We start from the raw sequence: 57,671 nt of genomic DNA, 5'->3' as shown, positions 1-57,671 counted from the left end.
CATGCCAGAGTTTATTGAACTGTCATCATATGCTGCCACATAATCTTTCTTATCTGTAATATCCGCAGATAAAAGTTCATAACCAGAATATTCACTCACTGACGGAGTCACAAGTTCAAAAGCATCATATGTACTGGAAGGGTAATAATCCGAAATAATATCAAATCCAGCCATGCTGCTGCCATTCCAGGCATGATAAGAGGTATTATCATCCAGATAAAAATCACCCTCAATTTCTTCGTTATTGTTATTTTTGTATGTAAAGCGCTCAGGGTTACCGTCGGCGGAAAGCATTAAATCACCGCCATAATTACGCTTGAATAAAAAAACTGGCCGTGACGTATTTTCCATCACCAGATTGGCTTTTAGCGTACCCGTTTTGGTCTCATCACCATAATTCTCCGGATCGGTCATATCCAGCGAAAGGATCTGATCTTCGCCATGGGCACCTGTGCCTGCCTCCTGGTTGTAACACAGTTCAACTTTACTTGCCTGGGTGTTCCAGCATGCCGTGCCTGAGCCGCCGCCATTGCTCCCCTGATCGTTATCATTCATGTCAAAGGTGATGCGAATACCCAGTTGCTGACCCTTTCCCAGCGTTTCCAGTCGCTCCAGGTTAGAGGCCATATCGGAAAACTCGACTGGCGTACTGCCGTCAGATTCCGTTATCAGTTGCCAGGCATCCGCCGTCCTGGCCCGGCGAACAAGCATGATATGCGAAGCAATCATGCCTGAGTTATTTAACGCATTGTTAAACGCGGAGGCATAATTGGCAAAACTATACTTGTCGTTACTCTCCGTGTAGTTGAACGCAACAATAGCATCCATACGCGCAATCGTGCTGGAGGGGGTTTTAAGATCGTCAGAAGCAAACCCAATCCGTTCAATTTTCGCCGCGGGATTTTTAGCCGCCGTCACAAGTGAGCAGGGTAAATATTCTTGTGTCAGTTCAAATGTTGATTTAAGTGAGACGTTACAGCTTTTGCTGATGAACAAATAACGTTGTTGCTTTTGCTGATTCGCCCCCTCTCCCCACAAAAAATAGTTCGTCCCGGTCCCGGTATCAATGTCCGTAACGTTATTAGTTATCCGGTAACGATATTGGGAATCGGTACTGCTGCCTTGCGTGGCTTCATACAGTGGGTTATCTTTTTCACCGTCTTTTGTTTGCAGAGTTTCATCACGCAAATAATTCATCACGCCCTTCATCTCCTGGACAAGCGCGTTCGCGATGGTCTGGCGCATTTCTTTCGCTGCTTGTTTACGGGCATAATTGGTATACATAGCTAGCGCGCCACCAATGATTGCCAGTACAACAATAACTTCCAGTAGTGAAAATCCAGCCTGATGGTTTCGGGACCGCATACTAATTCCTGAAGAACATGAATCATTTTTATATAAATAATAAGTGGCTATTCACAGTAAATAGCCACTTGTTTTTATTCTAAAAAAGAACAGATTCTAATTTAGAGCACAAAGTATTATTTACTACCGAAGATAACACCGTTAATAGAACCCTGACCGTCACAGACGCCAGTTGCAACAATATCAGAAGGCGAAATATCACTCGAGGTCAGCGTCTTAAGAATTGCACCACTTTTACCCACACTGAAGTCTCGGTCAGCGATACTTGGTTCAGACCCGGCAGCGGCACCGGTATTGAGCGCTTCAACATAGTCCCACTGGTTACCCATCTGGGAAATCAGGTTACGACACTCTTCAGACGCCAGACCATTCACCACCACAACAAAGCCTTTTCTCTGAGAACTTGAGCTATCCGTTAACGCGTTATCCATCTGGAACGCATCGTTAGAGAAGCCGTTAAACGCTTCATCAGCAGAGATTTTACCCATACGTACCAGAGTGGCGATTGGCGAGTCATTGGATACAGAAGTATCATTGATATCGGATTTAGACAAACCTTTAATAGAATCGCTTTGCGCCGGATATTGAGCCTGATCTTTATAAGCTTCATTCATTGCAGTACGTACACTGGTCAAGTCATCCTGTACAGCAGACAAGTCCTGAGCCGTAAAAGCCCGCTGGGCTAAAATAACCACACCAGCGGCAATAACACCGATAATCCCTAAGACAATAATTATTTCCAACAGCGTAACACCTCGCTGTTTCTTCATCTCTTTTAACTTAGAGACCTTTTTGGTCATATTCCCTTTTATGTTTAAAACCATTGTACTCATGTTATACACCCTTATTAATTCCGTTAAATTCAGGCTTAGCCACCTGTTCGAATATTATTAATATGGAAAAATAAGAATGCAACAGAACGAAAAAAAACCAAGAATACATTTATATTCAGCAAACACATTTCATACATTATTTTTATAAAATTTATAGGAAAGTATAATTATTATGAATTAGTTAAACCAATAAAACAAAACGTACTTTATAGCTGTACTTTTACATGAGATGCGGAATATTTTCAATAATTAAATGTCAATCTTGATAAGTTTCTCTTCTTCCTTATTTATTAAGCCCTTATCGATAAAACAATACCGATAATACTGTCATTCCTGTTACTCTGGCATGAGAATGAAAAAAAATGCCCGGTTAAATTAACCGGGCGTCTGATAAAAAATTATAACGTTCTTTAATAGAGGTAAAACTAACCCCTATAGCTATGTATTAAACCGCTTTCACTGCATCTGCAATACGATGGGCGAACTCAGATACCTGTGCCTCGTCTTCACCTTCAACCATCACACGAATTAATGGTTCAGTGCCAGACTTACGCAGCAGGACGCGTCCACGATTACCCAGCGCCGCTTCAACGTCTGCCATCACCGCTTTCACATTGTCATTTTCCAGCGGATCGCCGCTACCTGCGGTGTAACGTACGTTAACCAGCAGCTGCGGGAACATTTTCATGCCGCTGCACAGGTCGTGCAAACTCATATGATTGCGCACCATCGCGGTCAACACCTGCAGACCCGCCACGATGCCGTCACCGGTGGTGGTTTTATCCAGCAGGATCACATGGCCTGAGTTTTCCGCACCGATACTCCAGCCTTTTTCCTGCATTTTTTCCAGGACATAGCGGTCACCGACTTTCGCACGGGCAAACGGAATGCCCAGCTGTTTCAACGCCAACTCAAGGCCCATGTTGCTCATCAGCGTGCCTACCGCGCCACCGCGTAGTTGCCCCTGACGCAGCGCTTCACGGGCGATGATATACATGATTTGGTCACCGTCGACCTTATTGCCTTCGTGGTCGACCATGATCACGCGGTCGCCGTCGCCGTCCAACGCGATACCCAGATCGGCTTTTTCCGCGATCACGCGCGCCTGCAAGGCGCGGACGTCGGTAGCGCCGACTTCTTCATTGATGTTAACGCCGTTTGGCTCACAACCGATGGCAATAACATTGGCGCCCAGCTCACGCAGTACGTTTGGCGCAATGTGATACGTCGCACCGTTAGCGCAATCCACCACAATTTTAAGCTCACTCAGGCTCAGTTCATTCGGGAAGGTGCCTTTGCAAAACTCGATATAGCGACCGGCGGCATCGACAATACGGGTGGCTTTACCCAACTCAGCCGAGTCCACACAGGTGATCGCTTTTTCCATCTCGGCTTCTATGGCTTCTTCAACCGCATCCGGCAGTTTGGTGCCGTCGATAGAGAAAAATTTGATCCCGTTGTCATAGTACGGGTTGTGCGAAGCGGAGATAACAATCCCTGCTTCAGCACGGAAAGCACGCGTCAGATAAGCAACGGCAGGTGTTGGCATTGGGCCAGTGAAAGAGGCAGAAAGACCTGCGGCAGCCAGGCCCGCTTCCAGCGCAGATTCCAGCATATAGCCAGAAATACGCGTATCTTTACCGATGATAATTTTTCGTGAACCATGACGTGCCAGCACTTTTCCCGCCGCCCATCCCAGTTTGAGCACAAAGTCAGGGGTAATTGGGGAGTCGCCTACGCGGCCACGGATCCCATCAGTGCCAAAATATTTACGATTACTCATAGCGTTTGTTTTCCTTTGCAGACAATGTGGCTTCCACCACACGCATCGCTTCTACGGTTTCTTTGACGTCATGGACACGGACAATCTGCGCCCCCTGCATGGCGGCAATCACCGCGCACGCAAGACTACCGTTCAGGCGTTCGGATGGCCCCACATTCAGCAGTTGACCAACCATTGATTTTCGTGACATTCCAACCAGCAGCGGCAGCTCAAAATGATGGAACTCAGCCAGGCGCGCCAGTAATGCGTAGTTATGGGTGAGATTTTTACCGAATCCGAATCCCGGGTCGAGCAACAATTTATCTTTTGTGATTCCGGCTCGTTCACAACGTGCTATTTGCTCAACAAAGTAACGATTTACCTCAGCGAACACATCCTCGTACTTTGGCGCTTCCTGCATGGTTTTCGGTTGCCCCTGCATATGCATCAAACAAACCGGCAGCCCGGTTTCCGCGGCGGCTTCCAACGCCCCGGGCTCCGAGAGTGAACGAATGTCATTAATGAGATGTGCGCCGACCCGCGCGCATTCGCGAATCACTTCGGGTTTTGAGGTATCGACGGAAATCCATACTTCAAAACGTTGAGCAATCGCCTCCACCACAGGGATCACTCGCTGCAGCTCTTCTTCTACGCTCACATCAGCAGCGCCAGGACGCGTGGACTCCCCCCCCACATCAATGATAGTCGCCCCAGCGTTAATCATCAGATTTGCGTGTTTTACCGCCTCAACCAGAGAGTTGTGCGCCCCGCCATCGGAAAAAGAATCTGGCGTAACGTTTAAAATCCCCATGACGTGAGGATGGCTGAGATCCAGTGAAGAACCCTGAGCAGAGAGTTTCATAGTTTTATCCCTGGTAAAAATCTTGAGTATGCAGATAAGAAAAACCCCGGAGCAAGCCCCAGGGTTTTCAATTAAAACACGGTCATCATCAACGATAACTTATTTGTCGCCCAGTTGCTCTGACATGGTGCCAGAGTCCGGCGCACGCGGTTCATCAACCGGACGCGGCGCGCTCGGCTTGCCGGTGCTGCCAGAGTTGTTGTTCGAAGAACCCGGTTCTTCCCAACCCGCTGGCGGACGCACATCGCGGCGAGCCATCAGATCATCAATCTGCGGCGCATCGATGGTCTCATATTTCATGAGCGCATCTTTCATCGAGTGCAGAATGTCCATGTTTTCGTTCAGCAGACGACGCGCACGGTCATAGTTACGCTCAATCAACAGCTTAACTTCCTGATCGATGATGCGAGCCGTTTCATCGGACATATGTTTAGCTTTCGCAACAGAACGTCCCAGGAATACTTCGCCTTCTTCTTCAGCGTACAGCAGCGGACCGAGTTTATCGGAGAAGCCCCACTGAGTAACCATGTTACGCGCCAGGTTAGTCGCGACTTTGATGTCGTTCGACGCACCGGTAGAAACATGTTCAGCACCGTAGATGATCTCTTCCGCCAGACGACCGCCGTACAGCGTGGAGATCTGGCTTTCCAGCTTCTGACGGCTGGCGCTAATTGCGTCGCCTTCAGGCAGGAAGAAGGTCACACCCAGCGCACGACCGCGCGGGATAATCGTTACTTTGTGTACCGGATCGTGTTCCGGTACCAGGCGACCAATAATCGCGTGGCCAGCTTCGTGATACGCGGTAGATTCTTTCTGCGCTTCCGTCATCACCATGGAACGACGTTCCGCACCCATCATGATTTTGTCTTTCGCTTTCTCGAACTCAACCATCGACACGACGCGCTTGTTGCCGCGAGCAGCAAACAGCGCCGCTTCGTTCACCAGGTTCGCGAGGTCAGCACCGGAGAAGCCAGGCGTACCACGCGCAATGATTGCCGCATCGATATCCGGAGACAGCGGTACGCGACGCATATGCACTTTCAGGATCTGTTCACGACCGCGAACGTCCGGCAGACCAACCACAACCTGACGGTCGAAACGGCCTGGACGCAGCAGCGCAGGGTCAAGAACGTCCGGACGGTTAGTTGCCGCGATAACGATAATACCTTCGTTACCTTCGAAGCCGTCCATCTCAACCAGCATCTGGTTCAGGGTCTGCTCACGTTCATCGTGACCACCGCCCAGACCAGCGCCACGCTGACGGCCTACGGCGTCGATTTCATCGATGAAGATGATGCACGGTGCCGCTTTTTTGGCCTGTTCGAACATGTCACGCACACGAGATGCACCCACACCCACGAACATTTCCACGAAATCAGAACCGGAAATTGTAAAGAATGGAACCTTCGCTTCACCGGCGATAGCTTTCGCCAGCAGGGTTTTACCGGTACCCGGAGGACCGACCATCAGGACGCCTTTCGGGATTTTACCGCCCAGCTTCTGGAAACGGCTCGGTTCGCGCAGGTACTCAACCAGCTCAGCAACCTCTTCCTTCGCTTCGTCACAACCCGCAACGTCAGCAAACGTGGTTTTGATCTGATCTTCCGTCAGCATGCGCGCTTTGCTCTTACCGAACGACATGGCGCCTTTGCCACCACCGCCCTGCATTTGACGCATGAAGAAGATCCAGACACCAATCAGCAGCAGCATTGGGAACCAGGAAATGAAGATAGAAGCCAGCAGGCTCGGCTCTTCAGGCGGCTCGCCGACAACCTTGACGTTTTTGGTCAGCAGGTTATCAAGCAGCTTCGGATCGTTAACCGGAATGTAGGTCGTGTAACGGTTACTATCTTTCTTGGTAACGTTAATCTCACGTCCGTTGATCTTCGCTTCACGAACCTGGTCCTGATTGACCTCTTGCAGGAAGGTAGAGTAATCAACCTTACGGCCATTAGACTCGCTGGGCCCAAAGCTCTGGAATACTGACATCAGCACAACGGCAATGACCAGCCAGAGAATTAGGTTTTTCGCCATGTCACTCAAGGGATTAACCTCATATTACAACTGTGTTAAAAACAGCGTCAGGATACTCTATATCCAGTTTCTTTCAAACTTTCGTTTGAAATCTACCGGTTATGGTTTACGCCCGGTCGCTACAATATACACTTCACGCGAACGGGCGCGAGAAGAGTCCGGCTTACGAACTTTGACCTTCGTAAACAGGGAGCGAATCTCTCTTAGATACTCATCGAAGCCTTCGCCCTGGAACACCTTCACTACAAAACTACCACCTGGCGCTAAAACATCTCGAGCCATTCCAAGCGCCAGCTCTACCAGATACATGGCCCGGGGAATATCCACCGCCGGTGTTCCACACATATTTGGTGCCATATCAGACATGACAACTTGTACTTTACTGTCACCTACGCGTTCAAGTAACGCTTGCAGGACTAATTCATCACGAAAGTCGCCCTGAAGGAAGTCCACACCAACGATTGGATCCATAGGTAAAAGATCGCAAGCGATAATGCGGCCGCTGTTGCCGATCTGCGTAACCGCATATTGCGACCAGCCACCCGGTGCAGCGCCGAGATCAACAATCGTCATCCCCGGTTTAAAAATTTTGTCACTTTGCTGTATTTCATCAAGTTTAAACCAGGCACGGGAACGTAACCCCTTTTTCTGCGCCTGTTGAACATATTTATCGCTAAAGTGTTCCTGAAGCCAGCGACTCGAGCTGGCAGAACGCTTTTTACCTGTCATTTCACATTCCCAAAGGGCAGTTCATCGTAACCAATGGTGTAAATTTCTACACAGCTATTTGGTGATATATGGGAGATGGCGGTAGAATGACCCGTTTTCAATCCCAACGTAAGCAAAAATATACGATGAATCTGAGTACTAAACAAAAACAGCACCTGAAAGGTCTGGCACATCCGCTCAAGCCGGTAGTTATGCTTGGCAATAATGGTTTGACCGAAGGGGTACTGGCCGAGATTGAACAAGCGTTAGAGCACCATGAACTTATCAAGGTGAAAATCGCCTCGGAAGATCGCGATACCAAAACCTTGATCGTGGAAGCTATCGTACGCGAAACCGGCGCCTGCAATGTACAGGTCATCGGCAAAACGCTGGTACTGTATCGCCCGACTAAAGAACGTAAAATCTCGCTGCCACGCTAAGAATATCCCAAAGTCGCACACGAAGTTTGTGTAAAACGCGGGTTTTTCCGCTAGCAGGAGAGCAAAATGCCACGCTCTCTTCGTTGATAAAAGGCCGCTATGCGGCCTTTTTCCTTTCTTTACAATGTATCAACATCTTAACCAAGATGCGAATTACAGGTATTCGACCTTCGTTACTTCATATTCAACTTCACCGCCCGGCGTTTTGATAACGACGACGTCATCCTGCTCTTTGCCAATCAGGCCACGAGCAATAGGCGAGTTCACTGAAATCAGGTTCTGTTTAAAATCAGCTTCATCATCGCCGACAATACGCCAGGTCTGCTCTTCGTCATTATCGAGATTCAGAACGGTAACCGTCGCGCCGAAAACAACACGACCATTGTTCGGCATTTTAGTGACGTCAATCACCTGCGCATTGGACAGTTTAGCTTCGATATCTTTAATGCGTCCTTCGCAGAATCCTTGCTGTTCGCGAGCCGCGTGATACTCCGCGTTCTCTTTCAGGTCACCGTGCTCACGCGCTTCCGCGATAGCGGCGATAATTTCAGGACGGCGCACAGATTTCAGAAAATCCAGCTCTTCGCGCAGTTTTTCAGCACCACGTAAGGTCATCGGGATAGCTTGCATTTGTTATACCTCTTGAACATTCCTGTAGGGGGCGATGCTTCTCACCCCGGCTGCTAAGCCCACCCTGGCATACGCCATGCCAGAGTCAGAAGCAAAAAAATACCGACCCGGGGCTCAAGGTCCCAGGTCAGCTACAATTCTCTATTTGATGATCATTTTACCCTGGAGTTCCCTATGGGTCATCGTTTACTTTTTGGGGCGTTGCGCCGTAGTATGACGGCCTGTTTCCAGGTTGTTAGCGCGAGATTATGCGATTTCCCAGATTTACCATTGGATTGACTGCCAGTATAGCGTTCAGCGTTCAGGCTGCGAATGTCGACGAATACATCAACCAGCTTCCTGCCGGGGCCAACCTCGCCCTTATGGTACAGAAGGTTGGCGCATCTGCACCCGCTATTGATTTTCATAGCCAGCAGATGGCGCTCCCCGCCAGTACCCAGAAAGTGATCACCGCGCTGGCGGCGTTGATTCAGCTCGGGCCTGATTTCCGTTTTACCACCACGCTTGAGACGAAAGGCAACGTGGAAGGCGGCGTTTTGAAAGGTGACTTAGTGGCGCGATTTGGCGCCGATCCGACGCTAAAACGCCAGGATATTCGCAATATGGTAGCGACTCTGAAAAAATCTGGTGTGACGCAAATTGCCGGAAATGTTCTGATCGACACCTCTATTTTCGCCAGTCATGATAAAGCCCCCGGTTGGCCCTGGAACGACATGACGCAATGTTTTAGCGCCCCGCCTGCCGCAGCCATTGTCGATCGCAACTGTTTCTCGATTTCGCTCTACAGCGCGCAAAAACCGAACGATCTGGCATTTATTCGCGTGGCATCCTACTACCCGGTCACCATGTTCAGCCAGGTGCGAACCCTCGCGCGTGGCTCTGCCGAAGCGCAATATTGTGAACTGGACGTGGTTCCAGGCGATCTCAACCGCTTCACGCTGACCGGATGCCTACCCCAACGCGCCGACCCGCTGCCGCTGGCGTTCGCCATTCAGGATGGCGCCAGCTATGCCGGGGCGATTATCAAAGATGAGCTAAAACAAGCGGGTATCACTTACAGCGGCACGCTGCTGCGCCAGACGCAGGTCAACGAGCCGGGGACCGTGGTTGCCAGCAAACAGTCAGCGCCGCTGCATGACCTGCTTAAGATTATGCTGAAAAAATCGGACAACATGATCGCCGATACCGTTTTCCGCATGATTGGCCATGCACGATTTAACGTCCCGGGCACCTGGCGGGCAGGTTCCGATGCCGTACGCCAAATTTTGCGTCAGCAGGCGGGCATCGATATTGGCAACACAATTATTGCCGACGGTTCTGGTCTCTCCCGCCATAACCTGATTTCCCCGGCGACCATGATGCAGGTGCTGCAATATATCGCTCAGCACGATAACGAGCTGAACTTTATTACTATGCTACCGCTGGCGGGCCATGACGGCTCCCTGCAATACCGTGCGGGCCTGCATCAGGCTGGCGTGGATGGCAAAGTATCGGCGAAGACAGGCTCACTACAGGGCGTCTACAACCTCGCAGGCTTCATCACCACGGCAAGCGGTCAGCGTATGGCATTTGTGCAGTATCTGTCGGGCTATGCGGTACAGCCGGCTGACCAACGTAATCGGCGTATTCCGCTGGTACGCTTCGAGAGTCGGTTGTACAAAGATATTTATCAGTCTAACTAAGCGGATGCAGGGAGCGGTAACGCTCCCTCGTCGTTTCTAATCGTTTACCGGGATTATCCGCAGCTCGGTTAACCCAATCCCCAGCTTCCTTGGCGGAGCGGATTTAGGAAAACCGATATAATTTCCCTCGTTACTCAACTCCGGATAAGGGGGGACAATCGTTAGCGTATCGAGTCTGTCAGGATTCGTCATATGTAATATCACCGTTTCCGCCTCTGCGTGCAGGGTGAGATAGTGGGTACAGGAACCGATGGAAACGGGAAGCGGTGCACCAATATTTTTGCCAAAGGCTTTTGCCTTGATCTCAACGTCAAATTTCGCGGGCAGTGGTTGGTTATAGGTGATAGCCACCGCGGGTGACAGGTTCGCATCTGACCACCGTCCCCAGTATTCTGGATGCCCCACTCCTGTTATTGATTTCACAAATGCAGGCAGTCCTTCCGCCGCAAACAGTATGCGATCGGACTGATAGCGGACATCCTTTGCGGAAAGTAATAACCGCGCCTGGATACGCTGAAAGCGTTCATGATTCGTTTTGCCCGGAAATTCACTCATCCCGCCTGAATAATCTTCAGCCGTTATTTTTTCGATGTGAGTCTCGCTACCGGCTTTCCCAGAGGCAACACACCACCCAGTATTGACGGCAGAATCCGGTTGCCATACGGGGCCAATGCTCAGGCATTGATCTATCCAGATAAATTTATGGCCTTCAGGCAGAAATCCCAGGGTATTCCTTAAAGACATTCCCACATCATTCCCGTCATCGACAACCGGCCAGACTCGTCCCGGAGATACTTCCAGTAAGGCGGGAATAGGGTATTCAAAACTATCAAAACGCAGCAACTTTCTTCTGGTATCAACGGTAAAATTTTTAATGGACTCGGGAATTCCCCAACGGGAGCGGATAGCAGGCCCCCAGGCTAACAACTTATTTTTAAAGTCGTCAAAAACCGCTGCCAGTGAAGGCTGACTTAATGAACTTCTCCCTAAGCCTATTGCATTATCGCCCCCCATCAGCTCAAGCACCGTTGCCCCATTATCTAACGTGCTTCGCTTATCGGCGATAACTTTCGGCGTCACGCCATTTCTGAAAACCACAAATAAATTGCGACGAGGCATTTTATTTAAATAATCCACAGCAGCCGTCATATTTTGCATTACCAGATGATCGGATGAGAGAACAATAATTGTATTACTGGCCCAGGGCGAAGCCTGTATCCGTCTAATGAATTTAGCGATTTCCCTTTGGCTACAAAGCACAGAGGTTAACGCATCGACTTCGCTACCATTTTTTTTATAGCTGACAGGACAGCTCGTGGGGATATAACCTTCAGGGGGATGGGTATCCAGCGTCAACGTGAATAACGCAAAAGGCGTTTTTTGCCGGGACAAATGCTCAAACTTGCGCCAGACCTTTTCCAGCAGCATATCATCATATAGCCCCCAGGCATTCTGGGCGGAAAAATCCTTCTCCAGGCCAGACTCCGCCAGTCCCCAGGCATGGTCAATGCCGTGCGTTTTAAAAAACACATCCTTATCGGCGAAACGTAAATCAGCGCCCTGCATAAACCAGGTTTCATAACCTGAATTTTTCAAAATATCCCCAAGGCAGACTGAAGAGGAAAAGAAGCCCAGACTTGCTTTCTTGCCACTTAAATCGGTCGGTGCAAACAGCGGAAGACCACACTGCGATGCCACGATCCCTGCTATGGTAAAATCCGTCGCCGGATACTGTTCTGTGCCACTAAAATCCAAGCCATCTTGTTTCAGCGCCGTTAAATCAGGCAGCAACTGAGGAAATGTGTCTTTATCAAAGTAGGTTCTTTCCAGGCTTTCTGCATAAATATATACCAGATTATATTTTGGATTATTTATCCTGGTATCTGGCGTAATATAGTAGCGCGAAAAATCGGAGCCATCTACTTCTGCTGGCGGCTTGTTATAATTAGTGAATTGTAATAACGCCGGAGAGATGCCAACAGCAAAAAATGTCAGCAATACGGCGGTTATCGAAGCGTAATGTTTTCTCTCTTTTTGAACATTTTTACCTTGCATGAATCGCCAGCTCAGAAAGAGTAGCAGTCCAATCAGCAAGACAGCAACGACAAAAGGCGCGACGTAATCTTTAAAATCCGCGCCATAAAGCGAGCGGGTCAAAGTATAAATAACAGCGTCATTAACCCCTTCGCCCGTAAAGTAATAACAGCCTAACCAAAACAGGCTTAAAAATAAAGAAATGCACTGAGCAAGTAAAATAAGAGAGGCGTAATAGATTGCCCTATAGCCTTTACTTTTATAAATCAGGGCGGCCAAAACCATTGAGGCCAGTGATATAATAATTGCTACAAATGAGTATTGCATTACCTCGTCTCATACATGCACGCTAAATGAGGAGGAATTATAATTGGTCGTTTAATGCGGGAACATCATTAATATTTTTTTCAGAATATATAAATAAAAGGGCTGGTAAACCAGCCCTCAAAATCAACGCTTATAAATGAACTCAACGCCTTCTTCGTCGTCTTCGTCCCAATCGTCATCCCAGTCATCTTCCGCTTCGTCTTCGACTTCAGCGAGCTGCTGGCGGTGATAATCATCCCACATGAACTCAACTTTCTCTGGCTGTTTCGCTTCTTCAGCCTGAACAATCGGGTTCTCAATGATAAAGGTCATCACATCCCAGCACAGATCCTTCACGCCCAACTGGCTGGCGGCGGAGATCAGGTAATATTTACCTTCCCAGCCCAGCGCTTCAGCGATCGCTTTCGCTTTCTCTTCCGCTTCGGCCTTGTCCAGCAAATCAATTTTGTTGAACACTAACCAGCGCGGTTTAGACGCCAGATCCTGACTGTACTTTTCCAGTTCGCCAATAATGATACGGGCGTTTTCTACCGGATCGGAGCCATCAATTGGATCGATATCGATGAGGTGCAGCAGCACGCGGCAGCGTTCCAGGTGTTTCAGGAAGCGAATCCCCAGACCCGCGCCTTCAGCCGCGCCTTCAATCAGCCCCGGAATGTCGGCCACTACGAAGCTCTTTTCGTTGTCCATACGTACCACGCCCAGGCTTGGTACCAGGGTGGTGAACGGATAATCGGCAACTTTCGGCTTCGCCGCGGATACCGCACGGATAAACGTCGATTTACCGGCATTTGGCATACCCAACATACCTACATCCGCCAGCAGCATCAGCTCCAGCAACAGATCGCGCTTATCGCCCGGTGTCCCCATCGTTTTCTGACGCGGAGTACGGTTGACCGAGGATTTGAAACGGGTGTTACCCAGGCCGTGCCAGCCGCCTTTAGCGACCATCAGACGCTGACCATGCTTGGTCATGTCGCCCATGGTTTCGCCGGTGCCCTGATCGATAACGCGCGTACCGACAGGCACTTTAATCGTAACGTCTTTACCGCGTTTACCTGTGCAATCGCGGCTCGCGCCATTCTGACCACGTTCCGCACGGAAAGATTTTTCAAAACGGTAATCGATCAGCGTGTTCAGGTTTTCGTCGGCTTCCATCCATACGTCGCCGCCATCACCGCCATCACCGCCGTCCGGGCCGCCTTTTGGAATATATTTTTCACGGCGGAAGCTCACGCAACCATTACCGCCATCACCTGCAACGACCAGAATCGATGCTTCATCAACAAACTTCATTTTACTCTCCGTAAATCATTCGCCTGAGCGGGGTTGCGAAACCACCGTTTCATGCTTACGTAAACCGCCCCAAATTCGATGACCAATGGCGGAATACATCGCGCCCGCAACCACGATAAACGCACCGAGATAACCTAAAAGGTTTAGCATCGGTCTGGCGAAGAAATCGGGCCAGGCCAGTGATAATAAATCTGAAAATAACAACGTAAACAGCGGGGTAAGCGTAATAATGGCGCTTACCTGCGCCGCCTGCCAGCGCGCCATCGCTTCCGCGAGAGCGCCGTATCCTACCAGCGTATTCAGGCCGCAGAATACCAGGCAGGCCAGCTGCCAGTCGCTGAGCTGCGTGATGACACCGGGTTTAGCCAGCGGCAACAACGCAATCGTACATAAAGTGTACAGTAAAAACAGGATCTGCGGTGACGCCAGACGGCGCAATAACACCTTTTGCGCGACCCCATAGCTCACCCAGACCATCGCCGCACCGACACCAAAGATAACGCCCCAGGTGTAATCGGTGAGTCGGGTAAAAATTTCGATCAGACTGGTATTAAAAAACAGAACCAGGCCGCTCAGAAGCATAATGGCGCCAATCACCTGCGTGCCGCGCATCTTTTCTTTCAGGATAAAGACGCTGGCGATCATCATACCAACGGGTGACAGCTGACCGATAACCTGCGAGGCCGTTGGGCTCAAGTACTGCAAAGATGAACTAAACAGAATGAAGTTACCGAACAGCCCACCGGTGGCTATTGCCAACAGCACCAACCAACGCGCTTTGCGAAAAATGCGCAATGGGGGGAGCTTTTTTTTAACCGCAAGGATAGCGCCAAGGCCAATACTTGCCATTAAAAAACGGTAGAACACCACGGTAGGAGGCTCCATCACCTCCAGCACTTGCTTCATTGCTATTGGCAAAGCGCCCCAACATATTGCAGTCGTGAGTGCTAACAGAATACCAATGCCTGCCTGCTGCTTCATGCCGTATTCCCTGCAAGGGCTCGTTTCCGGTTTATCACGGCGCGACGAGCATATTTACCGGCCGTCGAATGTAAAAAGCCCCGCAACGTGTTGCGGGGCTTTTATCCGTTACCGGGACGCGAAAAACTTATTCAGCAACGATGCTGATGAATTTACGGTTTTTCGGGCCTTTCACTTCAAATTTCACTTTACCGTCTGCTTTAGCAAACAAAGTGTGGTCTTTGCCGCAACCAACGTTGGAGCCAGCGTGGAATTTAGTACCACGTTGACGAACGATGATGCTACCAGCCAGAACTGTTTCACCGCCGAAGCGTTTTACGCCCAGACGTTTAGCTTCTGAATCGCGACCGTTACGAGTCGAGCCGCCAGCCTTTTTATGTGCCATTTAATCTGCTCCCCTTAACTTAAGCGCTGATGCCAGTGATTTTCACATCAGTGAACCACTGACGATGGCCCTGCTGCTTACGGTAGTGTTTACGACGACGAAACTTAACGATTTTAACTTTCTCGCCACGACCATGAGCAACAACTTCAGCTTTGATAACGCCGCCATCAACGAAAGGAACGCCGATTTTGACTTCTTCACCGTTTGCGATCATCAGAACTTCAGCGAATTCAACAGATTCGCCAGTTGCGATGTCCAGCTTTTCCAGGCGAATGGTCTGACCTTCGCTTACTCGGTGTTGTTTACCACCACTTTGGAAAACCGCGTACATAAAAAACTCCGCTTCCACGCACACCTTTTTGATGATTCAGAGTGCGCTATAAATATTCACAATAGGGCGCGAATATTACGCAAAACGCGAGCCTTTGACAAGTGCTACCGTCAATACATGAAGAAAAAAAACACAACACGTACGGTAACGTTTATCTACGGCGTTTTTTCAGTACAATCAGCATATATTTATAAACCTGAACCCGACGTTACCTTGCCATACGGTGAGGTAATCGGGGCGAGAAGCCCGGCTTTTGCGATGAATTTAGAAAAAATCAATGAGTTAACCGCGCAAGATATGGCGGGGGTCAATGCGACAATCCTTGAACAGCTCAATTCCGACGTCCAGTTGATCAATCAGTTAGGGTACTACATCGTGAGCGGCGGCGGAAAACGCATTCGCCCAATGATCGCAGTACTTGCAGCACGTGCTGTTGGTTACCAGGAAAATGCGCACGTTACGATTGCAGCCCTCATCGAGTTTATCCACACTGCGACCCTCCTGCATGACGATGTTGTGGATGAGTCCGACATGCGCCGCGGGAAAGCCACAGCGAATGCGGCGTTTGGTAATGCGGCCAGCGTGCTGGTCGGCGATTTTATCTATACCCGCGCATTTCAGATGATGACCAGCCTCGGCTCACTGAAAGTACTGGAAGTCATGTCAAAAGCGGTTAACGTCATCGCAGAAGGTGAAGTTCTGCAGTTGATGAACGTCAACGACCCGGACATCACCGAAGAAAACTATATGCGCGTCATCTACAGCAAGACTGCGCGTTTGTTTGAAGCCGCAGCCCAATGCTCAGGTATTCTGGCTGGCTGCAGCGAAGAACAAGAGAAAGGGTTGCAGGATTATGGCCGTTATCTTGGTACTGCGTTCCAGTTAATTGACGATTTACTGGATTACAGCGCAGATGGCGAGCAGTTGGGTAAAAACGTCGGTGATGACCTGAACGAAGGTAAGCCGACGCTACCGCTGCTGCATGCCATGCGCCACGGCACCCCGGAGCAGGCGCAGATGATCCGCCAGGCCATTGAACAAGGTAACGGTCGTCACCTTCTGGAGCCGGTTCTGGAAGCGATGAACGCCTGTGGCTCTCTGGAGTGGACCCGACAGCGTGCGGAAGAAGAGGCCGATAAAGCCATCGCCGCGTTGCAGGTGCTGCCTGATACGCCATGGCGAGAAGCGCTGATTGGTCTGGCGCATATCGCCGTACAGCGCGACCGCTAATTACCTTCCCCCCAGCCACTCATCATCCCGTGCCTCGCACGGGATGCTCTTATAAATTCCAATAAGCCCTTTCATCTTTCCGGATTATCACGCCAGACATTGGCATAATCTGAATATACTCACGCCTTACATGAACATTTTAGAACATTTGTTCTCGGAGCGTTATAGTGTCGCCACAACCGATCGTGAAACCGTAAGTCATTAACCAAAGGAGAGATGAATTTATGGAAAGCAAGCTGATTGACTGGCATACGGCCGACATCATCGCCGGACTGCGCAAAAAAGGCACCTCAATGGCCGCTGAGTCACGTAAAAATGGCTTGAGTTCATCAACGCTGGCGAACGCGTTAACGCGGCCATGGCCGAAAGGAGAGTTGATTATTGCCCGGGCGCTGGGAACCGACCCTTGGGTGATCTGGCCGTCGCGCTACCACGATGCAAAAACGCATGAATTCATCGACAGAACACGGATGATGAGGGGACCGAGAGGGAAAAAGAATCCTGAATGAACATTAAGCAGTAACCCCCGGCCCAAAGACCAGGGGGTTACCAGAGGCGTTGACGATTACTCGCCTTTCACGCGCTCAATGTTTGCGCCCAGCGCACGCAGTTTATCTTCGATGCGCTCATAGCCGCGATCGATGTGATAAATACGGTCAACCACCGTCGTACCTTCAGCAATACAACCCGCCAACACCAGGCTTGCTGACGCACGCAGATCGGTCGCCATCACTTGCGCGCCGGAGAGCGTTTCCACACCGTGGCAAATCACAGTGTTGCTTTCGATTTCCGCGTGAGCGCCCATACGGCTCAGCTCAGGCACGTGCATGAAGCGGTTTTCAAACACGGTTTCCGTGATGAAGCCTGTTCCTTCTGCCACCAGATTCAGCAGCGTGAACTGGGCCTGCATATCAGTCGGGAACGCCGGGTGCGGCGCAGTGCGTACATTGACCGCCTTCGGACGCTTGCCGTGCATGTCGAGGCTTATCCAGTCGTCGCCGACTTCGATATCCGCCCCCGCATCACGCAGCTTCGCCAGGACGGCATCCAGCGTGTCAGGTTGCGCATTGCGGCAGATAATTTTGCCGCGAGAAATCGCTGCTGCAACCAGGAAAGTGCCGGTTTCAATACGGTCTGGCAGAACGCGATAAACACCACCGCCGAGACGTTCAACACCTTCGATGGTAATGCGATCGGTACCCTGGCCGCTGATCTTCGCACCCAGCGCAATCAGGAAATTAGCGGTATCGACGATCTCCGGCTCGCGTGCGGCGTTTTCAATGATGGTGGTGCCTTCAGCAAGTGTTGCCGCACACATAATAGTGACCGTCGCGCCGACGCTCACCTTATCCATAACGATATGCGCGCCTTTCAGACGGCCATCAACGGACGCCTTCACATAGCCTTCTTCCAGCTTGATCGTCGCGCCTAACTGCTCCAGACCGGTAATGTGCAGGTCAACCGGACGCGCGCCGATGGTGCAACCGCCCGGCAGTGAAACCTGCCCCTGGCCAAAGCGAGCAACCAACGGTCCGAGCGCCCAGATAGACGCACGCATGGTTTTCACCAGATCATACGGTGCACAGAAGACGTTAACGTCACGCGCATCAATGTGCACGGAACCATTACGCTCAACTTTCGCACCCAACTGGCTCAGTAGCTTCATGGAAGTGTCAACGTCCTTCAGTTTCGGGACGTTTTGGATCTCTACAGGTTCTTCCGCCAGCAGCGCCGCAAACAGGATCGGCAGTGCGGCGTTTTTAGCGCCTGAAATTGTGACTTCGCCCTGGAGCTTCGTTGGCCCCTGAACACGAAATTTATCCATTATTCTGTTCTCTGTTAAGAATTTATCTTCGCTACCGGCACATCACCCGTAGCTCAAAAACCATTAAGTTTGCGATCGCGCGCCCATTCCGCTGGGGTAAACGCTTTAATCGACAAAGCATGAATGCGGTTGTCCGCAATGTACTCCATCAACGGGCCATAGACTGATTGCTGCTTCTTGACCCGGCTCATGCCTTCAAACATCTCACCCACGGCAATAACCTGAAAGTGACTGCCGTCGCCAGAAACGTGGACTTCCTGGAGGGAGAGCGCATTCATCAGCACGCTCTGAATTTCATTATTTTCCATGGGCTCTTCATTCGTCAGATAGTGAAAACAGCCCAACATCTTAGAGCAAAGTGGCGCTGTCATAAATAAGCAAAAAGCCTCGCTGATAAATCAGACAAGGCTTTGATGGCAGATCCCTTATGATGGGGATGCTGGATGAAGGCACAAGGCCTTATCCAGCCTGAAAAAATTAACGCGGAAGGACATCGTCAGGCAGATTGTAAAGCTGCGCCAGCGTGTAAACTTTATCGTTAACACCAGCGAGCGAAACGCTGTTCCCCTGCTGCTTGCCCTGATCAATCAAGTGCAGCAGTAACGCCAGACCACCGGTATCCACCCGGGAAACCTGGTTCAGGTCGATGCAGGTTACCCCTTGCATCGCCTCAACTCGCGCATCCCATAATGGATTTAACACGTCTTGATCCAGCTCTCCCGCCAGCACCAGCTTGTCACCTTCACGCTTCCAGGTGAGTGACTGGGTCATTATTTTTTCTCTTCCAGGGTAATTTTCTGCTGAGAAATAGATTTCAGTTGTGCTGTCAGGCCATCGATACCTTTGGTACGCAGCAGGTCGCTCCACTCATTCTGTTTGGTGGTGATCATGCTGACGCCTTCGGCGATCATGTCATACGCCTGCCAGTTACCGGTTTGCGAGTTTTTACGCCACTGGAAATCCAGACGAACCGGAGGGCGGCCATTCGGATCGATAATGGTCACGCGGATAGGCACGATGGTCGCATCACCCAGCGGCTGCTCAGGGGCAATCTGATAGGTCTGACCGTGATACATTGCCAGCGCCTGACCGTAAGCCTGCTTCAGGTATTCACGAAAGGCGGCGAAATAGGCGTCACGTTGTGCCGGGGTCGCTTCTTTGTAGTAGCGGCCCAGGACCAGCGCACCAGCATATTTAACCTGTACGTATGGCAACAATTCCTGATCGACAACATCGCGCAGGTAATCCGGGTTTGCGCGGATTTTAGGTTGCTCGTTCTTCAGGCGGTCAAAGGTCTTCTGCGCCGCCTCATTCATCAACTTGTACGGGTTAGTCTGATCCGCCGCGGTTGCCGCGCTAAGGGGGGCAATGATCAGCATAGCCACCATCATCAATCGTTTAAACATACGTCGATTCTCCTGAGATTATTTCGTTGCGCCCGCAGGCGTAGTGGCTTCATTATTGCCTTCAGTTGCGGCTGGCGCATCGCCAGAATTCTTATTGTCATCACCTTTACTGTTGCTGTTGTAAAGGAACTGACCAATCATGTCTTCCAGCACCATTGCGGATTTCGTGTCCTGAATCGTACCGCCATCTTTGAGGATAGACGTTCCCAGCTCAGGATCTTCAAAACCGACGTTCAATGCCAGATACTGCTCTCCCAGCAGGCCGGAAGTACGGATGCTCAGGGAGCTGGTGTCAGGAATATGGTTAAAACGCGATTCGATTTCCAGGGTCACGCGCGGCAGGTACGTTTTCGGATCCAGCGAGATATCCGATACGCGTCCAACCACCACCCCGCCAATCCGCACCGGAGAGCGTTCTTTCAGGCCGCCAATATTATCAAAAGTCGCATAAATCGTGTAAGTCGGCTCAGTACGCATTGAGGTAACATTCGCTGCCTTCAGGCAGACAAACAGCGCAGCCAGCAGCGCAATCAGCAGAAATAACCCGACCCAAATTTCATTTTTTTTCGTTTGCATGAACTCAATTCCCAAACATCAGTGCGGTGAGCACAAAATCCAGCCCCAGAACGGCGAGAGAGGCGTGCACAACGGTGCGTGTCGTTGCCCGGCTAATGCCGGCTGAGGTCGGGATCGCATCATAACCATTGAACAATGCAATCCAGGTGACCGTTATGGCGAACACCACGCTCTTAATCAGACAGTTGACCAGATCCAGACGCCAGTCGACGGCATTTTGCATCGCCGACCAGAAAAAGCCTGCATCAATACCTTTCCAGCTAACGCCAACCAGCGAACCGCCCCAGATCCCCACCGCGACAAAAATAACCGTCAACAGCGGCAATGAAATGACACCGGCCCAAAAACGCGGAGAGATCACCCGACGCAGCGGATCGACGGCCATCATTTCCAGACTGGAGAGTTGCTCGGTCGCCCGCATCAGGCCAATCTCTGCGGTTAAGGCCGATCCGGCGCGCCCGGCAAACAGTAGCGCCGCAACAACCGGCCCCAGCTCACGTAACAATGACAGCGCCACCAGCATGCCAAGGCTGGTTTCCGCACTGTAGGTCGTCAGAACCAGGTATCCCTGCAACCCCAGCACCATACCGATGAACACACCAGAAACAATAATGATCAGCATCGATAAGACACCGACATTATAGAGCTGGCGTATCAGCAGTGGCGCATGTTTGCGAAACTCCGGCTTGCCGACAACCGCATTGAACAACATTAATCCGGCTCGCCCGAACGTCCTGAGGGTTTTAATCCCTCGATGTCCGAGTGATGCCAGCGCATTTAACAACATGGGTGGCTTAACTCCCTGTTTTGAGTAAATCGATGTGGTAGTCGCCCGCCGGATAACGGAACGGAACCGGCCCATCAGCAATACCGTCAAGGAACTGACGTACGCGCGGGTCGGCGTTTTCTTGCAGAGCCTGAGCACTACCGTAGGCCACTATTTTTTTGTCCGCCATAATATAGGCGTAATCTGCAATACTCAGCACCTCAGGCACATCATGGGACACCACCACGCAGGTGACGCCCAGCGCACTGTTCAATTCCGAAATCAGTTTCACCAGCACCCCCATGGTAATGGGATCCTGGCCGACGAACGGTTCGTCAAACATAATGAGGTCAGGCTCCAGCGCGATGGCGCGTGCTAACGCGGCACGCCGTGCCATCCCACCGGATAATTCAGAAGGCATTAACTTTGCCGCGCCCCGCAGACCAACGGCTTCAAGCTTCATCATCACCGTGCTTTTCAGCAACGCTGCAGGCAACGTCGTATGCTCGCGTAGCGGATACGCGACGTTGTCAAACACGTTCATGTCGGTAAACAGCGCGCCGGACTGAAACAACATACTCATGCGTTTACGCACGGTAAATAAACGCGAACGGGACATGGCCGGAACGTTCTCGCCGTCGAACAGGATCTCGCCCTTATCCGGGGGTATCTGTCCGCCAATCAGACGCAATAGCGTCGTTTTGCCGATGCCTGATGGCCCCATGATCGCCGTCACCTTACCACGCGGCACCGTCAGGGAAATATTATCAAAGATGCAGCGATCGCCTCGGGAAAAGCTGACATCGCGCATATCGACTAGATTCGCCACAGACTGACCCATTGATTCATCCTTTACTATTGCCTCGTTGATCGAAGAGTTTGGCGCTCAATTTAGCCCTGAACCCAACATATTTACAGATTATTGCCTGTCCTGGTTAGCGAAAGCTGGCATTTGTTTTACTTTTTAGCCGCATAAAGTCAAAATTAAGACTTCGTTACGGCTTCCAGAAGATCCTTCAAGTGGACCGGCGAGTATACCTGAAGAAAGGACTTTAGATGCTTTTAGCGACGGCGCTGTTAATAATTGGTTTACTTCTGGTGGTCTACGGTGCCGACCGTCTGGTATTTGCCGCATCCATTTTATGTCGAAATTTCGGTATCCCCCCCATTATTATTGGGATGACCGTTGTCAGCGTAGGGACGTCGTTACCCGAGATCATTGTCTCTGTGGCGGCATCAATAAATGGGCAACTCGATCTGGCCGTGGGTACCGCTATCGGCTCTAACATTACCAACATTCTGCTTATTTTAGGTCTGTCGGCGCTGATTCATCCTTTTACCGTGCATTCTGATGTTCTGCGCCGTGAATTACCGCTAATGTTGCTGGTGAGTATTTTAGCCGCATCCGTGTTGTATGACGGCCAGTTGAGTCGTAGTGACGGTTTCTTTCTCCTGCTTCTGGCCGTGCTATGGCTGCTATTCATTGTTAAAATCGCCCGTCTGGCTGAGCGACAAGGCAATGACACGCTGACCCGAGAGCAGATAGCGGAACTTCCACGCGAAGGCGGATTGCCGGTCGCATTTTTGTGGTTGGGCATTGCGTTGATTATTATGCCAATGGCAACACGGATGGTGGTGGATAACGCCACCGTACTGGCGAACTATTTCGCCATGAGCGAACTCACCATCGGGCTGACGGTAGTCGCTATTGGTACCAGTTTGCCAGAGCTGGCAACGGCCATTGCGGGTCTGCGTAAAGGCGAAAACGATATTGCCGTTGGCAACATCATCGGCGCGAACATTTTTAATATTGTTATCGTCCTCGGGTTACCGGCGCTAATTACGCCGGGTGAAGTCAATCCGATGGCCTTCACCCGTGACTATAGCGTCATGCTGCTGGTGAGCGTGATTTTTGCACTACTCTGCTGGCGACGTCCGCGCCAGATTGGTCGCGGCGCGGGTGCGCTGCTGACCGGCGGTTTTATCATATGGCTGGCGATGCTGTATTGGTTATCGCCACTTCTCGTTGGATAACTGGAAACGCATTATGTCGCACTTAGAGTTGCAACCGGGTTTTGACTTTCAGCAAGCAGGCAAGGAAGTCCTGGCAATTGAACGTGAAGGCCTGGCGGAGCTTGATCAGTACATTAATCAAAACTTTACCCTCGCCTGTGAAAAAATATTCAGTTGCCCGGGCAAAGTCGTGGTGATGGGGATGGGGAAATCCGGACATATTGGGCGGAAGATGGCGGCCACTTTTGCCAGCACCGGCACCCCCTCATTTTTCGTGCACCCGGGCGAAGCCGCGCATGGTGATTTAGGCATGGTCTCGCCGCAGGATGTGGTGATCGCCATCTCTAACTCCGGCGAATCCAATGAGATAGCGGCGTTAATCCCGGTATTAAAACGTCTTCATGTCCCGCTTATCTGCATCACCGGCCGTCCGGAAAGCAGCATGGCGCGTGCGGCAGATGTGCATCTGTGTGTTAAAGTGCCCAAGGAAGCTTGCCCGTTAGGCCTGGCGCCGACCAGCAGCACCACCGCAACGCTGGTGATGGGCGATGCCCTTGCCGTGGCGTTATTAAAAGCACGCGGCTTCACCGCGGAAGATTTTGCGTTATCGCATCCGGGTGGCGCACTGGGCCGTAAGCTTTTGCTGCGTGTTAACGATATTATGCATACGGGTGATGAGATTCCGCATGTTAATAAAAGCGCCAGCCTGCGTGACGCCTTACTTGAGATCACACGTAAAAATCTCGGCATGACCGTCATTTGCGATGATGCAATGAAGATTGACGGTATTTTCACGGATGGCGATTTACGTCGCGTCTTTGATATGGGCGTAGATGTACGCCAGTTAGGCATTGCCGATGTGATGACCCCTGGAGGCATTCGCGTGCGTCCGGGCATTCTTGCCGTTGATGCCCTGAACTTAATGCAGTCCCGCCATATCACTTCGGTAATGGTTGCTGATGGCGACCAGTTACTCGGTGTGTTACATATGCATGATCTGCTGCGTGCAGGTGTAGTGTAAGAAACTCAAGGATAAAGAAAATGAGTAAAGCAGGTGCGTCGCTTGCGACCTGTTATGGACCCGTCAACGCTGACGTTATCACCCGGGCTGAGAACATCCGTTTGCTGATCCTGGATGTGGATGGCGTATTGTCTGATGGTCTGATTTATATGGGCAACAACGGTGAAGAGCTGAAGGCTTTTAACGTCCGCGATGGCTACGGAATTCGCTGTGCGCTCACTTCCGGTATTGAGGTTGCTATTATTACCGGACGAAAGGCTAAACTTGTAGAAGATCGCTGTGCCACATTGGGGATCACGCATCTGTATCAGGGGCAGTCAGACAAACTGATCGCCTTTGACGATCTGCTTGGAAAACTGGCGATCGCGCCGGAAAATGTGGCCTATGTTGGCGATGACCTGATCGACTGGCCAGTGATGGCAAAAGTGGGATTAAGCATAGCGGTGGCGGATGCCCATCCATTGCTGATTCCACGCGCCGACTACGTCACCCGTATCGATGGGGGACGCGGCGCTGTACGTGAAGTCTGCGATTTATTACTCCTGGCGCAGGGCAAACTGGACGAGGCCAAAGGGCAATCGATATGAGCAAAACCAGACGTTGGGTTATCATTCTACTGTCGCTGGCTGTCCTTGTGATGATTGGTATTAACCTGGCAGACAAAGACGAGGCCACTCAGGTCTCCGTCAATAACAACGAGCCAACCTATAAAAGCGAACATACCGATACCGTCGTGTATAGTCCGGAAGGCGCGCTGAGCTATCACTTGATCGCCCAACACGTTGAATATTATTCGGAGCAAGCGGTTTCGTGGTTTACTCAACCGGTATTAACCACGTTTGATAAAGATAAAGTACCGACCTGGTCAATCAAAGCCGATAAAGCCAAATTGACCAACGATCGAATGCTGTATCTGTACGGCCATGTTGAAGTTAACGCCCTGGTGCCTGACTCTCAACTACGCAGAATTACGACCGATAACGCACAGATTAACCTGGTGACTCAAGACGTCACTTCTGATGATCTTGTCACGTTATATGGCACAACATTTAACTCCAGCGGACTGAAGATGCGCGGCAACTTACGCAACAAGAACGCCGAGCTGATTGAAAAGGTTAGAACCTCATATGAAATCCAAAATAAACAAACTCAGCCTTAATCTTGTGCTTGCCAGTTCACTTCTGGCCGCCAGCATTCCGGCATTTGCCGTCACCGGCGATACCGAGCAGCCGATTCATATCGAGTCGGACCAGCAGTCCCTGGATATGCAGGGCAACGTGGTGACGTTTACTGGTAACGTGATTGTGACTCAGGGCACCATCAAAATTAATGCCGATAAAGTCGTTGTGACCCGCCCGGGCGGTGAAGACGGTAAAGAAGTGATTGATGGTTACGGTGAGCCCGCCACCTTTTACCAGATGCAGGACAACGGTAAGCCAGTGAAAGGCCGCGCCTCACACATGCACTATGAACTGGCGAAAGACTTCGTCGTACTCACCGGTAAGGCTTACCTGGAACAGCTCGATAGCAACATCACGGGTGATAAGATCACCTATCTGGTAAAAGAGCAGAAAATGCAGGCCTTCAGCGATAAAGGCAAACGCGTCACCACCGTTCTGGTTCCGTCGCAGTTGCAGGACAAAAACAAGGCTCCGGCAGAGAAAAAAGGTAACTGATTCGTTATGGCAACATTAACTGCAAAGAACCTTGCAAAGGCCTATAAGGGTCGCCGTGTGGTGGAAGATGTCAGTCTGACCGTCAACTCCGGGGAGATCGTCGGTCTGCTTGGTCCTAACGGTGCGGGCAAGACAACGACATTTTACATGGTGGTCGGCATTGTCCCGCGCGATGCGGGCAACATTATCATTGATGACGAAGATATCAGTCTGCTGCCACTGCATGCGCGCGCGCGTCGCGGCATCGGCTACCTACCGCAGGAAGCGTCTATTTTCCGTCGCCTGAGCGTGTTTGATAACCTGATGGCGGTACTGCAAATTCGTGACGATCTCACCAGTGAGCAGCGGGAAGATCGCGCCAATGAGCTAATGGAAGAATTCCATATCGAACATCTGCGTGACAGCATGGGCCAATCGCTCTCCGGTGGTGAACGACGCCGTGTGGAAATCGCCCGCGCGCTGGCCGCGAATCCGAAATTTATCCTGCTTGATGAACCGTTTGCCGGTGTTGACCCGATTTCCGTTATCGATATCAAACGGATCATCGAACACCTGCGCGACAGCGGGCTTGGGGTGTTGATTACCGACCATAACGTCCGCGAAACGCTGGCAGTTTGTGAGCGCGCCTATATCGTGAGCCAGGGACACCTGATCGCCCACGGCACGCCGACAGAAATACTGCAGGATGAGCACGTTAAGCGCGTATACCTTGGGGAAGACTTCAGACTCTGATAGGGTAGAAGACTTCACGTCACCGCAGGAGAAAACAACTCTGAACATGAAGCAAGGTTTGCAACTCAGGCTTAGCCAACAACTGGCGATGACGCCTCAGCTACAACAGGCGATCCGTCTGTTGCAGTTGTCCACGCTGGAACTTCAGCAAGAACTTCAGCAAGCGCTGGAAAGTAACCCACTGCTCGAGCAAACCGATCTTCACGACGAAATTGATACCCAGGAAAAACAGGACAGCGAATCCCTCGATACCGCAGATGCGCTCGAACAAAAAGAGATGCCAGAGGAATTGCCGCTTGACGCCAGTTGGGATGAAATCTACACCGCCGGTACGCCTTCAGGCACCAGCGGAGATTACATTGACGACGAACTGCCTGTTTATCAGGGGGAGACCACGCAATCGCTGCAGGATTACCTGATGTGGCAAGTGGAGCTGACCCCGTTCTCGGATACCGATCGCGCCATTGCGACATCGATTGTTGATGCGGTTGACGAAACCGGTTATCTCACCGTGTCCCTGGACGATATTCTCGAAAGCATGGGCGATGATGACGTCGGTATGGATGAAATCGAAGCCGTGCTTAAACGCGTTCAGCGCTTTGATCCCGTTGGCGTGGCAGCCAAAGATCTGCGTGACTGCTTACTGATCCAACTTTCGCAATTTGATAAGTCCACACCATGGCTGGAAGAAGCGCGCCTGATCATCAGCGATCACCTCGATCTGTTAGCCAACCATGACTTTCGCTCGCTGATGCGCGTAACCCGACTGAAAGAAGACGTGCTGAAAGAAGCCGTCAACCTCATCCAGTCGCTCGATCCCCGCCCAGGACAGTCGATCCAAACCGGCGAGCCGGAATACGTCATCCCGGATGTGCTGGTGCGTAAGCATAACGATCGTTGGGTGGTCGAACTCAACGGCGACAGCATTCCACGCTTGCAGATTAACCAGCACTACGCCGCGATGTGCAATAGCGCGCGCAACGATGCCGACAGCCAGTTTATTCGTAGCAATTTGCAGGATGCGAAGTGGCTGATTAAAAGTCTGGAAAGCCGCAATGATACGCTGCTGCGCGTCAGTCGCTGTATCGTTGAACAGCAGCAGGCCTTCTTTGAGCAAGGCGAAGAATTTATGAAACCGATGGTGCTGGCGGATATCGCCCAAGCCGTCGAGATGCACGAATCGACCATTTCCCGAGTGACCACGCAAAAGTATTTGCACAGTCCGCGCGGCATATTTGAACTGAAGTATTTCTTTTCCAGTCACGTTAACACTGAAGGCGGGGGCGAAGCCTCATCCACAGCGATCCGCGCACTGGTGAAGAAATTAATTGCTGCGGAGAACCCCGCGAAACCGCTGAGTGATAGCAAGTTAACCTCTATGCTGTCGGATCAGGGTATCATGGTGGCGCGCCGCACCGTTGCGAAGTACCGAGAGTCTTTATCCATTCCGCCGTCTAACCAGCGCAAACAACTGGTGTGACCCAACCGATAAGGAAGACACTATGCAGCTCAACATCACTGGAAACAACGTCGAAATCACGGAAGCTCTGCGCGAGTTTGTTAATACCAAATTCGCCAAGCTTGAACAATATTTCGACCGGATTAATCAGGTCTATATTGTGTTGAAAGTGGAGAAGGTTACACATATCTCGGATGCAACACTGCATGTAAACGGTGGTGAAATTCATGCCAGCGCGGAAGGTCAGGATATGTACGCCGCCATTGACGGTTTAATTGATAAACTGGCTCGGCAGTTAACAAAACATAAAGATAAACTGAAACAGCACTAACTTGTCCGGGCAGTTAGCGGGTGCAGGACGGCCTGTTGTGCAGCACAACGGGCCATTTGTACAGTTAGCGCTTAGGTGAAATTATGACAAATAACGATACGACTCTACAACTGAGCAATGTTCTTAACCAGGAATGTACGCGCGCGGCCGTTCACTGCCAAAGCAAGAAACGCGCACTGGAAATCATCAGTGAACTGGCGGCAAAACAGCTCAGCTTGCCCTCTCAGGTGGTATTTGAAGCCATTCTGACGCGTGAAAAAATGGGCAGTACCGGCATCGGTAATGGTATTGCCATCCCGCACGGCAAGCTGGAAGAAGACACGATGCGCGCGGTTGGCGTGTTTGTGCAACTCGAAACGCCCATCGCCTTCGACGCCATTGATAATCAGCCCGTCGATCTGCTTTTCGCCCTGCTGGTCCCGGCAGACCAAACCAAGACGCATTTGCATACATTATCGCTGGTCGCCAAACGTCTGGCAGATAAAGCCATCTGCCGTCGCCTGCGCGCCGCACAGAGTGACCAGGAGTTGTATCAAATCATCACGGACACCGAAGGTGGACAGGATGAAGCATAACAACCCAATGGCATCCTTTTTTGTCGTTGTGAGGAGAAACAGTACATGGTACTGATGATCGTCAGCGGTCGTTCAGGGTCAGGCAAATCCGTTGCCCTGCGTGCGCTGGAAGATATGGGTTTTTACTGCGTGGATAACCTTCCCGTAGTGCTGTTGCCCGACCTGGCTCGTACACTGGCCGATCGCCAGATTTCTGCGGCCGTCAGCATTGATGTGCGTAACATGCCGGAATCCCCGGAGATTTTCGAGCAGGCAATGAACAATCTGCCTGAAGGCTTCTCACCGCAGTTGCTGTTCCTTGATGCTGACCGTAACACGCTGATTCGCCGCTACAGCGACACGCGTCGTTTACACCCCCTCTCCAGCAAAAACTTGTCGCTGGAAAGCGCTATCGATAAAGAAAGCGATTTGTTGGAGCCGCTGCGTTCCCGCGCAGACCTGATTGTTGATACCTCCGAAATGTCCGTACACGAACTGGCGGAAATGCTGCGTACCCGACTGCTGGGCAAACGTGAACGTGAACTGACGATGGTATTCGAATCCTTTGGTTTCAAACACGGTATCCCGATTGACGCGGACTACGTCTTTGACGTGCGCTTCCTGCCCAACCCACACTGGGATCCGAAGCTGCGTCCGATGACCGGTCTTGACCGCCCTGTCGCCGCCTTCCTCGACAGGCACACAGAAGTACACAATTTTATCTACCAGACCCGCAGCTATCTTGAGCTATGGTTACCCATGCTGGAGACCAACAACCGCAGCTACCTCACTGTAGCCATCGGCTGTACCGGCGGGAAACACCGTTCGGTGTATATTGCAGAGCAGTTGGCAGACTACTTCCGCTCACGCGGTAAAAACGTGCAGTCACGCCATCGTACGCTGGAAAAACGTAAATCATGACCGTGAAGCAAACCGTTGAAATCACTAATAAGCTGGGCATGCATGCCCGGCCAGCAATGAAACTTTTTGAATTGATGCAGGGTTTCGAAGCAGAAGTTTTGCTGCGTAATGATGAAGGAACGGAAGCCGAGGCAAACAGCGTTATCGCGCTGCTGATGCTGGATTCTGCGAAGGGGCGGCAGATAGAAGTTGAAGCCACAGGCCCGCAGGAAGTTGAAGCTCTGGCCGCGGTGGTTGCCCTGTTTAATTCAGGGTTTGACGAAGATTAATCGAGTACACAGAACGTAGCCAGTAGGCCGGATAAGGCGTTTACGCCGCATCCGGCAATAACTCCGCTAATACAGCTTATTTTCCCGCATAAACGACTCACCGCCTAACTGGCGCATTTGGCGCATAATCCACGCCTGACGGCTACGCACATAACCCGAAGGCGCATTCGCTTTAAAACGTAAAGGATTAGGTAGGACCGCCGCCAGCAAGGCCGCTTCAGACATACTTAAGCGACTGGCAGGTTTATGAAAATACCGCTGCGCCGCCGCCTCCACGCCAAAAATGCCGTCGCCAAACTCCGCAACGTTCAGATAGACGGTCAGAATACGTTTCTTGCTCCAGACCGTTTCCATCCCCAGCGTGAGCCCGGCTTCAAGGCCCTTACGCACCCAGCTACGTCCATCCCACAGAAAGAGGTTTTTTGCCGTCTGTTGCGATAACGTTGACGCCCCGCGAATACGGTTTTCATTACGTTCATTATGCGCCAGCGCTTTCTCGATGGCAGAGACATCAAATCCCCAATGGTCAGGGAACTTCTGGTCCTCGGCGGCAATCACCGCCAGTCCCATCCACGGTGAGATCTCATCCATACTCACCCAGTCCGAATGCGCCACATACCCGAAATCACCGGATAACCATGCGCCCAGTTGCCGCTCGACCATCACCGCCGAGAACGGCACCGGCATCACGCTGAAAAGGGCGATACCCCCGCCCCAGAATACGGCGAGGACGATAACCGCCCGTAGAAAGATACGCCGCAGAAAAGCGGTAACGCCTGTTCTCATTCAACCAACACCAGCACACGCGAGACCAGTTTATCGATGCCACTCGCGGCCTGAGCGATATCCTGCGCCAGCATATAGGCGGGCGTGGTGACAATTTTGTTGTCTTCATCAACGACAATGTCATCAACCGGACAAGGCACATGTTCAGCGCCCATCTCCTCCAGTACCTCTGCCGTATCGATATCCGTGCCAATGGTCAGACGCAGCGGAAAATCAAAAATTTTGGGTAACATGGCGGGCGCAATACACATAAATCCCAACGGTTTCCCCATCTGATGCATGGCAACTGCCAGCGCGGCTAAATCACTGTCAACCCGGCATTCGCTGCCCTGGCTGGCAAAATTACTCAGATTTTTGGCGGCGCCAAACCCACCTGGCACGATCAACGCATCCAGTTCCGTTGAAACCGCCTGAGCAAGCGGGCGAATCTCGCCGCGTGTGAGGCGAGCGGCTTCAATCAGGACATTGCGTGTTTCCGGCATCGGCTCACCGGTCAGATGATTAATCACATCAGCTTGTTGTTTATCCGGTGCGAAGCAGACGGCCTGCGCGCCATTGCGGGCAATGGCCAGCAGCGTGAGTACGGTTTCATGGATCTCTGCACCGTCATACACACCGCATCCGCTGAGCACGACTCCCACTTTTTTCATCGTGATACTCCTTTCTCAACTGGCTGAAACATATTAGTTATTATGATTTAAATGCTACGCTTCACACATTTAACTGATTCATGTAACAAATTATTTAAGATTTGCTATCTTAACTGCGTGCGGCCTGAAAAATAGGGCTGTGCCTTTGTACACAATGACAATAAGTTACGGCGCAGCCACGATTTCCCTGGTGTTGGCGCAGTATTCGCGCACCCCGGTCAAGCCGGGGTCATTTTTTTTCCACACTCGCCACCCAGGCTTTTAGTACCGCCACGTCGTGCTGCCACTCCTGCTTCATCTCTTCAATCCATTCAGCAACGTTATCTTCCCAGGCTGGAAGATCTGGCGACTGGATTTGCTGACCTAACTGTTGCAGATGGCGCAGCCCCACCGAACCTGCCGCACCTTTAATTTTATGACCTTCCTCAACCACGCCTTTTTTATCACGTGCAGTCAGATTGGATTCCAGCACGCTCAAATATCCCGGCATCATCTTCTCAAACACCGCCAGCCCGTCGGTAATTAACTTCGGTCCCACCAGCTCGAGGTATTGTTCCAACATAGGAATATCTAACAGCGCTTGCGATTTACTGCTCTCTTCAGATGTCACAGTGCTCTCCTCTTTGTTTCGGGTATCCCAGTATTTTTTGATCATGGCGGTTAAAGCCGGGACTGACAGCGGCTTACTCAGCACGTCGTCCATTCCCGCATCCAGATACTCTTTTTTATCTTTCAGAACGTTGGCGGTAAGGGCCACCAGCGGCGGCAGATCTTCACGCGCGTATTTTTGCGTAAGCTCGCGGGAGATATCCAGCCCGGTCATATCCGGTAGCTGAATATCCAGCAATACCAGGTCATATTCACCCGGCGTGAACATTTCCAGCGCGGCTTTCCCGGTCATGGCGACATCCACGCTATTACCCAGTTTTTCCAGCACTGAGCGCGCGACAATGACGTTCAGTTCAATGTCTTCCACCAGCAGGACATTCAGGGCGGGCAGCGGCATGTCATCGTCTTCAAAAGCGTCTTCAATCTCTTCCGCTACCGCAGGCGCATGCACAGTCAGCGTAAAGACAGAGCCTTTACCAGCCTGGCTGGAGACCGTAATATCGCCGCCCATATTTTTCGCCAGACGCTTTGATACGGCCAGACCAATCCCGGTTCCTGTTGCCGGTTTGCCGCCGTTACTGTCCTTCACCTGATAATACATGGCGAAGATTTTATCCTGTTCATCCTGCGGAATGCCGATCCCGGAATCTTCTACCTCGAAATGCAGCATATTCCCCTGGTCATAGCGCGCCCGCACGGTCACCTGCCCCTGCTGGGTGAACTTCACGGCGTTGCTGATCAGATTCCACAGAATCTGGCGCAAACGCGTGCCGTCGGTAATCACTTTATGCGGCAACGGTAGCGTTGGCTCAAGCACAAAACGCAGCCCTTTTTGCTGTGCCTGCAGGCCAGAGAGGTTTTCCAGATCCGCCATAAAGCTGGTGAAATCGATCGGCTGGTTATCGAGCTGGACTTTACGCCGCTCCATCTTATCCATATCGATAATATCGTTGAAAATATTGCCCAACGTCACGGCAGAGACATGGATAGTTTTCAGGTATTTTTCCTGCTCGGCGGTCAGATCCGTATCCAGCAGGATCCGGCTTAAGCCAACGATGCCGTTCAGCGGCGTACGCAGCTCGTGACTGATGGTAGAAATAAACGTGGTCTTATCGCGGCTGGCGCGTTCAAGCGCGTCCTGATAACGCTTACGTTCGGTAATATCGCGACCAAAGCCCATCAGGCCATGACGTTTACCAACGCGGTCATAGTAAGGCACTTTACGAATTTCAAAGCAGGCTTTGCGTCCATCCGGATAGTCCAGCCACTGTTCATAGGTGAGCGAGACGTTATGACGAAACACCTTCTCGTCGGTCTCAATAACTTTTTCAGCCGCCTCAGGGGAGTAAACGTCAGCCGGTTTCAAATTCACCAGTTGCTTTTCGCTCTTGCCGGTCAGCAACTCCATGGCGCGGTTACAGCCGGAAAATTCTTTATCTTCATTACGATAAAAGACCAGGTCCGGCGAGGCATCAAGGAAAGAGCGTAAAAATGAAGACTGTTGCTCAAGCTGAATCTGCGCTTCTTCGCGCTCTTTGATTTCGACCTTCAGTTGCTCAAACGTTTCCTGGCGCTCCGCTTCAGCTTTTTCGCGCTCAACAATTTCCTGATTGAGCTGGGCGATATTATCTTTCAACTGCACATTGAGCTTGAGATCGCGCTCGCGCATCTCTTCCAGCTTTTGCACCAGCCGTGACAGACGCTGCCGGGACTCCTCCAGTTGCTCCACCACCACTGACAAAAAATAGACGGCCCAGGGGGTAATTAACAGACCAAAAAAGATAGAGCGGATGACATCAATGCTTTCTACCTGGCCATGCAGCACCATGGTGACAGCCATTTGCACCACAATTGCCAACACGACCAAAGCCAGCGCTAATAGCAGCGAAAAGCGCACCAGACCTAACTTCATCATCAGGTCGACATAGTATTGCGCCAGCATACGAATTTGCTTCATAGAGGGTTCCTTCACGACAACTTGGCACAATAATACTCAATTCTCAGCGTGACGTTGAAGATTGTGCAAGAAATGCGGCGGTTATCGGTGAAATGACCGGGTAGGCGGTAGGCCGGATAAGTTCATCGTAGGCCTGATAAGCGAAGCGCCATCAGGCAAGCAGGCGCAGATTGCCTGATGGCGGCTTTGCCTTATCAGGCCTACATACTAGCTCCCCAGTTGCACCCACGGCGTACCCAGCGCCGAGCCTTGCACGCCGTGCTCGTTAAGGTACTTATCCAGTTCGACCATCCCCGTCCAGCGATTTTCACACCATAGCGGCGCCAACAGCGTTGGGCGACGCGCGCTGGCGGAAATACGATGATAAATCACCTCCGGCGGCGTATGGCGGATCATCTCCCCTGCGGTAATCGTGTAGTCGTCCAGTTCAATCCCGTTCAGCCGCCCGGCTTCCCAGGCTTTCGCCATCGTACTGCCTTTCACAATATGCAGCGGATGCAGCTTAATACCGTCAACGCCCGTCTCCACCACACGTTCCATGGTTTGCAGACATTCTGCCTGCCCTTCTCCCGGCAGACCGACGATCAGATGCGAGCACACTTTCAGCCCGCGCTCGCGCGCCAGCCGCGTGGTGTTTTGGTAGCAGGCGAAATCATGGCCGCGGTTAATTCGGTGTAGGGTTTTGTCATGCGCGGTTTGCAGGCCGAGCTCCAGCCACACTTCATAGCCCAGGTCTTTATACTCACAAAGCAGATCAAGCACCGCTTCCGGCACACAGTCGGGGCGCGTCCCAACGCATAACCCAACGATACTGGCCTGGCTGACCGCCTGTTGATACATCGAACGCAGCACCTGTACTTCAGCAAAGGTGCTGGTGTAGGCCTGGAAATAGGCCAGATAGCGTTTCGCGCGATTGACCAGGTGCGCCTGATGTTCAAGCTGCTCGGCAATGGAATGGTGCTGCTGCGCTTCATCGGCAAACGAGGCGACATTACAGAAAGTACATCCGCCGCGCCCGATGGTGCCATCGCGATTTGGACAGCTAAAGCCGCCGTGCAGCGTGAGTTTATGAACCTTTTGTCCATAACGGCGAGAAAGATCCCCACCAAACATATTGACTAATTTCTGTAACTGCATAATCTGGTAGACCGCGCCTTGAAAAGAGGCCAAAGCCTGCCATTTTTTGCCCCAGTCGGCGATGACCTGGATCAATCGCCCTGGCGAGCCTTTATTTATTGCATAACAAATCAAAATAATCGAAATTTCATTCACTAAAAAGGTAATTACTTTTCCTTATATTCGACTCTTTTTTTTATCTTCTTATACTCTTTGCATAAAAACAGTATCTTTAAGACGCCAAAACTTTAAAAACCAGCATAAAATGCCAAGCATCTTGATAAACAAAGGCAGGACGAGGGATATACAGCCGTTCTGACAGTGAGACAGATCACACTTCCCTGACCGTTCCCCCTACGTTAAACCTATGTAAAAAACCCTTTTATTTCAGCAATTTCATAAAGTTAATTGCCCCATAGCACATTTTTGCATAAATAAGATTGCCATTTGACCTGTGTGTGGATTCCCGATAACGTGGAACTCCGCTGGAAGCTTTCTGGATGAGCAGCCTGCTCATCATATTTATGCAGTAATTGAGATTCCCTCTGAAGCAAGTCCTCAAACTTGTTTGACCTGTGCGAAAAGGATAAAGAGGGCGAATGCGAGGTAAGCGTATGCACGCAAACCCCGTCGCCATGCTCTTGGTGTGCCCGTGCGCAACGGTTCAGATGGGAATCCCGCAGAGCCTGGGGAGGTTCACTCATATGTTGTACGATAAATCTCTTGAGAGGGATAACTGTGGTTTCGGCCTGATCGCCCACATAGAAGGCGAACCTAGCCACAAGGTAGTGCGTACCGCCATACACGCACTGGCCCGCATGCAGCACCGTGGCGCAATTCTTGCCGATGGAAAAACCGGCGATGGTTGTGGCCTGCTGTTACAAAAACCGGATCGCTTTTTCCGCATCGTGGCGCAAGAGCGCGGCTGGCGTTTAGCCAAAAATTACGCCGTCGGCATGATCTTTTTAAATAAAGACGCTGAACTGGCGGCAGCCTCTCGTCGCATAGTCGAAGAAGAATTACAGCAGGAGACCCTGTCGATTGTCGGCTGGCGCGACGTGCCGACCAACGAAGGTGTTCTCGGTGAAATCGCTCTATCCTCCCTGCCTCGTATTGAGCAAATTTTCGTTAACGCCCCTGCGGGTTGGCGCCCACGTGATATGGAACGCCGCCTGTTCATCGCCCGCCGTCGTATTGAAAAACGCCTCCTGCAAGATAAAGACTTCTACGTCTGTAGCCTGTCGAACCTGGTCAATATCTATAAAGGTCTGTGTATGCCGGCGGATCTGCCGCGCTTTTACCTGGACCTCGCGGACCTGCGTCTGGAATCGGCCATCTGCCTGTTCCACCAGCGCTTCTCCACCAACACCGTGCCGCGCTGGCCGCTGGCGCAGCCGTTCCGCTACCTGGCGCACAATGGCGAAATCAACACCATCACAGGTAACCGCCAGTGGGCGCGCGCCCGTACCTATAAATTCCAGACGCCACTGATCCCTGACCTGCATGACGCGGCGCCGTTCGTCAACGAAACCGGCTCCGACTCCAGCTCCATGGATAACATGCTGGAGCTGCTGCTGGCGGGCGGGATGGACATCATCCGCGCCATGCGCTTACTGGTGCCGCCGGCCTGGCAGAACAACCCGGATATGGATCCGGAGCTGCGCGCGTTCTTTGACTTCAACTCTATGCACATGGAACCGTGGGACGGCCCGGCGGGCATCGTCATGTCCGATGGTCGCTTTGCCGCCTGTAACCTCGATCGTAACGGCCTGCGCCCGGCGCGCTACGTCATCACCAAAGACAAGCTGATTACCTGCGCCTCTGAAGTCGGGATCTGGGATTATCAGCCGGATGAAGTGGTGGAAAAAGGCCGCGTCGGCCCTGGCGAGCTGATGGTTATCGACACCCGCAGCGGCCGCATTCTGCACTCAGCGGAAACCGATAATGACCTGAAAAGCCGCCACCCCTACAAAGAGTGGATGGAGAAAAACGTTCGTCGCCTGGTGCCGTTCGAAGAGCTGGCTGACGATCAGGTCGGCAGCCGCGAGCTGGACGATGATACCCTCGCCAGCTACCAGAAACAGTTTAACTACAGCGCCGAAGAGCTGGATTCCGTCATTCGCGTGCTCGGTGAAAACGGCCAGGAAGCGGTCGGCTCAATGGGTGACGATACCCCGTTTGCCGTGCTGTCCAGCCAGCCGCGCATCATTTATGACTACTTCCGTCAGCAGTTCGCGCAGGTGACTAACCCGCCGATCGACCCGCTGCGTGAAGCGCACGTTATGTCGCTGGCCACCAGCATCGGTCGCGAAATGAACGTCTTCTGCGAAGCCGAAGGTCAGGCACACCGTCTGAGCTTTAAATCACCGATCCTGCTGTACTCCGATTTCACCCAGCTCACCACCATGAAAGAGGAGCATTATCGCGCTGACCGGCTGGATATCACCTTTGATGTGACCGAAACCACGCTTGAAGAGACCGTCAAAGCCTTGTGCGATAAGGCGGAACAGATGGTACGTAACGGCACGGTACTGCTGGTGCTCTCTGACCGTAACATCGCGAAAAACCGCTTGCCGGTTCCGGCACCGATGGCCGTGGGCGCAGTGCAAACGCGTCTGGTAGAACAAAGCCTGCGTTGCGACGCCAACATCATCGTTGAAACGGCGAGCGCGCGTGACCCGCACCACTTCGCGGTGCTGCTCGGCTTCGGTGCGACGGCCATTTATCCGTATCTGGCCTATGAAACGCTGGGGCGTCTGATCGACACTCAGGCGATTGCCAAAGATTACCGGACCGTGATGCTGAACTACCGTAACGGCATCAACAAAGGTCTGTACAAGATCATGTCCAAAATGGGCATCTCAACCATCGCCTCTTACCGCTGCTCGAAGCTGTTTGAAGCCGTTGGTCTGCACGATGATGTCGTGGCGCTATGCTTCCAGGGCGTAGTCAGCCGCATCAGCGGCGCAGCTTTTACCGACTTCCAGCAGGATCTGCTAAACCTCTCGAAACATGCCTGGCTGGTGCGGAAACCGATTAGCCAGGGCGGTTTGCTGAAGTACGTCCACGGCGGCGAATACCACGCTTACAACCCGGACGTGGTACGCACGCTGCAACAGGCTGTACAAAGCGGCGAATACAGCGACTATCAGGAATATGCCAAGCTGGTCAATGAGCGTCCGGCGGCCACGCTGCGCGATCTGCTGGCGATTACGCCTGGCGATGAAGCCGTGAGCATTGACGAGGTAGAGCCCGCGAGCGAATTATTTAAACGCTTTGATACCGCAGCCATGTCTATCGGCGCATTAAGCCCGGAAGCACATGAGGCGCTGGCGGAAGCGATGAACAGCATCGGCGGTAACTCTAACTCCGGCGAAGGCGGCGAAGATCCTGCGCGTTATGGCACCAACAAGGTATCGCGTATTAAGCAGGTGGCTTCCGGTCGCTTTGGCGTAACCCCGGCGTACCTGGTCAACGCCGACGTCATTCAGATTAAAGTCGCTCAGGGCGCGAAGCCGGGCGAAGGCGGTCAGTTGCCGGGTGATAAAGTTACCCCGTACATCGCCAAACTGCGCTATTCGGTGCCGGGGGTGACGCTGATCTCCCCGCCGCCGCACCACGATATCTACTCTATCGAGGACTTAGCGCAGCTGATTTTCGACCTTAAACAGGTTAACCCGAAAGCGATGATCTCGGTGAAGCTGGTGTCCGAACCGGGTGTCGGCACCATCGCTACCGGCGTGGCAAAAGCCTATGCGGATCTGATCACCATCGCCGGCTACGACGGCGGCACCGGCGCAAGCCCGCTCTCCTCTGTGAAATATGCGGGCTGCCCATGGGAGCTGGGTCTGGTGGAAACCCAGCAGGCGTTGGTCGCCAACGGTCTGCGTCATAAGATTCGTCTGCAGGTCGATGGCGGTCTGAAAACCGGCGTGGATATCATTAAAGCGGCGATTCTTGGCGCGGAAAGCTTTGGTTTCGGCACCGGCCCAATGGTCGCGCTGGGCTGTAAATACCTGCGTATTTGCCATCTGAATAACTGCGCAACCGGCGTGGCAACTCAGGACGACAAACTGCGTAAGAACCACTATCACGGTCTGCCGTTCAAAGTGACCAACTACTTTGAATTTATCGCCCGCGAAGTGCGCGAGCTGATGGCCGAGCTGGGCGTGAAACGACTGGTGGATCTGATTGGTCGTACCGACCTGCTCAAAGAGCTGGAAGGGTTTACCGCCAAACAGCAGAAGCTGGAGCTGTCGCGTCTGCTGGAAACCGCCGAGCCGCATCCTGGTAAGGCGTTGTTCTGCACCGAGAACAACCCGCCGTTTGATAACGGCGTGCTGAACGCACAGCTACTGCAACAGGCAAAACCGTATGTCGACGAGCGCCAGAGCAAAACCTTCTGGTTCGATATCCGCAACACCGACCGTTCCGTCGGCGCGTCGCTGTCTGGCTATATTGCCCAAACCCACGGCGATCAGGGCCTGGCATCTGACCCAATTAAAGCGCACTTCAACGGTACTGCAGGCCAGAGCTTTGGCGTGTGGAACGCGGGCGGCGTCGAGCTGTATCTGACCGGCGATGCCAACGACTATGTCGGCAAAGGTATGGCGGGCGGCCTTATCGCGATTCGTCCGCCAATAGGTTCCGCATTTCTCAGTCATAAAGCGAGCATCATCGGTAATACCTGCCTGTACGGCGCCACCGGCGGTCGTCTGTTTGCGGCAGGTCGTGCGGGCGAGCGCTTTGCGGTGCGTAACTCCGGCGCAATCACCGTGGTGGAAGGTATCGGCGACAACGGCTGCGAATACATGACCGGCGGCATCGTCTGTATTCTCGGCAAAACGGGCGTTAACTTCGGGGCAGGCATGACGGGCGGATTCGCCTACGTACTGGATGAAGATGGCGATTTCCGCAAGCGCGTGAACCCGGAACTGGTGGAAGTGCTGGACGTTGATTCTCTTGCCATTCACGAAGAACACCTGCGCGGTCTGATTACCGAGCACGTACAACATACCGGCTCTTCACGCGGCGAAGAGATCCTGGCTAACTGGCCAGCATTCTCAGCGAAATTCGCGCTGGTAAAACCAAAATCCAGTGATGTGAAAGCACTGTTGGGTCACCGTAGTCGTAGCGCAGCAGAGCTGCGTGTGCAGGCGCAGTAAGGGGTAGCAGCAATGAGTCAGAACGTATACCAATTTATCGACCTGCAGCGTGTTGATCCGCCTAAGAAACCGCTGAAGATCCGTAAGATCGAGTTTATCGAGATCTACGAGCCTTTTTCTGAAGGCCAGGCGAAAGCGCAGGCGGATCGCTGCCTGTCCTGCGGCAACCCGTACTGCGAGTGGAAGTGCCCGGTGCATAACTACATCCCAAACTGGCTGAAGCTGGCCAACGAGGGGCGTATTTTTGAAGCGGCTGAGCTGTCACACCAGACCAACACCCTGCCGGAAGTTTGCGGCCGCGTCTGCCCGCAGGATCGTCTGTGTGAAGGATCCTGTACCCTGAATGACGAGTTCGGCGCGGTGACCATCGGTAACATCGAGCGCTATATCAACGATAAAGCGTTCGAAATGGGCTGGCGCCCGGATATGACCGGTGTGCGCCAGACGGACAAACGCGTGGCGATTATCGGTGCGGGGCCGGCGGGCCTGGCCTGCGCTGATGTGCTAACCCGCAACGGCGTGAAGGCAGTGGTGTTTGATCGTCATCCGGAGATCGGTGGTCTGCTGACCTTCGGCATTCCGGCTTTCAAGCTGGAGAAAGAGGTCATGACCCGCCGCCGTGAAATCTTCACCGGCATGGGTATTGAGTTCAAACTCAACGTGGAAGTGGGCCGTGACGTCCAGCTCGACGACCTGCTGAAGGATTACGACGCGGTATTCCTTGGCGTAGGTACCTATCAGTCGATGCGCGGCGGACTGGAGAACGAAGACGCTTCCGGCGTATTCGACGCCCTGCCATTCCTGATCGCCAATACTAAACAGTTGATGGGCTTTGGCGAAAGCAGCGACGAGCCGTACATCAGCATGGAAGGCAAACGCGTCGTCGTTCTCGGCGGTGGCGATACGGCAATGGACTGCGTGCGCACTTCGGTTCGCCAGAACGCAGCACACGTAATCTGCGCCTATCGCCGCGACGAAGAGAACATGCCGGGTTCCAAGCGCGAAGTGAAAAACGCGCGTGAAGAAGGCGTGGAATTCCAGTTCAACGTCCAGCCGTTAGGCGTGGAAGTGAATGCCAACGGTAAAGTATGCGGCGTGAAAATGGCGCGTACCGAAATGGGCGAACCGGATGCGAAGGGTCGTCGCCGCGCGGAGATCGTCGCCGGTTCCGAGCACGTTGTACCGGCGGATGCGGTGGTACTGGCGTTTGGTTTCCGTCCGCACAGTATGGAATGGCTGGCAAAACACAGCGTCGAACTGGATTCTCAGGGCCGGATTATCGCCCCTGAGCGCAGTGACATCGCCTTTCAGACCAGCAACCCGAAAATCTTCGCCGGTGGCGATATCGTGCGCGGTTCTGATCTGGTGGTCACCGCGATTGCCGAAGGTCGTAAAGCGGCTGACGGGATTCTGAATTATCTGGAAGTGTAAAAAAACCTTCTCTGGCCCCTGTCCACGTTTGCGGACAGGGGCTTTTTTTCTCCGTATTTCTTCGCCATTCTTTGAAAGCTACTCGCAATTAAGACTGTAAGCCTTTGTAATTACTAGAACGCGGATTGACCACTCAATCACCCGGGCGTATTGATCGCGGCATATTTTACACCGCAACTTTCACGAAAGGGATGAAGTATGACCATGCAGACGTCACTTCAGGATGCAGATGACTATCAGCAAATCCATAACGGAATTGTTCAACTGCTGGACACCGCGCGGATACAAACCGTTCGCAGCATCAACACCATCATGACAGCAACCTATTGGGAAATGGGTCGACGCATTGTTGAATTTGAACAAGGCGGTGAAGCCAGAGCAACTTATGGTGAACAGCTAATTGATCGTTTATCACAGGATTTAAGCCAAAGATATAAACGAGGTTTTTCTGCCAGTAATCTATGGCAATTTAAAAAATTTTATCTTTATTTTCATAGAATTGAGATTCTCCAGACAGTGTCTGGAGAATCTCACCATTTGGCGCAACTGGCTAAATCTTTCCCACTACCCTGGTCGGCGTATGTCCGCCTCTTGTCGGTTAAAAATCCCGATGCCCGCAATTTTTATGAAAAAGAGACGCTACGTAACGGCTGGTCAGTGCGGCAACTCGATCGACAAATCGCCACTCTATTTTACGAACGAACGCTACTGTCTCACGACAAATCCGCCATGTTGCAGCATCCAACACCCGCCGAGCCAAACGTCTTGCCGGAGCAAGCCATACGCGACCCGTTCATTCTGGAATTTCTTAATCTGAAGGACGAGTATTCCGAGTCGGATCTCGAAGACGCGCTGCTCAGCCACCTGATGGACTTTATGCTGGAGCTCGGTGACGATTTTGCTTTTGTCGGTCGCCAGCGACGATTACGCATAGACGATAGCTGGTTCCGCGTCGATCTGCTGTTCTTCCACCGCCGTTTGCGCTGCCTGTTGCTCGTTGACCTGAAGGTAGGCAAATTCAGTTATGCCGACGCCGGACAAATGAACATGTACCTGAACTATGCCAAAGAGCACTGGACAATGCCTGGAGAAAACCCGCCAGTCGGCTTGGTTTTGTGCGCAGGAAAAGGCTCGGGGGAAGCGTATTACGCGCTGAACGGCCTACCGAATACCATCATGGCGAGCGAGTATAAGGTGCAGTTACCCGACGAAAAATTACTCGCAGACGAACTCATTCGTTCGCAAACCATGCTGGAAACTCAACTCACACACGGTGGTTCACTGACGACGGAGAAAAATTAGCGAAACCATTAACCCCATGAATAATCATCAAGAAAACATCACACGAAAACGTTTGCTTTATTCTGAGAACTGTATATTATGCGGCGGATTTTTTGGGCAAAATTCATGGAGGCGTTGTGTCGCAGGACAACAATTATAGCCAGGGCCCCGTCCCTCTGGCGGCGCGGAAAGGCGTGATACCACTAACGTTTGTTATGTTGGGGCTCACATTTTTTTCCGCCAGTATGTGGACCGGTGGCACACTCGGTACCGGTCTTTCTTATAATGATTTCTTCCTCGCAGTTCTCTTCGGTAATCTTCTCCTCGGTATTTACACTGCATTTCTCGGTTTCATCGGCGCAAAAACCGGACTCTCCACCCACCTCCTTGCTCGTTACTCATTTGGCGTGAAGGGTTCCTGGCTTCCTTCACTGCTATTAGGCGGCACCCAGGTAGGCTGGTTTGGCGTGGGTGTGGCCATGTTTGCCATCCCGGTTGGCAAAGCGACGGGGATTGACGTCAATATCCTGATTGCGGTTTCCGGTCTGCTTATGACGATGACTATCTTTTTTGGCATCTCGGCCCTGACCATTTTATCTATCATCGCTGTGCCCGCCATCGTCATTCTTGGCAGCTACTCCGTCTGGCTTGCGGTGAGCGATGTCGGCGGTTTAGACCATTTAAAAGCGATTGCGCCGCAAACGCCGCTTAATTTCTCCACCGCTCTGGCGCTGGTGGTAGGCTCGTTTGTCAGCGCCGGGACGTTAACTGCTGACTTCGTTCGCTTTGGCCGCAATGCCAAAGGCGCGGTGCTGATTGCCATGGTCGCTTTTTTCCTTGGCAACTCGTTGATGTTTATCTTCGGTGCGGCGGGCGCTGCTGCAGTCGGACAAGCAGATATTTCTGACGTGATGATAGCCCAGGGCCTGCTGCTGCCAGCAATTGTGGTGCTCGGCCTGAATATCTGGACCACTAATGACAATGCGCTGTACGCATCGGGTCTGGGATTTGCCAATATTACCGGCCTTTCCAGCCGTACGCTGTCGGTGGCTAACGGCATTATCGGCACACTGTGCGCGCTGTGGCTTTACAATAACTTTGTTGGCTGGCTAACATTTCTGTCGGCAGCGATTCCGCCGATTGGCGGGGTGATTATCGCCGACTATCTGCTGAACCATCGCCGATATGCCGATTTCAGCAAAGCACGATTTATGACCGTCAACTGGATAGCTATTTTGTCCGTTGCGCTGGGCATCGCCGCCGGTCACTATATTCCCGGTATTGTGCCAGTCAACGCCGTACTCGGCGGCGTATTCAGCTATATCCTGCTGAATCCACTTTTCAATCGCAGCCTTGCTAAATCACCAGAGGTCAGCCATGCAGAACAATAACATCACCATCCGTCAGGCGCGTTTACAGGGACGCGAAGGATTATGGCAGCTCACGATTGAAAACGGGCGCTTCAGCCGGATTGAGCCTCAGGACGCAGCTCCATTGCCGCAGGGCGAAGTACTTGATGCCGAGGGTGGTCTGGCAATCCCACCGTTCGTTGAGCCACATATCCATCTGGATACCACGCAAACCGCGGGTGAGCCGAGCTGGAACCAGTCTGGTACGTTGTTTGAGGGTATTGAACGCTGGGCCGAGCGTAAGGCAATGCTGACTCACGAAGACGTAAAAGCGCGCGCGATGCAAACCCTGAAATGGCAGATGGCTAATGGCATCCAGTATGTCCGTACCCACGTTGACGTTTCCGATCCTACGCTAACGGCTTTGAAAGCCATGCTGGAAGTGAAGCAAGAGGTCGCGCCGTGGGTAGAGCTGCAAATTGTCGCATTCCCGCAAGAAGGTATTCTGTCTTATCCCAACGGTGAAGCGCTGTTAGAGGAAGCCGTGCGTTTGGGGGCCGATGTCATCGGCGCGATTCCCCACTTTGAATTTACGCGTGAATATGGCGTGGAGTCGCTGCACAAAATCTTCGCCCTGGCGCAAAAATACGACCGACTTATCGATGTGCACTGCGACGAAATTGACGATGAGCAATCACGCTTTGTTGAAACCGTCGCGGCGCTGGCGCATCGCTACAATATGGGCGAGCGCGTGACTGCCAGTCATACCACGGCAATGCACTCCTATAACGGCGCATATGCTTCCCGTCTTTTCCGCCTGTTGAAAATGTCCGGCATTAACTTTGTCGCCAATCCACTGGTGAATATTCACCTGCAAGGACGCTTTGACACTTATCCTAAACGCCGCGGCGTCACGCGCGTCAAAGAGATGCTGGAATCGGAGATCAACGTCTGCTTCGGTCATGATGACGTCTTCGATCCGTGGTATCCATTAGGCACGGCAAATATGTTACAGGTGCTGCATATGGGGTTACACGTGTGCCAGCTAATGGGATACGGACAGATAAATGATGGACTGAATCTGATCACTACCCACAGCGCGAAAACCCTGCACCTGCAGGACTATGGCCTGAGCGTGGGGAACACCGCGAATCTGGTGATTTTACCGGCTGAAAATGGATTTGACGCGGTTCGTCGCCAGACGTCTGCGCGGTATTCTATTCGTCATGGGCGAGTCATAGCCGAGACAGTCCCCAGCCAAACCACGCTGCACTTGACGCAGCCGGAAGCGGTGACGTTTAAGCGCTAAATTGTTATATCCCGTGTCGGATGGCGCCAACCTTGTCATCCGACACCGTCTCTCTCATCGTCAGGCGTGTAACAAGCTGGCGCGCACCTTAATCACGACTTTTTTGATTTCCCCTGGGTCCCCCACTGCACAACCCGGTTTATGCGGTTCACCCGGCATAAAAATTGCGAATCTTCCCGGCTTTAAGGTGAGCGCCTGCTCATCGGCAATGTGATTGCACAGTTGATAATCGTCCTCAGCATGTATCTCTTCGCACTGGCGAGCAGAATCGGTCATCCCGAACAGAATGCGTTCTTCACCGGACAACAGCACCTGAATATCAATGTACTGCTGATGCAGCTCCGCTTTCTTTTGCTCTGGGCTCTGCGTGACGAACTGCATGACGTTCATAAAAATATTATCGCCCTGCAGCTCATAGCATCCTGGTACTTTCTCCTGCGGCCTTGCCGCAACGGCCAGCGTTAGCGCTTCCTGCAATACCGGATGTAATCCGGAAGAAGGCAGTGAACGCAGCTCATCGGTCATCATCATTATTCTCCCCGGGCCAACAGCGCAGCCCCCAATAATCCAGCGTCATGACGGTAATGCGCTGCCAGTAATTCCACGTGATAGGCCGCTGGCTCTTGTGCCAGATAATGTTCCACCAGCGCCAGATACCCTTCAGCCAGCCCAACGCTGCCGCCAATGACCATGCACTGGCAATCGGTCATGGCCTTCACATCAGCGACAAGCCTTGCCAATGTTCGCGCTGAGCGATGGATCAACTGGCTTGCCTGCTCATCACCCTGCCCGGCACGGCTAAAAATAGTTTTGGCGTCGCATCCGGCAAGCGCGCCTTCAGCAGCCGCCGCGATCCCACGACCAGATGCGATCGCTTCAACGCAGCCCACACGCCCGCAGCCACACACGGGTCCATGCGGATCGGCCAGCGTATGTCCCAGATGCCCGGCCAGACCGCCGACTCCGGTCAGCAGTTTCCCAGCACTCACTACCCCGCCGCCCACGCCGGTGGAAACAGTAATAAACACCATATCGCGATACTCGCCGCCAAGCACATGATACTCAGCCCACGCCGCGGCCTGCGCATCATTGACCGCCAGCGTCGGCAAACCGGTGAGATCTTTTAGCGTTTGCCGCAGCGGAAAATGCAGCAACCCGCCGAGGTTATGCGGATTCAGCGCCAGCAGAGAACCCTCACGGATAATCCCCGTCGAGGCGATCGCCACCCGCTTCGCCTGCTCTTGTAGTGGCGCAATCAGTGCCTGTAACGCGGCGCGCAGCGCATCCGGCGTTTTGCTGGCAGGCGTTGGCAATTCACGCCGTTCGCGGATTTGCAGACTGCTGTCCACCAGCGCGGCAGCCAGTTTGGTGCCGCCAATATCAATCGCCAGCGTAGTCATGACGCAGCCTTCTGCATCGCGGTGATAAGCTTTTTATCCCACAGCTCAAATAACGACATCGTTCTTCCCTTTCGCTAGTTGCCCGGTTTAGCGCCGGGCAACCCGATTAACTTTTGGATTTCACCATGGTGCTTTTGTCACCGCCGAACGGCACGGCCCCGCTAAATGGCCGACCATCGATGGCATCATGCGTGCGTAACGCCTCAGGGCGCAGCCAGCGCTGTACGCGGGACGGCATATCGAGACCAATCAGCAGGATCACCACAAATGTCAGGCCGAAGGAGAGCGATCCCAGCGCAGTACCCAGATCCAGACGTTGTGCAATCAACGCGCCGATGATCGGCGCCAGTGCCCCGCCCAGCGCCCCAACGTTGTAGGTGAAGCCCAGACCCGCAGCACGCTGGTCGGTATCGAAATAGCCGCCGATTAATTTCGGTAAGATCCCGGAGATCCCCTGACCGAGCATTTGCTGGAAAAACAGCAGCAAACCGAGTACCCAGACGTTAGAACCACCGATCGCAAACACCGGAATAATCAGCAACTGCGAGGCCAAAAGACTGCAGACATAGGCTTTACGGGTACCCAGCCAGTCGCCAAGAAACCCACCGACGCAGCAACCGACCGCCGCGCCAAAGCCGCTAAAGAAGAGCACTCTGGCAACCGTTGAGGGGTCATACATGAGTTCGGTTTTCAGATACGTGGGCAGCAGCGCCTGAATCGGCCACGAGTAAAGGAAAGCGAACAGCACGACGACCATCAGCATGACGCCCGTGGGCCAACGCTTACCGCTGCTTTGCACCATAAAGCTAATGAAGATAAATGCGCATATCAGTCCGAGAATCGCCACGATAGCCGCATTTTGCAGATTGCCCGCAAAGCAGAACCACAACGCGGTTGCGGCGGCGAGAGTCATCAGAATATTGATAACCCGATGTTCGCCCCGGTAGAGAATGTCCACCATCGTCCGCACCGGCGCTTTGCCTTCGTGTTTCTCTTTCCAGTCTTCCGCTTCCGGAATATTTTTACGCAGCCAGAGGGCGAAGATAATCGGCAGAATGCCGATAAAAAACAGCGCGCGCCATCCCCAGACCGGGACCACCAGGCTGTAAACCTGGGCGGCGACCACGGCACCAACGGAGAAACCGGAGATCAGGAAACCACTGGCTTTGTTACGCAGGTGTTTAGGCCAGCTTTCAATGACATAGGTGGCGCTGGAGCCATACTCGCCGGCCATCCCCATCCCAATAACCAGGCGGGCGATAAACATGGTGGTGTAACCCGGCGCGAAGCCGCAAGCCAGCGTCCCTACAGAGAACAGTATGATGCTGGTAACCATCGCCAGGCGGCGTCCGTAACGGTCGCCCATGGCTCCCAACATTAACCCGCCAAACCAGCGGGAGATAAAGGCGGCTGAGATCAAACTGGCAGCCTGCACCGTCGTCAGACCGAATTCGCCTTGTACTTCCGTCAGCACAAGGGCGATTAACACAAAATCAAAACCATCAAGTAAATATCCCAGCCAGGCGGCGGAAAATGCCCGCCATTGCGCCCGATTGAGATGGCGATACCACGGGATGCTCTGGGTAGAAGTACTCATTTTACTCTCCCGACGATTTTTGTTGTTGTGCCGGATAGCGGCTTTGCCTTATCCGGCCTACGGTCGAAAATCCAGGCCGGGCGAGCGAAGCGCCCCCGGCGACCCGCGATTACGCCTTTTCCGCCAGCAGTTGGTTAGCCAGCGCTTTCAGTTCCGGCAGATAGCGTTCATCTACCGGGGCAAACGGCTTACGACACAGCGGAACAGAAACTACGTCCATATAGTGCAGTACCGTTTTCAGGCCACGGAACACGCCAACCTTAATGAGCAGATCGATAACCTTATTGCATTCAGTTTGCAGCTTTTGTGCCGTCCGGATATCGCCTTCTTTGAGCGCTTTCACAATTCCCTGATAACGCCATCCCATGATGTTGTAAGTGCTACCGATACCGCCATCTGCGCCCGCCAGCAAACCAGAAGCGAAAATCTCGTCATAACCGTTATAAAGCACCAGATCGGGATGAGCGCGGCGGATCTGTTCCATCTGATAGAGATCGCCGGAAGTTTGCTTCAGCGCGCCAACGCCAGGTAGCGTCACCAGCGTGTTGATCTGATCCAGCGTCAGTTTTACGCCGCTCAGCGCCGGGATGTTATAGACCACCATCGGCAATCCATTCGCTGAATCAATAATTGCGCGGTAATGATCGCAGTGCTCTTCGAAGCTGAACGGATAGTAAAACGGCGTGACGGCTGAAACCGCATCAAAGCCGTAGCGATACGCGGCGCTCGCCAGCTGCTGGCTCTCTTCGGTGCTCACCGTGCCAACGTGGGCGATAAGCGTCACCTTGCCTTTCGCTTCTTCGGCAACAATTTCCAGCACCTGCTCTCTTTCAACGCGATGTTGGACAAAGGCCTCGCCCGTAGAGCCACCGACATAGAGCCCATCAATACCCTGGCCAATGTTGAAACGCACCAGCCGGCGCAGGCTCTCAACATCCAGCCGCTGTTGGTTATCGAATGGGGTTAACAACGCTGGCATTACGCCTTTTAGATCTCTTGCCATAACTACCTCTGTCGATGATTAGTGTTATCTGACTGCATACCTTTATACCTGTTATACCAGATCAAATAAGCAGCAATACAATACAGAACGCTTATAGTGCGATCTGCTTCACTAAACTCTTCATCCTTCGAGCCGCCTCTGCGTTGGCTGCGTTCGCTCCCCCCGGTCACATAGTTATCTATGCTCCAGGGGACTCGCTCTCTTGCCGCCTTGATGCAACTTGAATGATTTTGAGTTTAAACGATCGTCAGGATCGCGATCACTTACGCAATTTTTTATTTTTGCTGAAGGCGTGCCAGGTTGCGGAAACGCTGTTGAGGTGTTCTTGCAGTGCGCGGTCAGCTTCTTCAGGATCGCGCTGGCGAATTGCGTCGACAATGGCGATATGCTGCTGATAACTCACGTTGTTGTGCTCATACAACTCTTGATCGGCAACGGTTGGGCGGGCAGCAATCAGCCAGTCTAACAGCGCAACATGGATAGCCATAAAGATGGGATTGCCCGGAATCTCCGCCAGCACGCGGTGAAAATCAACGTCCGAGCGAATGAACAGCGTATTGTCATCCAGCGACTGGCTGTTGATCTCCAGTGCTTTCGCCAGTCTGTCGATTTGCTCGTCAGTAGCATGTTCTGCGGCATATCGTACCAGGCTGGATTCAAAGAACAGTCGCAACTGCTCGAAGTGGGCTATGCCGCCGGGATGCGCGAGGAAATCTTTGGCCATACCGGAGAGCTCGCTGATAATGGTATCAGCCGAAGGACGCGAAACGCGGGCGCGCTCGCCGTTGTTGATTTGTACCAGGCCTTTGCGTTTTAACGCTGCCAGCGCTTCTCGTACAGAAGGACGGCCCACGTTAAAGAAGGCCATCAGCTCCCGCTCAGACGGCAGTTGTTCCCCCTCGCCAAATTCCCGACGACGGATCATCTGCTCCAGTTCTTCTTCAACCATCTCAGACAGTTTTTTACGCGCCAGCGGGCGATTGCGTAAGCTACGGCCAATGGTGGATGGAGAGTCTTCAGCTTGCGAATCAAATGCGTTCATAGGGTCCATTCAGCTAAGTCGTGGTGACAAACAACAGCGGGTTTATCCTAACACAGGATCGAAAGCAGGGTGAAATGATGGTCATCCAGACAGTCTGGCTTATGAATAATATATTTAATATTATATTTCGCTTAAACATGCTGATTATCTTTAATTAAACAAGACCATATCAGCTTCGTGAAATTTATGAATATGAACGTGATAATTTATCATAACCCACTATTTTATAACAAAAAATAAATTAACCATTGCATTAAAAATAAGATACCCACTCCATAAAAAGTGCCCAGAAAAATATAACATCCATTTTGACAACAGCATTATTACCGGATTTATCATCTTCCCTGGCATGGAGTGAAACAATGTTCGGCATTATTATCTCTGTCATCGTTTTATTAACGATGGGTTACTTGATCCTCAAAAACTACAAACCCCAGGTCGTGCTGGCCGCAGCCGGGATCTTCCTGATGATCTGCGGCGTCTGGCTGGGTTACGGCGCGCTGGTCGCTGACGATAAAAGTAGCGGCTATCTCCTGGTCGATATTTACAACGAAATTCTGCGTATGCTCTCAAATCGGGCGGCAGGGCTGGGGTTATCCATCATGGCGGTGGGCGGTTATGCCCGTTATATGGACAGGATGGGGGCCAGCAGAGCGATGGTTAGCCTGTTAAGCCGACCGCTGAAGCTAATCCGTTCCCCCTATGTCGTGCTGGCCGCCACCTATGTGATTGGTCAGATCATGGCGCAGTTCATTACCAGCGCTTCCGGGTTAGGCATGCTGCTGATGGTGACGCTTTTCCCAACGCTGGTCAGTCTTGGCGTGAGTCGATTATCCGCGGTTGCGGTCATTGCTACCTCGATGTCGATTGAATGGGGCATTCTGGAAACCAACTCTATTTTTGCCGCGCAGGTCGCGGGCATGAAAATCGCCACCTACTTCTTCCATTATCAGCTCCCCGTCGCCTCATGCGTTATTGTCGCTGTCGCCATTGCGCATTTTTTCGTACAGCGCCGATTCGATAAAAAAACGTTACCGGAAAACAACGGGTTCGCTGAGCAAAAGACGCTGGAAGATGTGCCCCCGCTGTATTACGCCATTTTACCGGTGATGCCGCTGATCCTGATGCTGGGTTCACTGTTGCTGGCACATATGGGATTAATGCAGGCAGAGCTGAATCTGGTGGTGGTGATGCTCATGAGCATGACGCTGACCATGTTTGTCGAATTCCTGCATAAACATAATCTGCGCGAAACAATGGATGATGTGCAGGCTTTTTTTGACGGCATGGGGACGCAGTTTGCCAACGTTGTCACACTGGTGGTCGCCGGTGAGATCTTTGCCAAAGGGTTGACGACTATCGGCACAGTGGACGCCGTGATTAAAGGCGCGGAACACTCCGGCCTTGGCGGCATCGGCGTGATGATCATCATGGCCGTGGTCATCGCCGCCTGCGCGATCGTCATGGGATCAGGCAACGCACCGTTTATGTCTTTTGCCAGCCTGATCCCGGATATTGCCGCCGGGCTGCATATTCCGGCAGTGGTGATGATTATGCCGATGCATTTTGCCACTACGCTGGCCCGCGCGGTATCACCCATTACCGCGGTGATTGTCGTAACTTCAGGGATTGCCGGCGTGTCGCCCTTTGAGGTGGTAAAGCGCACCGCTATTCCGATGGCAGTAGGATTTGTGGTGAATATGATAGTCACCATCGCGCTGTTTTATTGATTGCGGAGCCAGAAAACAGAACAGGCCCGAAAGGGCCTGTTTTTTATTTCACTATTTACTTCACTACGCGTAGCGCTGGGCGCCCGCCGCGAGGCGGCGGCGGAGTGTCATCCGGATCGTTGTCGTCGCTGTTGTCAGGCTTATCGCCATCAATAACCGACATAACCGTTTCACTCTCAAAACCAGACGCTTCGTTGTCGTCATCATTTAAGCTGGCGACATCTTCGTCGTAGGCGGCTTCCGGTTCAAACATCGTACCGGCGCCGTTTTCACGAGCATAAATAGCCAGAACCGCAGCCAGCGGGACGGAAACCTGACGCGGCACACCACCGAAGCGCGCGTTAAAGCGTACTTCGTCGTTTGCCAGTTCCAGGTTCCCCACCGCGCGCGGTGCAATATTCAGAACTATTTGCCCGTCACGTGCGTATTCCATCGGAACCTGCACGTCCTGGAGCGTCACATCCACCACCAGATGCGGCGTGAGCTGGTTGTCTAACAACCACTCATAGAATGCGCGCAGCAGATACGGACGGCGTGGTGTTAGCTGTGGCAAATCCATACAGGTTAACCCCGGCCCAGACGCATTTCACGTTCAGGCTCAGTCAGAGAAGCCAGGAAAGAATCACGTTCAAAGACGCGAGTCATATAACCTTTCAGTTCTTTCGAACCGGCACCGTTGAATTCAATACCCAACTGCGGTAAACGCCACAGCAGCGGCGCCAGGTAGCAGTCTACCAGGCTGAACTCATCGCTCAGGAAGTAAGGTTTCTGACCGAATACTGGCGCAATTGCCAGTAGCTCTTCGCGCAGGCGCTTACGCGCGACCTCGGCTTCAGAAGCGGAACCGTTCACGATGACGTTCATCAGCGTGTACCAGTCTTTTTCGATACGCTGCATGTACAGGCGGCTTTCACCACGCGCAACCGGGTAAACCGGCATCAGCGGCGGATGCGGGAAGCGCTCATCCAGGTATTCCATAATGATGCGAGATTCCCACAGGGTCAGCTCACGATCCACCAGTGTCGGTACGCTCTGATTCGGGTTGAGGTCGATCAGATCCTGAGGTGGATTGTCCTTCTCCACGTGCTCAATCTCGAAACTAACACCTTTTTCAGCCAGCACGATGCGGACCTGATGGCTATAGATGTCAGTAGGACCAGAAAACAGCGTCATTACCGAACGTTTGTTGGCAGCGACAGCCATGAAAACCTCCAGGTATATTCAGAATTTTTACTGCTACCAGCCACTCAGTGACCAGCCAGAAGTGATGTCACCCAGACTCAGGAAAGCCATTACTGTTTAAAATACAAACAAAAAATGAGCGATACCTGACATTTGGGCAGAAAATTGGATGATAGTTTACCAGATTTTGTGACCTTTGTGGTGAGTCGATTCTTGAAATGGGAAAAAAGAGGTGGCAATCAGCGGATTACCGTGGTTCAAGGGAGAGAAATAGTGATAAAAAAACCCGCCGAAGCGGGTTTTTTCGCAAATTGTTGTCTGCCAAAGCAGAAAGCAATTAACGTTTGGAGAACTGCGGACGACGACGTGCTTTACGCAGACCGACTTTCTTACGTTCAACCTGACGAGCATCACGGGTAACGAAGCCAGCTTTACGCAGTTCGCCACGCAGGGATTCGTCGTACTCCATCAGAGCGCGGGTGATACCGTGACGGATCGCACCAGCCTGACCAGAGATACCACCACCTTTAACAGTGATGTACAGATCCAGTTTCTCAACCATGTCGACCAGTTCCAGCGGCTGACGAACTACCATGCGGGCAGTTTCACGACCGAAGTACTGTTCCAGAGAACGTTGGTTGATTACGATTTTACCGTTGCCCGGTTTGATGAAAACGCGAGCTGCGGAACTTTTGCGGCGACCAGTGCCGTAGTATTGATTTTCAGCCATTGCCTATAATCCCGATTAGATGTCAAGAACTTGCGGTTGCTGTGCCGCGTGGTTGTGCTCGTTGCCAGCGTAAACTTTCAGTTTACGGAACATAGCACGACCCAGAGGGCCTTTTGGCAGCATGCCTTTAACCGCGATTTCAAGCACACGCTCAGGACGACGAGCGATCATCTCTTCAAAGGTCGCTTGCTTGATACCACCGATGTGGCCGGTGTGGTGATAGTACACTTTGTCAGTACGCTTGTTGCCAGTTACAGCAACTTTGTCAGCGTTCAGAACGATGATGTAATCACCGGTATCTACGTGCGGAGTGTATTCCGCTTTGTGCTTACCGCGCAGGCGCAGAGCCAGTTCGGAAGCCAGACGACCCAGAGTCTTACCGGTCGCGTCAACAACATACCAGTCGCGTTTTACGGTTTCTGGTTTAGCTGTAAAAGTTTTCATTAAAAGCTTACCCAAATAAATAAGTTACACGTAGGTGTTCACCCAAACGTTTTAGTCAGTTGAGGTTCACACGACAAAGTCCGGCAAACCTACCCCTTCGAATAGCCTATGCCGGCGAGAAAGTTTTGGGAAAAAACTCTCTTGTAACGTGGGGTCGCAAGATTATAGAGAAGTCAGGGTCAAAGATCGACCCCTTTATGTGATTTGCGGCAGGTTTAACCGGCTAAATGTTCCCGCTTCAGGTACTCCTCGCTTTGCATCTCCTGCAAACGCGACAAACAACGCTGAAATTCAAACTTCAGACGCTCGCCCTGGTAGATCTCATATAAGGGAGATGCCGCACTCACCACCAGCTTGACGTGGCGTTCGTAGAACTCATCCACCAGCGCGATAAAGCGCCGCGCTTCGCTTTCCATCAGCATCGTCATGACCGGCACATCGAACAACAGCACCGTGTGAAACAGACGCGACAGCGCAATATAGTCATGCTGACTGCGGGCATCGACGCAGAGCGTGGTGAATGACACCGCCAGCGTTTGGTTTTCGACAGCCAGCGTCTGCATCGGACGATGGTTAATCTCCAGCATCGGCGCATGTTCACCTTTGGTTCCCGCTAATGCCAGCCACAGCTTATCCATCTGCTGGCGGGTTTCATCATTCAGTGGCGACAACCACAAATGCGCCTGCGTTAAGGTGCGCAGACGATAATCGACGCCGGCATCGACATTCATAATGTCACAATGCTGCTTGATGGCATCAATGGCAGGAAGAAAACGCGTGCGTTGCAAACCGTTACGATACAGTTCGTCAGGCGGAATATTGGAGGTCGCCACCAGCGTGATGCCTCGGGCAAACAGCGCCTTCATTAAGCCGCCAAGCAGCATGGCGTCGGTGATATCAGAAACAAAAAATTCGTCAAAGCACAGCACGTCCGTTTCGGCCTTAAAGCGGTCGGCAATGATTTCCAGCGGATCGCTATGCCCCTGCAGGGCGGTAAGCTCTTCATGGACGCGCAGCATAAAACGGTGAAAGTGCAAACGCTGTTTACGCCCCCCCGGCAAACTATGGTAGAACAGATCCATCAGCCAGGTCTTTCCACGTCCGACTCCGCCCCACATATACAAACCACGCACCGGCGGGTTGGTCGGCGACTCACGCTTGCCCAGCAATTTGCCAAACCGCGCCATCAGACCACTCTCCTGCGGCGCAGGTCGAGCTGGCGTCGTTAGCGCCTGGAAAATGGTTTCCAGTCGATTCACGGCTTCTTGTTGTACGCTGTCGGGCTGATGAGTGCCCTCTTTAAGGGCTTGCTGGTAACGCGATGTCGGGGAAAGGCTTTGCATGATGTTATTGTTATTCCTTGAGAATCGATGTGCCGTCGCTCACGGTTGACGAAAAAAAGGCCGTTCTACATTACGTGATATAAACACGGGATTCCACTTCTACGGGATTAGCGGTTATAGTGGCATAATCAGGCGCAGGCATGGAGCCTAAAGCCAACACCCTACGGAAACACAAGACAACGGGAGATGTTCATGACCTGGGAATATGCGCTAATTGGGTTAGTCGTCGGTATCATTATTGGTGCTGTAGCCATGCGTTTTGGTAATCGTAAATTACGCCAACAGCAGGCATTGCAGTACGAACTGGAAAAAAATAAAGCTGAGCTGGAAGAGTACCGCGAAGAGCTGGTGAGCCACTTTGCCCGCAGCGCTGAATTGCTGGATAACATGGCGGACGATTATCGTCAGATCTACCAGCATATGGCGAAAAGCTCGAGCAACCTGCTGCCAGGTATGTCGCCGGAAAACAACCCGTTCCGTAATCGTCTGGCAGAGTCCGAAGCTGGCAACGATCAGGCGCCGGTTCAGATGCCGCGTGACTATTCTGAAGGGGCCTCCGGCCTGCTGCGTAGTGGCGCAAAGCGCGACTAAACGCACATCATTAAGAAATTTATTGGGCGCAGTAATTGCGCCCTCCGCTTCTCTTCCCGTCCCAGCTATTATTTAGTCGTTAGCCTCATTGTGACCAAACCGAAAATTCAATAACATCAAACTGTTTTGAATCATCTTCCGTTTACTCAAGGTACGAGAGCAGGATCCATGAAAAAACAAACCCAGCTGTTGAGTGCATTAGCGTTAAGTGTCGGGTTAACTCTCTCGGCGCCATTCCCGGCCGTTGCGTCGATTCCCGGCCAGGTTCCCGGTCAGGCTGCGCTTCCCAGCCTCGCCCCGATGCTGGAAAAAGTGTTGCCTGCCGTGGTGAGCGTTAGGGTCGAAGGCACCGCAGTCCAAGGACAGAAAGTCCCGGAAGAGTTTAAAAAGTTTTTTGGTGATGAGCTTCCCGACCAACCTTCACAACCTTTTGAAGGGCTGGGCTCAGGGGTCATTATTGATGCCGCAAAAGGCTACGTCCTGACCAATAACCACGTCATTAATCAG

At 52.3% G+C, this 57,671-nt stretch carries 56 protein-coding genes (2 of these 56 only partly in view); 23 read left to right on the top strand and 33 right to left on the bottom strand.

Annotated elements, in window-relative coordinates; translation table 11 throughout:
* From M4I31_RS02790 to rlmE, 6 genes are all read right to left on the bottom strand, one after another.
* Nucleotides 1–1,365 carry the 5' portion of a prepilin-type N-terminal cleavage/methylation domain-containing protein gene (locus tag M4I31_RS02790; RefSeq protein WP_085048648.1) on the bottom strand. It extends 519 nt beyond the left edge of the window, so the window shows 1,365 of its 1,884 coding nt (coding positions 1–1,365); it begins with the start codon at nt 1,363–1,365; its stop codon lies off the left edge, out of view.
* 116 nt (nt 1,366–1,481) lie between these two features.
* Nucleotides 1,482–2,198, bottom strand: a complete 717-nt coding sequence (locus M4I31_RS02785; RefSeq protein WP_085048647.1) for a type IV pilus major pilin — start codon at nt 2,196–2,198, stop codon at nt 1,482–1,484.
* A 445-nt stretch (nt 2,199–2,643) separates the two neighbouring features.
* Complete coding sequence (glmM, locus tag M4I31_RS02780; RefSeq protein ID WP_038634228.1) at nt 2,644–3,981, bottom strand: phosphoglucosamine mutase; 1,338 nt, start codon at nt 3,979–3,981, stop codon at nt 2,644–2,646.
* Complete coding sequence (folP, locus tag M4I31_RS02775; RefSeq protein WP_085048646.1) at nt 3,974–4,822, bottom strand: dihydropteroate synthase; 849 nt, start codon at nt 4,820–4,822, stop codon at nt 3,974–3,976. Before folP ends, glmM begins: the two co-directional genes overlap by 8 nt.
* Nucleotides 4,823–4,921: 99 nt before the next feature.
* Nucleotides 4,922–6,856, bottom strand: coding sequence for an ATP-dependent zinc metalloprotease FtsH (gene ftsH / locus M4I31_RS02770; protein ID WP_003025013.1), 1,935 nt, complete (start codon nt 6,854–6,856; stop codon nt 4,922–4,924).
* 99 nt (nt 6,857–6,955) lie between these two features.
* Nucleotides 6,956–7,585 (bottom strand): 23S rRNA (uridine(2552)-2'-O)-methyltransferase RlmE, encoded by a 630-nt coding sequence (gene rlmE / locus M4I31_RS02765; RefSeq protein WP_006687879.1) that lies wholly within the window; start codon nt 7,583–7,585, stop codon nt 6,956–6,958.
* A 125-nt stretch (nt 7,586–7,710) separates the two neighbouring features.
* Here rlmE and yhbY point away from each other — a divergent pair, with 125 nt between their 5' ends.
* Nucleotides 7,711–8,004 (top strand): ribosome assembly RNA-binding protein YhbY, encoded by a 294-nt coding sequence (gene yhbY, locus M4I31_RS02760; protein WP_003025016.1) that lies wholly within the window; start codon nt 7,711–7,713, stop codon nt 8,002–8,004.
* A 153-nt stretch (nt 8,005–8,157) separates the two neighbouring features.
* Here yhbY and greA read toward each other — a convergent pair whose 3' ends face one another.
* Nucleotides 8,158–8,634 carry a transcription elongation factor GreA gene (gene greA / locus M4I31_RS02755; protein WP_003025019.1) on the bottom strand — a complete coding sequence of 159 codons (477 nt, stop codon included), beginning with the start codon at nt 8,632–8,634 and terminating at the stop codon, nt 8,158–8,160.
* Nucleotides 8,635–8,882: 248 nt separating this feature from the next.
* Here greA and dacB point away from each other — a divergent pair, with 248 nt between their 5' ends.
* Entirely contained in the window at nt 8,883–10,316 is a 1,434-nt protein-coding gene (gene dacB, locus M4I31_RS02750; protein WP_085048645.1) for a serine-type D-Ala-D-Ala carboxypeptidase, read from the top strand.
* A gap of 36 nt (nt 10,317–10,352) precedes the next feature.
* Here dacB and opgB read toward each other — a convergent pair whose 3' ends face one another.
* The 5 genes from opgB to rplU all read right to left on the bottom strand — a co-directional run bounded on the left by opgB (nt 10,353) and on the right by rplU (nt 15,670).
* Entirely contained in the window at nt 10,353–12,677 is a 2,325-nt protein-coding gene (opgB, locus tag M4I31_RS02745) for a phosphatidylglycerol--membrane-oligosaccharide glycerophosphotransferase (RefSeq protein ID WP_085048644.1), read from the bottom strand.
* A gap of 123 nt (nt 12,678–12,800) precedes the next feature.
* Nucleotides 12,801–13,973: an Obg family GTPase CgtA gene (gene cgtA / locus M4I31_RS02740; RefSeq protein WP_038634240.1), complete on the bottom strand. Its 1,173-nt coding sequence runs from the start codon at nt 13,971–13,973 to the stop codon at nt 12,801–12,803.
* A gap of 15 nt (nt 13,974–13,988) precedes the next feature.
* Complete coding sequence (locus M4I31_RS02735; protein ID WP_006687874.1) at nt 13,989–14,954, bottom strand: DMT family transporter; 966 nt, start codon at nt 14,952–14,954, stop codon at nt 13,989–13,991.
* Between the two features lie 127 nt (nt 14,955–15,081).
* Nucleotides 15,082–15,339, bottom strand: coding sequence for a 50S ribosomal protein L27 (gene rpmA, locus M4I31_RS02730; protein WP_003025030.1), 258 nt, complete (start codon nt 15,337–15,339; stop codon nt 15,082–15,084).
* Between the two features lie 19 nt (nt 15,340–15,358).
* The gene (gene rplU, locus M4I31_RS02725) at nt 15,359–15,670 is read right to left on the bottom strand and encodes a 50S ribosomal protein L21 (protein WP_010436026.1); all 312 of its coding nucleotides are present in this window, start codon (nt 15,668–15,670) and stop codon (nt 15,359–15,361) included.
* 258 nt (nt 15,671–15,928) lie between these two features.
* On the opposite strand from rplU, the gene ispB reads away from it, so the two are divergent.
* Nucleotides 15,929–16,900, top strand: a complete 972-nt coding sequence (gene ispB, locus M4I31_RS02720; RefSeq protein WP_003025033.1) for an octaprenyl diphosphate synthase — start codon at nt 15,929–15,931, stop codon at nt 16,898–16,900.
* A gap of 224 nt (nt 16,901–17,124) precedes the next feature.
* Entirely contained in the window at nt 17,125–17,409 is a 285-nt protein-coding gene (gene sfsB / locus M4I31_RS02715) for a DNA-binding transcriptional regulator SfsB (protein WP_038634246.1), read from the top strand.
* Between the two features lie 56 nt (nt 17,410–17,465).
* On the opposite strand, the gene murA is transcribed toward sfsB, so the two are convergent.
* The 7 genes from murA to mlaF form a co-directional block, all read right to left on the bottom strand.
* Entirely contained in the window at nt 17,466–18,725 is a 1,260-nt protein-coding gene (murA, locus tag M4I31_RS02710; protein ID WP_047026390.1) for a UDP-N-acetylglucosamine 1-carboxyvinyltransferase, read from the bottom strand.
* Nucleotides 18,726–18,778: 53 nt separating this feature from the next.
* Nucleotides 18,779–19,033, bottom strand: coding sequence for a BolA family iron metabolism protein IbaG (gene ibaG, locus M4I31_RS02705; RefSeq protein WP_032940719.1), 255 nt, complete (start codon nt 19,031–19,033; stop codon nt 18,779–18,781).
* Between the two features lie 169 nt (nt 19,034–19,202).
* Nucleotides 19,203–19,496, bottom strand: coding sequence for a lipid asymmetry maintenance protein MlaB (gene mlaB / locus M4I31_RS02700; RefSeq protein ID WP_038634251.1), 294 nt, complete (start codon nt 19,494–19,496; stop codon nt 19,203–19,205).
* Nucleotides 19,496–20,131, bottom strand: a complete 636-nt coding sequence (mlaC, locus tag M4I31_RS02695) for a phospholipid-binding protein MlaC (RefSeq protein ID WP_038634253.1) — start codon at nt 20,129–20,131, stop codon at nt 19,496–19,498. Before mlaC ends, mlaB begins: the two co-directional genes overlap by 1 nt.
* An 18-nt stretch (nt 20,132–20,149) precedes the next feature.
* Entirely contained in the window at nt 20,150–20,707 is a 558-nt protein-coding gene (gene mlaD / locus M4I31_RS02690) for an outer membrane lipid asymmetry maintenance protein MlaD (RefSeq protein WP_038642894.1), read from the bottom strand.
* A gap of 4 nt (nt 20,708–20,711) precedes the next feature.
* A complete protein-coding gene (mlaE, locus tag M4I31_RS02685; RefSeq protein WP_085048643.1) occupies nt 20,712–21,494 on the bottom strand; it encodes a lipid asymmetry maintenance ABC transporter permease subunit MlaE in 783 nt (260 codons plus the stop codon).
* Between the two features lie 7 nt (nt 21,495–21,501).
* Nucleotides 21,502–22,314 (bottom strand): phospholipid ABC transporter ATP-binding protein MlaF, encoded by an 813-nt coding sequence (mlaF, locus tag M4I31_RS02680; protein WP_038634255.1) that lies wholly within the window; start codon nt 22,312–22,314, stop codon nt 21,502–21,504.
* A gap of 215 nt (nt 22,315–22,529) precedes the next feature.
* Between mlaF and M4I31_RS02675 the strand changes: the two genes are divergently transcribed.
* The 11 genes from M4I31_RS02675 (at nt 22,530) to npr (ending at nt 30,449) form a co-directional block, all read left to right on the top strand.
* Nucleotides 22,530–23,507: a calcium/sodium antiporter gene (locus tag M4I31_RS02675; protein WP_038634258.1), complete on the top strand. Its 978-nt coding sequence runs from the start codon at nt 22,530–22,532 to the stop codon at nt 23,505–23,507.
* 13 nt (nt 23,508–23,520) lie between these two features.
* Entirely contained in the window at nt 23,521–24,507 is a 987-nt protein-coding gene (kdsD, locus tag M4I31_RS02670; RefSeq protein ID WP_085048642.1) for an arabinose-5-phosphate isomerase KdsD, read from the top strand.
* A 20-nt stretch (nt 24,508–24,527) separates the two neighbouring features.
* Nucleotides 24,528–25,094, top strand: a complete 567-nt coding sequence (kdsC, locus tag M4I31_RS02665; protein ID WP_085048641.1) for a 3-deoxy-manno-octulosonate-8-phosphatase KdsC — start codon at nt 24,528–24,530, stop codon at nt 25,092–25,094.
* Nucleotides 25,091–25,666, top strand: a complete 576-nt coding sequence (gene lptC / locus M4I31_RS02660) for an LPS export ABC transporter periplasmic protein LptC (RefSeq protein WP_085048640.1) — start codon at nt 25,091–25,093, stop codon at nt 25,664–25,666. Before kdsC ends, lptC begins: the two co-directional genes overlap by 4 nt.
* A complete protein-coding gene (gene lptA, locus M4I31_RS02655; RefSeq protein ID WP_038634270.1) occupies nt 25,635–26,183 on the top strand; it encodes a lipopolysaccharide ABC transporter substrate-binding protein LptA in 549 nt (182 codons plus the stop codon). The genes lptC and lptA overlap by 32 nt, the downstream gene beginning before the upstream one ends.
* Nucleotides 26,184–26,189: 6 nt before the next feature.
* Entirely contained in the window at nt 26,190–26,915 is a 726-nt protein-coding gene (lptB, locus tag M4I31_RS02650) for an LPS export ABC transporter ATP-binding protein (RefSeq protein ID WP_003025073.1), read from the top strand.
* Between the two features lie 46 nt (nt 26,916–26,961).
* Nucleotides 26,962–28,395 (top strand): RNA polymerase factor sigma-54, encoded by a 1,434-nt coding sequence (gene rpoN, locus M4I31_RS02645; RefSeq protein ID WP_085048639.1) that lies wholly within the window; start codon nt 26,962–26,964, stop codon nt 28,393–28,395.
* 22 nt (nt 28,396–28,417) lie between these two features.
* Complete coding sequence (hpf, locus tag M4I31_RS02640; RefSeq protein ID WP_038634275.1) at nt 28,418–28,705, top strand: ribosome hibernation promoting factor; 288 nt, start codon at nt 28,418–28,420, stop codon at nt 28,703–28,705.
* An 83-nt stretch (nt 28,706–28,788) separates the two neighbouring features.
* Nucleotides 28,789–29,280 (top strand): PTS IIA-like nitrogen regulatory protein PtsN, encoded by a 492-nt coding sequence (gene ptsN / locus M4I31_RS02635; RefSeq protein ID WP_038634278.1) that lies wholly within the window; start codon nt 28,789–28,791, stop codon nt 29,278–29,280.
* Nucleotides 29,281–29,325: 45 nt separating this feature from the next.
* Nucleotides 29,326–30,180: an RNase adapter RapZ gene (gene rapZ / locus M4I31_RS02630; protein WP_003025085.1), complete on the top strand. Its 855-nt coding sequence runs from the start codon at nt 29,326–29,328 to the stop codon at nt 30,178–30,180.
* Nucleotides 30,177–30,449, top strand: coding sequence for a PTS phosphocarrier protein NPr (npr, locus tag M4I31_RS02625; RefSeq protein ID WP_003025086.1), 273 nt, complete (start codon nt 30,177–30,179; stop codon nt 30,447–30,449). The genes rapZ and npr overlap by 4 nt, the downstream gene beginning before the upstream one ends.
* A gap of 66 nt (nt 30,450–30,515) precedes the next feature.
* Here npr and mtgA read toward each other — a convergent pair whose 3' ends face one another.
* The 4 genes from mtgA to M4I31_RS02605 form a co-directional block, all read right to left on the bottom strand.
* Nucleotides 30,516–31,235 carry a monofunctional biosynthetic peptidoglycan transglycosylase gene (mtgA, locus tag M4I31_RS02620; protein WP_038634281.1) on the bottom strand — a complete coding sequence of 240 codons (720 nt, stop codon included), beginning with the start codon at nt 31,233–31,235 and terminating at the stop codon, nt 30,516–30,518.
* Entirely contained in the window at nt 31,232–31,885 is a 654-nt protein-coding gene (gene elbB / locus M4I31_RS02615; protein WP_038634284.1) for an isoprenoid biosynthesis glyoxalase ElbB, read from the bottom strand. Before elbB ends, mtgA begins: the two co-directional genes overlap by 4 nt.
* Nucleotides 31,886–32,114: 229 nt before the next feature.
* Nucleotides 32,115–34,451: an aerobic respiration two-component sensor histidine kinase ArcB gene (gene arcB, locus M4I31_RS02610; RefSeq protein WP_069324404.1), complete on the bottom strand. Its 2,337-nt coding sequence runs from the start codon at nt 34,449–34,451 to the stop codon at nt 32,115–32,117.
* A 207-nt stretch (nt 34,452–34,658) separates the two neighbouring features.
* Nucleotides 34,659–35,588, bottom strand: coding sequence for a TIGR01212 family radical SAM protein (locus M4I31_RS02605; protein WP_110496730.1), 930 nt, complete (start codon nt 35,586–35,588; stop codon nt 34,659–34,661).
* A gap of 683 nt (nt 35,589–36,271) precedes the next feature.
* Here M4I31_RS02605 and gltB point away from each other — a divergent pair.
* From gltB to M4I31_RS02580, 5 genes are all read left to right on the top strand, one after another.
* Nucleotides 36,272–40,732: a glutamate synthase large subunit gene (gene gltB / locus M4I31_RS02600; RefSeq protein WP_069324406.1), complete on the top strand. Its 4,461-nt coding sequence runs from the start codon at nt 36,272–36,274 to the stop codon at nt 40,730–40,732.
* A gap of 12 nt (nt 40,733–40,744) precedes the next feature.
* Nucleotides 40,745–42,163 (top strand): glutamate synthase small subunit, encoded by a 1,419-nt coding sequence (locus M4I31_RS02595; RefSeq protein WP_038634296.1) that lies wholly within the window; start codon nt 40,745–40,747, stop codon nt 42,161–42,163.
* A gap of 204 nt (nt 42,164–42,367) precedes the next feature.
* Nucleotides 42,368–43,465, top strand: coding sequence for a YhcG family protein (locus M4I31_RS02590; RefSeq protein ID WP_176281242.1), 1,098 nt, complete (start codon nt 42,368–42,370; stop codon nt 43,463–43,465).
* Nucleotides 43,466–43,581: 116 nt separating this feature from the next.
* Entirely contained in the window at nt 43,582–44,835 is a 1,254-nt protein-coding gene (gene codB, locus M4I31_RS02585; RefSeq protein WP_085048636.1) for a cytosine permease, read from the top strand.
* Complete coding sequence (locus M4I31_RS02580) at nt 44,822–46,102, top strand: cytosine deaminase (protein WP_085048635.1); 1,281 nt, start codon at nt 44,822–44,824, stop codon at nt 46,100–46,102. The genes codB and M4I31_RS02580 overlap by 14 nt, the downstream gene beginning before the upstream one ends.
* 60 nt (nt 46,103–46,162) lie before the next feature.
* Here M4I31_RS02580 and nanQ read toward each other — a convergent pair whose 3' ends face one another.
* From nanQ to nanR, 5 genes are all read right to left on the bottom strand, one after another.
* The gene (gene nanQ, locus M4I31_RS02575) at nt 46,163–46,630 is read right to left on the bottom strand and encodes an N-acetylneuraminate anomerase (protein ID WP_038642896.1); all 468 of its coding nucleotides are present in this window, start codon (nt 46,628–46,630) and stop codon (nt 46,163–46,165) included.
* 2 nt (nt 46,631–46,632) lie between these two features.
* Nucleotides 46,633–47,502: an N-acetylmannosamine kinase gene (gene nanK, locus M4I31_RS02570; protein ID WP_085048634.1), complete on the bottom strand. Its 870-nt coding sequence runs from the start codon at nt 47,500–47,502 to the stop codon at nt 46,633–46,635.
* Between the two features lie 106 nt (nt 47,503–47,608).
* Nucleotides 47,609–49,099, bottom strand: a complete 1,491-nt coding sequence (gene nanT / locus M4I31_RS02565; RefSeq protein WP_038634306.1) for a sialic acid transporter NanT — start codon at nt 49,097–49,099, stop codon at nt 47,609–47,611.
* Nucleotides 49,100–49,208: 109 nt separating this feature from the next.
* The gene (nanA, locus tag M4I31_RS02560) at nt 49,209–50,102 is read right to left on the bottom strand and encodes an N-acetylneuraminate lyase (RefSeq protein WP_085048633.1); all 894 of its coding nucleotides are present in this window, start codon (nt 50,100–50,102) and stop codon (nt 49,209–49,211) included.
* Between the two features lie 259 nt (nt 50,103–50,361).
* Complete coding sequence (gene nanR / locus M4I31_RS02555) at nt 50,362–51,153, bottom strand: transcriptional regulator NanR (RefSeq protein ID WP_038634311.1); 792 nt, start codon at nt 51,151–51,153, stop codon at nt 50,362–50,364.
* A gap of 353 nt (nt 51,154–51,506) precedes the next feature.
* Here nanR and dcuC point away from each other — a divergent pair, with 353 nt between their 5' ends.
* A complete protein-coding gene (gene dcuC, locus M4I31_RS02550) occupies nt 51,507–52,874 on the top strand; it encodes an anaerobic C4-dicarboxylate transporter DcuC (RefSeq protein WP_085048632.1) in 1,368 nt (455 codons plus the stop codon).
* Nucleotides 52,875–52,929: 55 nt separating this feature from the next.
* On the opposite strand, the gene sspB is transcribed toward dcuC, so the two are convergent.
* From sspB to zapE, 5 genes are all read right to left on the bottom strand, one after another.
* Nucleotides 52,930–53,433 carry a ClpXP protease specificity-enhancing factor gene (sspB, locus tag M4I31_RS02545; RefSeq protein ID WP_038634317.1) on the bottom strand — a complete coding sequence of 168 codons (504 nt, stop codon included), beginning with the start codon at nt 53,431–53,433 and terminating at the stop codon, nt 52,930–52,932.
* Nucleotides 53,434–53,438: 5 nt separating this feature from the next.
* On the bottom strand, nt 53,439–54,077 hold the full coding sequence (gene sspA, locus M4I31_RS02540; protein WP_003025132.1) for a stringent starvation protein SspA: 639 nt from the start codon (nt 54,075–54,077) through the stop codon (nt 53,439–53,441).
* Nucleotides 54,078–54,393: 316 nt separating this feature from the next.
* Nucleotides 54,394–54,786 (bottom strand): 30S ribosomal protein S9, encoded by a 393-nt coding sequence (rpsI, locus tag M4I31_RS02535; protein WP_000829815.1) that lies wholly within the window; start codon nt 54,784–54,786, stop codon nt 54,394–54,396.
* Between the two features lie 15 nt (nt 54,787–54,801).
* Complete coding sequence (rplM, locus tag M4I31_RS02530; RefSeq protein ID WP_003025141.1) at nt 54,802–55,230, bottom strand: 50S ribosomal protein L13; 429 nt, start codon at nt 55,228–55,230, stop codon at nt 54,802–54,804.
* A 215-nt stretch (nt 55,231–55,445) separates the two neighbouring features.
* The gene (gene zapE, locus M4I31_RS02525) at nt 55,446–56,573 is read right to left on the bottom strand and encodes a cell division protein ZapE (protein ID WP_085048631.1); all 1,128 of its coding nucleotides are present in this window, start codon (nt 56,571–56,573) and stop codon (nt 55,446–55,448) included.
* Nucleotides 56,574–56,765: 192 nt separating this feature from the next.
* Between zapE and zapG the strand changes: the two genes are divergently transcribed.
* Both zapG and degQ read left to right on the top strand, forming a co-directional pair.
* Nucleotides 56,766–57,164 carry a Z-ring associated protein ZapG gene (gene zapG / locus M4I31_RS02520; RefSeq protein WP_003025147.1) on the top strand — a complete coding sequence of 133 codons (399 nt, stop codon included), beginning with the start codon at nt 56,766–56,768 and terminating at the stop codon, nt 57,162–57,164.
* A 168-nt stretch (nt 57,165–57,332) separates the two neighbouring features.
* Nucleotides 57,333–57,671 carry the beginning of a serine endoprotease DegQ gene (degQ, locus tag M4I31_RS02515; RefSeq protein ID WP_038634331.1) on the top strand. Its footprint extends 1,029 nt past the window's final position, so only the first 339 of its 1,368 coding nucleotides appear in the window; it begins with the start codon at nt 57,333–57,335; the stop codon falls past the right edge of the window.

The organism is Citrobacter sp. XT1-2-2, from assembly GCF_023516235.1.
Taxonomy (GTDB): Bacteria; Pseudomonadota; Gammaproteobacteria; order Enterobacterales; family Enterobacteriaceae; genus Citrobacter; species Citrobacter werkmanii.
The sequence above is the reverse complement of the archived record's forward strand: the minus strand, read 5'-3'. Positions and strand labels throughout refer to the sequence as shown.

Coding starts and splice junctions, on each gene's coding strand:
- M4I31_RS02785 (WP_085048647.1), bottom strand. CDS start 2,198: ATGAGTACAATGGTTTTAAACATAAAAGGGAATATGACCAAAAAGGTC.
- glmM (WP_038634228.1), bottom strand. CDS start 3,981: ATGAGTAATCGTAAATATTTTGGCACTGATGGGATCCGTGGCCGCGTA.
- folP (WP_085048646.1), bottom strand. CDS start 4,822: ATGAAACTCTCTGCTCAGGGTTCTTCACTGGATCTCAGCCATCCTCAC.
- ftsH (WP_003025013.1), bottom strand. CDS start 6,856: ATGGCGAAAAACCTAATTCTCTGGCTGGTCATTGCCGTTGTGCTGATG.
- rlmE (WP_006687879.1), bottom strand. CDS start 7,585: ATGACAGGTAAAAAGCGTTCTGCCAGCTCGAGTCGCTGGCTTCAGGAA.
- yhbY (WP_003025016.1), top strand. CDS start 7,711: ATGAATCTGAGTACTAAACAAAAACAGCACCTGAAAGGTCTGGCACAT.
- greA (WP_003025019.1), bottom strand. CDS start 8,634: ATGCAAGCTATCCCGATGACCTTACGTGGTGCTGAAAAACTGCGCGAA.
- dacB (WP_085048645.1), top strand. CDS start 8,883: ATGCGATTTCCCAGATTTACCATTGGATTGACTGCCAGTATAGCGTTC.
- opgB (WP_085048644.1), bottom strand. CDS start 12,677: ATGCAATACTCATTTGTAGCAATTATTATATCACTGGCCTCAATGGTT.
- cgtA (WP_038634240.1), bottom strand. CDS start 13,973: ATGAAGTTTGTTGATGAAGCATCGATTCTGGTCGTTGCAGGTGATGGC.
- M4I31_RS02735 (WP_006687874.1), bottom strand. CDS start 14,954: ATGAAGCAGCAGGCAGGCATTGGTATTCTGTTAGCACTCACGACTGCA.
- rpmA (WP_003025030.1), bottom strand. CDS start 15,339: ATGGCACATAAAAAGGCTGGCGGCTCGACTCGTAACGGTCGCGATTCA.
- rplU (WP_010436026.1), bottom strand. CDS start 15,670: ATGTACGCGGTTTTCCAAAGTGGTGGTAAACAACACCGAGTAAGCGAA.
- ispB (WP_003025033.1), top strand. CDS start 15,929: ATGAATTTAGAAAAAATCAATGAGTTAACCGCGCAAGATATGGCGGGG.
- sfsB (WP_038634246.1), top strand. CDS start 17,125: ATGGAAAGCAAGCTGATTGACTGGCATACGGCCGACATCATCGCCGGA.
- murA (WP_047026390.1), bottom strand. CDS start 18,725: ATGGATAAATTTCGTGTTCAGGGGCCAACGAAGCTCCAGGGCGAAGTC.
- ibaG (WP_032940719.1), bottom strand. CDS start 19,033: ATGGAAAATAATGAAATTCAGAGCGTGCTGATGAATGCGCTCTCCCTC.
- mlaB (WP_038634251.1), bottom strand. CDS start 19,496: ATGACCCAGTCACTCACCTGGAAGCGTGAAGGTGACAAGCTGGTGCTG.
- mlaC (WP_038634253.1), bottom strand. CDS start 20,131: ATGTTTAAACGATTGATGATGGTGGCTATGCTGATCATTGCCCCCCTT.
- mlaD (WP_038642894.1), bottom strand. CDS start 20,707: ATGCAAACGAAAAAAAATGAAATTTGGGTCGGGTTATTTCTGCTGATT.
- mlaE (WP_085048643.1), bottom strand. CDS start 21,494: ATGTTGTTAAATGCGCTGGCATCACTCGGACATCGAGGGATTAAAACC.
- mlaF (WP_038634255.1), bottom strand. CDS start 22,314: ATGGGTCAGTCTGTGGCGAATCTAGTCGATATGCGCGATGTCAGCTTT.
- M4I31_RS02675 (WP_038634258.1), top strand. CDS start 22,530: ATGCTTTTAGCGACGGCGCTGTTAATAATTGGTTTACTTCTGGTGGTC.
- kdsD (WP_085048642.1), top strand. CDS start 23,521: ATGTCGCACTTAGAGTTGCAACCGGGTTTTGACTTTCAGCAAGCAGGC.
- kdsC (WP_085048641.1), top strand. CDS start 24,528: ATGAGTAAAGCAGGTGCGTCGCTTGCGACCTGTTATGGACCCGTCAAC.
- lptC (WP_085048640.1), top strand. CDS start 25,091: ATGAGCAAAACCAGACGTTGGGTTATCATTCTACTGTCGCTGGCTGTC.
- lptA (WP_038634270.1), top strand. CDS start 25,635: ATGAAATCCAAAATAAACAAACTCAGCCTTAATCTTGTGCTTGCCAGT.
- lptB (WP_003025073.1), top strand. CDS start 26,190: ATGGCAACATTAACTGCAAAGAACCTTGCAAAGGCCTATAAGGGTCGC.
- rpoN (WP_085048639.1), top strand. CDS start 26,962: ATGAAGCAAGGTTTGCAACTCAGGCTTAGCCAACAACTGGCGATGACG.
- hpf (WP_038634275.1), top strand. CDS start 28,418: ATGCAGCTCAACATCACTGGAAACAACGTCGAAATCACGGAAGCTCTG.
- ptsN (WP_038634278.1), top strand. CDS start 28,789: ATGACAAATAACGATACGACTCTACAACTGAGCAATGTTCTTAACCAG.
- rapZ (WP_003025085.1), top strand. CDS start 29,326: ATGGTACTGATGATCGTCAGCGGTCGTTCAGGGTCAGGCAAATCCGTT.
- npr (WP_003025086.1), top strand. CDS start 30,177: ATGACCGTGAAGCAAACCGTTGAAATCACTAATAAGCTGGGCATGCAT.
- mtgA (WP_038634281.1), bottom strand. CDS start 31,235: ATGAGAACAGGCGTTACCGCTTTTCTGCGGCGTATCTTTCTACGGGCG.
- elbB (WP_038634284.1), bottom strand. CDS start 31,885: ATGAAAAAAGTGGGAGTCGTGCTCAGCGGATGCGGTGTGTATGACGGT.
- arcB (WP_069324404.1), bottom strand. CDS start 34,451: ATGAAGCAAATTCGTATGCTGGCGCAATACTATGTCGACCTGATGATG.
- M4I31_RS02605 (WP_110496730.1), bottom strand. CDS start 35,588: ATGCAGTTACAGAAATTAGTCAATATGTTTGGTGGGGATCTTTCTCGC.
- gltB (WP_069324406.1), top strand. CDS start 36,272: ATGTTGTACGATAAATCTCTTGAGAGGGATAACTGTGGTTTCGGCCTG.
- M4I31_RS02595 (WP_038634296.1), top strand. CDS start 40,745: ATGAGTCAGAACGTATACCAATTTATCGACCTGCAGCGTGTTGATCCG.
- M4I31_RS02590 (WP_176281242.1), top strand. CDS start 42,368: ATGCAGACGTCACTTCAGGATGCAGATGACTATCAGCAAATCCATAAC.
- M4I31_RS02580 (WP_085048635.1), top strand. CDS start 44,822: ATGCAGAACAATAACATCACCATCCGTCAGGCGCGTTTACAGGGACGC.
- nanQ (WP_038642896.1), bottom strand. CDS start 46,630: ATGATGACCGATGAGCTGCGTTCACTGCCTTCTTCCGGATTACATCCG.
- nanK (WP_085048634.1), bottom strand. CDS start 47,502: ATGACTACGCTGGCGATTGATATTGGCGGCACCAAACTGGCTGCCGCG.
- nanT (WP_038634306.1), bottom strand. CDS start 49,099: ATGAGTACTTCTACCCAGAGCATCCCGTGGTATCGCCATCTCAATCGG.
- nanA (WP_085048633.1), bottom strand. CDS start 50,102: ATGGCAAGAGATCTAAAAGGCGTAATGCCAGCGTTGTTAACCCCATTC.
- nanR (WP_038634311.1), bottom strand. CDS start 51,153: ATGGACCCTATGAACGCATTTGATTCGCAAGCTGAAGACTCTCCATCC.
- dcuC (WP_085048632.1), top strand. CDS start 51,507: ATGTTCGGCATTATTATCTCTGTCATCGTTTTATTAACGATGGGTTAC.
- sspB (WP_038634317.1), bottom strand. CDS start 53,433: ATGGATTTGCCACAGCTAACACCACGCCGTCCGTATCTGCTGCGCGCA.
- sspA (WP_003025132.1), bottom strand. CDS start 54,077: ATGGCTGTCGCTGCCAACAAACGTTCGGTAATGACGCTGTTTTCTGGT.
- rpsI (WP_000829815.1), bottom strand. CDS start 54,786: ATGGCTGAAAATCAATACTACGGCACTGGTCGCCGCAAAAGTTCCGCA.
- rplM (WP_003025141.1), bottom strand. CDS start 55,230: ATGAAAACTTTTACAGCTAAACCAGAAACCGTAAAACGCGACTGGTAT.
- zapE (WP_085048631.1), bottom strand. CDS start 56,573: ATGCAAAGCCTTTCCCCGACATCGCGTTACCAGCAAGCCCTTAAAGAG.
- zapG (WP_003025147.1), top strand. CDS start 56,766: ATGACCTGGGAATATGCGCTAATTGGGTTAGTCGTCGGTATCATTATT.